Origin of the sequence: Nakamurella sp. (assembly GCF_044224575.1) — a bacterium.
Lineage (GTDB): Bacteria > Actinomycetota > Actinomycetes > Mycobacteriales > Nakamurellaceae > Nakamurella.
Genome location: NZ_JBGAKE010000010.1, coordinates 1 through 57,035, shown reverse-complemented (window position 1 = coordinate 57,035; position 57,035 = coordinate 1). Strand labels below are relative to the sequence as shown.

The window sequence follows — 57,035 nt, the reverse complement described above, 5'->3', positions numbered from 1 at the left end:
GTGCTGGGCGGGCTTTACGCCACCCTGGCCCCGGAGTTGGTGCCCGGGATCGAACGGGTTCTCGATCAACGTGTGCTGGCCGCGCCCTGGTCGGAGATGCGGGTGCGGTCGGCGGTCGTGCGAGAAGCCGCCGCGATGACCGGGGCCGCCTCGGCCGTGCTGGCCCAGGTCATCGACCACCCCAGCGAGTGGATGCGCCACTGACGGCCACCGCCCGTCCGCACCCCGTCCCGCGCCGCACCCCGTCCCGCGCCGCACCCCGTCCCGCGCCGCACCCAGGTCGCGCCGACTCGCCTCATCGGCAGGTTCGGACCGGGACGGAACCAGCGGATGAGGCGAGTCGAGGCGTCCCCGACGGGCCGGGGGCAGGTCGCCGGCCGACCCCGGGGCCACCGGGCGTGCACTGGCCCGCGCCGGCCGGCTTCGACCCGGCGTACCGTCCCGAATCATGATCTCCGCGCCCAGGCCGAACCATCCTGTTCGTGGCGACTCCGACCGCCGCCGGGGCCGGGCGGCCGGCGGCCGGGAGCGGCGGGATGGCTGACGAACCGGGCACCGTCGCCGATCTGATCCGTACCGCGGCCGAGGCGGCGATCGAATTCCGGCTGGGCCTGGGCGAGCGACCCGTGGCTCGACCGATCGATCGGGACGCGCTGGTGGCCGCGCTCGGTGGCCCCCTCCCGGCCGAGCCGACCCCACCCGACCGGGTGCTCGACGACCTGGTCATCGCCGCCGACCCCGGGCTTGTCGCCACCGCCGGGCCGCGGTTCTTCGGGTTCGTGGTCGGCGGGTCGTTGCCGGCGGCGACCGCGGCGGACATGCTGGCGGTCGGGTGGGACCAGCTGGCGTTCAACGCGACGACCTCACCGGCGGCCGGCGCGGTCGAGGAGGTGGCCGGCGGGTGGCTCAAGGATCTGCTCGGCCTGCCCGCAACCGCATCGGTCGGGTTCGGCACGGGGGCCCAGTCGGCGAACACGGTCGGGCTCGCCACCGGCCGGCACCGGGTCCTGGAAGCGACGGGGTGGGACGTCGAGCGCGACGGCCTGGCCGGCTCACCGCGGGTGCGGGTGGTCGCGTCGGTGGAGCGGCACGCCACCGTCGACCGGTCGTTGCGGCTGCTCGGTCTGGGCACCGCCGGCGTCCGGCCGGTCGCCGCGGATGCCCAGGGCGCCATCGACATCGACGATCTGGCCAGGGTTCTGGCCGACGAGCCGGACACGCCGACGATCGTGGTGCTGCAGACCGGCAACGTGAACACCGGCGCCTGCGACGATCTGCGGGCGGCGATCGGGCTGGCTCGCACGGTGCCGCACAGCTGGGTGCACGTCGACGGCGCATTCGGGCTGTGGGCCGCCGCCTGCCCGGAGACGCGCTCGCTGACCGACGGCATCGAGTTGGCCGATTCGTGGTGCACCGACGGGCACAAGTGGCTCAACGTGCCCTACGACTGCGGCCTGGTGTTCTGCGCCGATCCGGCGGCGCACGTCGCCGCGGCCTCGTACAGCGCGTCCTACCTGACCGGGGCCGGCGCGGCCGGCTCCCCGGCCGACTTCGTGCTGGAGTCCTCCCGCCGAGCACGGGGTTTCGCCGTGTGGGCGGCGCTGCGGGAGCTGGGCGCGTCCGGCGTCGCCGAGCTGGTGCGGCGGACCTGCGCGCTGGCCCGCCGGTTCGCCGACGGGCTGGCCGCCGGTGGGGTCGAGATCGTCAACGACGTCGTGCTGAACCAGGTCCTGGCCGGTTTCGGGTCCGACGAACGCACGGATTCTGTGGTCGCCGGGGTGCAGCGCGACGGCACCTGCTGGCTGGGTGGGACCACCTGGCGCGGCCGGCGGCTGATGCGGATCTCGGTGTCCAACTGGTCCACGACCGAGGACGACGTCGACCGGTCGGTGGCTGCGATCCTGCGCGTCGCCGCCGGCGCGTGAGCGGCGAGCCGGGACTGAACCGGCAGATCCTGCGGCTGGCCGTCCCGGCCCTGGGCGCGCTGCTGGCCGAGCCGGTCTTCCTGCTCGTCGACGCGGCCATCGTCGGGCACCTGGGCGTCGCGCAGCTGGCCGGGGTCGGCATCGCCTCGGTCATTCTCGGCACCCTGGTGGGCCTGTCGGTGTTCCTGGCCTACGGCACTACCGCGCAGGTGTCCCGCGCGCTGGGTGCGGGCCGCCCGGCCGACGCGCTGACCTTCGGCATCGCCGGGCTGTACCTGGCGGCGATCATCGGCGTCGCGGTGCTGGCGGTCGGCTGGCCGCTGGCGCCCCCGCTGATCGACGCGTTCGGCGGCACCCCCGACGTCGCCGAGTACGGCGTCACCTTCCTGCGCTGGTCCCTGCTCGGCCTGCCGGCCATGCTGGCCGTGCTGGCCACCACCGGCGTGCTGCGCGGCCTGCAGGACACCCGGACCCCGCTGGTCGTCGCCGTGGCCGGGGCGGTGGTGAACGTCGGCCTGAACCTGCTGCTGGTCTACGGGGTCGGGCTGGGCGTGGCCGGCTCGGCCGTCGGCACCGCGCTCACCCAGACCGGCATGGCGGCCGTGCTGATCCTCATCGTGGCCCGGGGCGCCCGCCGGCTGGGCGTCGCGCTCACCCCGCACGCCGGGCACATCCGCGGGGCCGGCCGGGCCGGGATCCCGCTGTTCATTCGCACCCTGACCCTGCGCGCGGCGATCATCGTCACCACCGTGGTGGCCACCCGGCAGGGCGTCGCCGCGCTCGCCGCGCAGCAGGTCGTCATGTCCATCTGGAACCTCCTGGCCCTCGGGCTGGACGCGCTGGCCATCGCGGCGCAGGCGCTGACCGGCAAGGCCCTCGGCGAGGGCGACGGGCGAGCCGCCCGGCTCTTCACCGGGATCATGCTGCGGTGGGGGGTGTGGGTCGGCGTTGGGATCGGCGTGGTCGTCCTGCTGATCCACGCGTTCGCGGGGGCCGCCTTCTCGCCCGATCCGGTCGTGCGCGACGCAGTCGGGGCCGCCCTGATCGTGGTGGCCGTCTCGCAACCGCTGTGCGGCTGGGTCTTCGTGCTGGACGGGGTGTTGATCGGCGCCGGCGACGGCGCGTACCTGGCCCGGGCCGGGGTGCTGACCTTCGTCGCGTACCTGCCGGCGGCCGCCGCGGTGGCCGTCTGGGCGCCCGGCGGGAGTGCGGGCCTGATCTGGCTCTGGGTGGCCTTCTCGGGTGTGTTCATGGGCGCGCGGGCGGTGACCCTGGGCCTGCGGTACCGCGGGGACCGGTGGCTGGTGACCGGGGCGGTGCGGTAGGTGTGGTCCGACCGCCACCGGTGATCCGATCGGCGTCCGGATCGCGACAGGGGTGGCATGCCTGAGGTGTCGGACGTCGAGCTGCTGGCCCTGATGGCCCGGGGCGAGGAAACGGCGCTCCGGGAACTCGTCGAGCGTCATTCAGCCTGGCTGCTGCTGCGGCTGCGCCGCCGGACGCCCGATGAGGACCTGGCCCACGACGCCCTGCACGACACGTTCGTGGCCGTCTGGCGTAAGCCCGGCGCGTTCCGCGGGGACGGCGATGTCGGCGCCTGGCTGTGGGGCATCGCGATCCGTCAGCTGATCAGCCGGATCCGGAAGAAGGCTCCGCCGTCGCCCGCCGGCGCGGAGGTGATCGCCGCACACAGCCCCCTGGTGGCCAGCGCCGAGGACGAATTGCTGGTGGCGGTCGCTCACGGCCACGTCGGGGACGCGCTCCGGACGCTGTCGCCGGAGCTGGTGCAGGTGCTCCAGGCGACGGTGCTGGACGGGCTCTCCACCCGCGAGGCGGCCGTCTTGCTAGGCATCCCGCAGGGCACCGTGAAGAGCCGGATGCGGATCGCCAAGGCCAGGTTGCGGGAGCACCTGGTGCCGTTGGAAGGGTGGTGACCATGTCGACGCAGTGGCACGTCCCGGCCCCGACCTGGCGGGCCTATGCCGCCGGACGCCTCGAGCCGGCGGCCGCGACGAGCGTGGAGGCGCACGTCGTCGGCTGCCCGCACTGCCAAGCGGCGGCGCGGTCCGCCGTCGACACCGCGTCGGTGTGGGCGGGGGTGCAGGCCACCGTGACCCGTCCCCGGGTGCCGTGGGCGTTGCGCGTCCTGCGGCGTCTCGGGTTGCCCGACGACGTGGCCGTCCTGCTCGGCGCGGGTGAGAGTGTGCTGGTACTGGGGGTCACGGTGGTGGCGGCCGCGCTGACCTGTGCGCTGTCGGCCGGGCTGACCCCGTGGCGACCGGACGCGGTCTTCCTGGCGCTGGCCCCCCTGGTGCCGGCGCTCGCGGTGGTCGCGGCGTTCGACGCCACCCACTGCCTGCGCGAGGTGAGCGCGCCGACCCCCTACTCCCGGCTCCGGCTGGCCCTGCTGCGGACGGCCGCCGGGCTCGGGCTCGCCATCCCGGCGACCTTGCTGATCGGCCTGCTCGTCCCCGGGCTCAGCGGACTGATGGTCGCCTGGCTGCTGCCCTCCCTGGGCCTGACCCTCGCCGGGTTGGTGCTGCTGACGTGGTGGGCGCCGCCGGTGGTCGGCGGGGTGCTTGCCCTGGTGTGGATCACCGTCGCGCTCGCTCTCGGCCGGGTCGACCGGGTGGACCTGCTGGTCTCCCCTGCCGCCCAGGCCGGCTTCCTGGGCGTCGCGGTGGTCCTCGCGGCGGTGTTCGCCGTCCGCGTCACGACCCGCACGAGCGGAGCCGGCTGATGGGACCGACCCGCCTGCAGGACGTGTCGAAGCGATACGGGACGACGATCGCGCTGCACCCGACCACGGTGACGCTCGGACCGGGCGTCGTGGGCCTGCTGGGTCCCAACGGCGCCGGCAAGACCACCATGCTGCGCCTGCTGTCCAGCGCGGTGGCACCCACGAGCGGCCGGATCGTGGTCGCCGGGCACGAGATCACCGGCGGCCACGGCGAACGGGTCGAGGCTCGCCGGCACATCGGCTACCTGCCCCAGGAGGTCGTCTTCCCGCGCGGGATGACCGCCCTGGGGTTCCTGGACTACATCGCGGTGCTCAAGGAATGGAAGCGCACCGGCGAGCGGCACCGCGAGATCCGACGGGTGCTCGATCTCGTCCGGCTGGGCGACCTGGGCACCCGCAAGGTGGCCAGGATGTCCGGCGGCCAGCGGCGCCGGTTGGCGATCGCCCAGGCGCTGATCGGCTCGCCGGACCTGCTCGTCCTCGACGAACCGACCACCGGCCTGGACCCCGAACAGCGGGCCGCGCTGCGGGGGCTGCTCGGCGGGCACGCCGGCACCGTGCTGCTGTCGACCCACCAGACCGAGGACGTCTCGGCCCTGTGCGATCGGGTCCTGGTCCTCGACGGGGGCCGGGTGCGGTTCGACGGGTCGGTCCCCGGCCTGCTCGCGACGGCGGACGGCCGGGTCCACCTGGGGCCGGCGGCCGCCGCCGGGGCGGTCCAGACCTGGAAGACCGGGACCGGGCTGATCCGGTCCGTCGGCGGCGCCCCGGGCCCCGGCAGCCGGACCGTCGACCCCTCCGTCGAGGACGCCTACCTGCTGCTGCGGGCCGCTCCCGTGGGTGGTCACGAGGTGTCGACGTGACCCCGACCGCCGCCGGTTCGACCCTGGGCCAGCTGTCCCGCCAGGAGATCCGGCGCTACGCCGGCCACCGCCTGTTCTGGTTCGGATCCGCCCTGACCCTGGTCATCGCCGGGCTCGGCGCCGCCGGGCAGTCCGACGCGCGGGGCCGGACGGCGCTGGACGGGCTGGGGCCGGCGTTCACCCTGGGCGTCCTGGGCATCGTGATCATGGCCAGCCTGGTCCGGGATTCCGATCGGGCGGCGGCCGCCGCCGGCACCGTCGTCGTCCCCGAGCGCACCCGGACGCTGGCCCTCGCCGCCGCCGTGGTCGTCCCGCTGGCGGTCGCGCTGATCTGGTTCGCCGCCGCGGCCTACGGCTACCTGGCCTACGAGCGATCGCCCGACTCCACCTTCGACGCCACCCCGGACGCCTTCGTGCTCGCCGTCCTGTTCTCCCAGGGGGTCGTCGCGGCGGTCGGCGGACCCGTGCTCGGTCTGGTCGTGGGCCGGTGGTTCGGCCGCCGCTGGGCGGCGCCGATCGTGGCGGTGGTGGCGGTCCTGCTCACGGTCGTCCTCAACGGCGATCAGGCCTGGAACGCCGGGTGGCGGGAGGTGTGGATCTGGACGCACTTCCACGGACCGTTCGGGCTGCCCGGGGCGGACGATCCGATGCGGTGGACGGTGCTGCCCGGCTCGGTGTTCTGGTACGTCGGGTACCAGCTCGCGCTGTGTGCCCTTGGCGTCCTGATCGCCGTCCTGCACGACCGGGAGAGCGAGCGGGCGGGCCCGGCCCGGGTGGCCGTTGGCCTGGCCGTGCTCGCCGTGGTGCTCAGCGGGCTGGCGATCAGCGGCGGCGAGCCGGCGACGCTGCCCAACCCGATCCCGTCGCCGGACGCCGGCGGCTGAGCATGCTGCGGCACGCGGCCGTCGCCGTGCCGTGGGCCCGGATCGGGCTCGTGGCGGCGCTGGTCGTCACGCTGATGGAGGTCGTCGCCCGGCGCCCCGCCGCGACCTGGCTGCTCGAGGTTGCCGCGGTCGGGCTGCTCGCCGCGGCCGCCGCCTGGTGCTTCGACGAGCCAGCCGCGGCCGTGGTCGATCCCGCCCCGCGGACGCCGGCCTGGCGCACGGCCGCCCGCTGCCTCGGCCTGGTCCCGCTGCTGGCGGCCTGGACGTGGTCGGTCGCCCGGGGCTGGGACGGCTTCTTCGACCGGCCGGCGCAGGTCGCGGCCCAGGGGTTCGGGGCGGTGCTCGTCGCGACGGCGTGGACCGTGGCGCGGCGGGCGGCCGGCGCGGCCGAGCCCGGTGCCCGGTTCGCGCCCGTGGCGGTCGCCTTCGCGCTGTGCTGGCCGGCCACCGGCCGGCTGGCCGATCGGGTGCCGATCTTCCCGTTCCCGGCCCATTCGGCCGCGTCGTGGGACACCAGCCGGTGGCTGTGGTGCGCGGCCGCGGCCGCCGCGGCCGTCGTCGCCGCGATCGCCCTGACCGATCGCCTCCCGCGGGTGATCCGAAGGCGCCCCTGATCACGACAGAGAGGGTGGAAACCGCAACCCGCGCAAAGGAGTTCACCATGCCCGGCACCCCGCCCCGTCGCCGCCCGCTCAATCGCCCGACCGCCATCGTCGCCACCGCCGTCCTCCTGGCCGCCGGGCTGACCGCCTGCTCCGGACAGTCCGCCTCCACCACACCCGGTACCGCCGCGTCGAGCGCGCCGGCCGGCGTCTCCACCTCGGCGGCGGCCGGCTCGGCCGGGGCGACCGGCTCAGCCGGCTCAGCCGCCCTGCCGATCATCGCCGAGAGCGAGTTCCAGACCCGGGCGACCGCGCTGTGCACCGCCAACGCCGAGGCCGTCCGGGGCACGTTCATGGCCATGAGCAAGCCGCCGACACCCGAGCAGATGCAGCAGGCCTTCGACACGCTCGTCGCCGAGTCGTACAAGATCTCCGACGACCTGGCCGCCCTGGGCGCGCCGGCGGAGCGACAGGCGGCGCTGGCCGCGGTGATCCAGGCCAATGACCGGATCACGGCGTCGGTGCAGGCGGCCGGGCCCGATGCGTTCTTCGGCGACCAAGGCGATGCCTACGCCGAGCTCTACCCGCTGATGGAGCGCCTCCAGGTGCCGGCCTGCCTGCCCCAGGAGAGCTAGGACCGCGTGGACGCACTACCCTGCTGGCATGCCCGGGTCTGCCGTCCTGATCCTGGGCGGGACGGGCGAGGCCCGTTCGCTGGCCCGGGGTCTGACCGAGGTGGGCGTGCCCGTCGTCTCCTCGCTCGCCGGCCGGGTGCGGGACCCGGCGCTGCCGGTCGGCGAGGTCCGCATCGGTGGCTTCGGCGGGCCGGCCGGGTTGGCCGAGTACCTGCGGACCAATCGGATCCGGGCGGTCGTGGACGCCACCCATCCCTTCGCGACCGGCATCTCGGCGTCGGCCGCGACGGCGTGCGCCGCGGCCGGGGTGCCACTGCTTCGGCTGGCCCGGCCCGGCTGGGCCGACCACCCGCTGGCCGAAGCCTGGCAGTGGGTGGACGGGCCGGCGCAGGCGGTCCGGGCCGCGTCCGGCCGACGGGTCCTGCTGACCACCGGCCGTCGAACGCTGAGCGAGTTCACCGCGCTGGAAGCACCTTTCGTGCTCGTCCGGCTGGTCGACCCGGTGACCGAACCCCTGCCGCCGCACTGGCGGGTGCTCACCTCCCGGGGTCCGTACACGGTGACCGGCGAGCGGGCGCTGCTGCACGAGCACCGCATCACCGTGCTGGTCACCAAGGACTCGGGCGGGACGATGACCGAGCCCAAACTGCTGGCCGCCGCGGAGGTCGGGATTCCGGTGATCGTCCTGCGCCGGCCGACCCCCGCGACCGGGGGGCCGGCCGTCCCGGACGTCCCGACCGCCGTCGCCTGGGTCCAGCTGACGGTCGGCTGGGTCGGGTGAGATCAGCTGGCGCCCAGGGTACTCACCACAGCGGTCCGGATCGCGGTGTACCCGGTCACCGTGCCGTCGTCCTCCCCGCCGAGCGCGGTCTGCCGTTCGCCGATGAAGGTGCCCGTCGTGGTGTCGATGATCGTCTCGTCCAGGTTGTCGTCCCCGCGGATCGCGAACGCCGTGCCCGTCTCACCGTCGAGATTGGCCCGGTCGTCGGTGATCTCGACCCCGGGGATCATCGCCATGGCCCGGTACAGGGTGGCCCGGGTGGACGCCGGCAGCAGCCCGGTGCGCAGGGCGTCGGTGGCCAGGACCAGCATCTCGGCCTCGTCCGACCGCCCTCTCCCCCTGGCGTCGGACGCCAGCCGGTTGAGCATGCCGGCCGGGTCGTCCGGCAGGGCCGCGATCCACTCCCGGGTCGGCACCGCCCAGTACCCCTCCGTTCCGGTGCACAGATTGGTGAAGTAGTCCTGGCACGGCCCGACGAGATCCGGCTCCGATGTGGCCGGTTCGCTCAGGGCACCCGCCGCCCGGGCCGCGCGCTCATCGCCGGCGACGAAGACGGCGGCCCCGGTCGTGCCCCGTCGCTCCATCCAGTTGTCCTTCCAGCGGGCCGGGATCCACTGCTGCCGGCGCGATTCGGCGAGCACGCTATACATCGACCCGCCCGCGGCCACGGTGGTGTTGAGGTACCAGGCGTGGGTGTCCAGATACCGGAACGTCCCCGGGGCCAGGGTGTCGGGGGTGCTGGCGGCCCCGTCGGCGGCGCGGTTCAACTCGGCGGCGACGGCGGCGGACAGCGCCGGCCGGCCGATCCAGGTCGGGATGAGCAGCCCGGTGCCGACCAGGAGCACGACGGCGGCGACCAGCAGCGCCGGCCGGCGCCAGGTTCGGGGCCGGTGACCGGCGACCACGCGGGCGCCCACCGGGCGCGAGATGTCCGGGCGGGGGATGCCCGCGGTTGCCGTCGGAGCTGCACCGGACGCCGCATCCAGCCGGGAGCGCATGCGCCCTAGCAGCTCGGCGTCGGCCTCGGCGGGTCGGTACAGGGTGTGCAGAGCGGCGTCGAGGTCGTCGGTCAGCATGATTGCTCCCCGGTCGTGATCGGAATAGGTGTGCGGTCGACGTCCGCCGGGATGTCGACGGCACGCAGCGCCTTCCGCAACCGGGAGAGCCGGCTGCGGACCGTCCCGGCCGGACGGTCCAGGACGGCCGCGATCTCGGTCGGCTCGAGGCCGGCCCAGGCGTGCAGCAAAAGGATGTCCAGGTCGGTGGGGTCGAGCCGGCGCAGGTGCGGGACCAGGCGGCGGGCATGCGTGGCGGAGTCCAGGCGCCGGTCGGCGTCGGGCGAGGCGTCCGGGGCGCCGTCCGCCGCGAGCGCGGCGAGGCGCTCCAGGGCGTCGAAGCGGCGGGCCTGGTCGCGATGGTGCCGCCGCAGCAGCGTCGAGGCGATGCCGTACAGCCACGCCCGCGGCGAGCCACGCTCGGAGTCGTAGGACCGCCAGGACCGGTGGGCGGCCAGGAACTTCTCCCCCACCAGATCCTCGGCGGGGCCGGCCCCGGCCCGCGCGCTCAGGTACCGGAACAGGTCCCGGGCGTGCGCGTCGAACAGCCCGCCCACGTCGAGGCCGGATGCCGCCGGCCCGTCACGGGGACCGTCCGCGGGATCGTTGATTGCCACACCTCCACTTGTCGAGCAGGTCGGCGAGCGTTGCCCCCGCGTGCGACGATCGGCGCTCCGCGGAACCGGCCGCGGGCCGCGATCGTGGGGGTCGGTGCAGGGTGAGCGGGACGACGGTGCCGGTGCGGGTCGCGTACTCGCAGTTCTATCTGACCGACGGCTGGGACGACGAACAGCCCCTGCAGGAGACGGCCTTTCCCGGACAGGTCAACGGGCTGTGCGGCGCCGGGACCGAGTTCGGTCTCGAGCTGATCACCGGCCTGCACACGGGCACGGTGCCGGTGCAGGTCGAGTTCCTCGACGTCGAGCCGATTCTCGAAGCCGAATGGGAGGAGGCGGTCGAGGTGTCGCTGTGGCTCACCCAGCCCTTCGTCGTCATCCTCGGCTGGGCCGGCGAGAGCGCTCATGAGATCCCGGTGCCGGCGCCCGGGCGCTACCGGGTCCGCTACTGCGCGATCGGCATGGAGGCCGGCAAGGAGCAGGACACGGTCCTGGATGACGAGACGGCACCCGACCGCTATCGGCTGCAGCTCTGGCCGGCCCCGGCCGCGCCGGACGCAATCCTGCGCGTCACCAGCCGGATCGCCGCGTACTGGCATACGGTCCCGGCCACGCTGGACCCGCCGCCGCAGCGGCCCACCGTGATGAACGAGCCGGTGCCCGTCGGGGCGACGACGGTCACCGTGGTCGCCGATCAACCCGGTGACAGCTGGATCCGGATGGAGCCCGTCCGGACCTGGACCCCCTCGTGGATGGAGCTGCTCGTGCTGATGGTGCACGGGCCCGAGCCGGAGCCCACCGTGCGCGGAACGATCAGTCTGGGCCCGGCTGCGGCGGACCGGTACCGGGTGTGGCGGGACGGGTCCCGCTGGCGGGTCGAGTCGATGGACGGTGCGCCGCGGCTCATCGCCGGCGTCGACACCGTCTGGCGGTTCGCGCCGGACCCCGTCCGTCCCGTGGAGACTCCCCGGCGAGCCGATCGTGACGTCGAGGGCGCGTTCGAGCTGCTGGTCCGCCGCGAGCCCGGTTCCTTCCTCGGTGAGGACTTCACGCGCCCGGCCGGGCCGATCGGCACGACGCAGTTCCTGGGCCGGATGGCCTGGACGGTCGCGCTTGCCCCGCCGCCGCACAAGCCGTGGCCGGTCCAGCTGGTGGTGGACGCGGCCACCGGCGTGGTGCTTCAGCAGCGCAACGACGGCTTCGGCACCGTGCAGGAGTGGACCGAGATCGTCACGGGCGAACCGCTGGATGCGGAGCTGTTCACCTGGACGGGGCCGACGACCTCCCCGGACGATCAGGCCGCCGAGTGGGATCGCGAGCGGCAGGCGCGGGCGGCCGATGACCGGCAGTGGTTCGCCCGGCACGTCACCGACCGCTCACTGACCGTCGAGCTCGGCCTCGAGGTGACCCTGCACGAGCACGACGACGCGACCGGGGCGTTCGAGGCGAGCCTGGGCCCTTTCGGCGCGCTGGCCCGCCGATCGCGCAGTGTGGCGCCCTGGGAGCTGGGCTGGTCGGAGGTGCCGGTGCGCTGGTCGACCGACCGCTGGGACTGGGCGATGACCTTCTTCGACGTCACCCCGACAGCGTCGGCGATCACCGCCCTCCAGCAGACGCTCGGCGACTGAACACCGCGCCTCGGCCCCCCGCCACGGCCACCGCGGCGATCAGCGCACCCACCCCGACCAGCGCGGACAGCCGCAATGCCCGGGAGATGTCGGCCGCGCCCGGGGGCGGCCCGTCACCCAGCGTGCCGCGATCCTCGACCGTGTCGCCGTAGGTGTTGACGCCGCCGAGCGTGCGGCCCAGGGCTCCGGCGAAGGCCGCCTCGACCGGCCCGGCGTTGGGGCTCGGGTGGGAGCCGGCATCGCGCCGGACCGCCCGCAGGGCATCGCTCGGCGTCCCACCGACCAGCGGCGCGGCCGCCGCCGCCAAGGCCGCGGCCAGCCGCGCGGGCACGAGATTGGCCAGATCGTCCAGCCGGGCCGCCGCCCACCCGAACCGTCGGTAGCGCGGGGAGCGATGGCCGATCATCGCGTCCAGGGTGTTCACCGCCCGGTAGGCGAGCAGCCCGGGCACCCCGGCGACCGCCCCCCAGACCAGCGGGGCCACCACCGCGTCGGAGGTGTTCTCGGCGACGGATTCGACGCAGGCGCGGGCGATCCCGGCTCCGTCCAGGGTGTCCGGGTCGCGGCCGACCAGGTGCGTGATCCGCCGCCGCGCACCGGGCAGATCGTGGGCGTCCAGCAGCGCGCCGACCGCGGCGGCCTCCCGGCCCAGCGACCGGCCGCCGAGCACCGCCCAGGTCGCCGCCGCGGTGACCAGGGTCCGGGCCACCGGCCGGGTCCGGGTGGTGCGGTCGGCGGTGACCCCCAGTCCGGCCGCCGCGCCGACCAGGACGGCGGTGTGGACCGCGCCGGCGACCCGGTCGTCGCGGTAGGTGCGCCGTTCGAGCGCGGCGGCGGTCCGGCCGAAGCCGGCAACCGGGTGCCCGCGTCGCGGGTCGCCCAGCAGCTGGTCGGCCAGATACCCCAGCGCGAGCCCGGCCGCCCGCGCCATCCCGTCACCTCGCCCGACCCGCACCCGTTGCCTCCCCACGCCCGCCGCGATCCCATCCGATTCGCCTCGCCGTCCGATCATGCTGGACCGCCCGCCGGCGCGGGGCCCGGGCAGGCCGAAGCCGGTGGCCGGGCGCGGAGCCGCTACCGTCCATCCGTGACCGTCGCCCGCCGCACGCTGATCACCGGAGGGGTCCGGTCGGGCAAGTCGCGGCTGGCCGAGCAGCTGCTGGCGGACGCGCCGGTGGTCACCTACGTCGCGCCCGGCCCGGCGCCGGACCGGGCCACCGACCCGGAGTGGGCGGACCGGATCGACGCCCACCGGGCGCGCCGCCCGGAACACTGGCGCACCGTCGAGACCGCCGACCTGGCTGCCGCTCTCGCCGCGGCGCCGGGCGCCGTGCTGATCGACTGCCTGGGCACCTGGGTGACTGCGGTGGTGGACGGGCTGGGCACCTGGGACGAGCGGCTAGCAACCTGGGAAGGTCGATTCGAGCCGGCGCTGGCAGCGGTCGAGACGGCCTGGCGGGCCGCCCCCGGCCCGGTGATCGCGGTGACCAACGAGGTCGGCTGGTCCGTCGTCCCCGAGCATCGCTCCGGCCGCACCTTTCGCGACCTGCTCGGCCGCGTGAACCAGCGGATCGCGGCGGCCAGCGACGACGTGCTGCTGGTGGTGGCCGGCCGGGTGCTGCGGCTGTAGGCCGGGTTCGGCGATCGCCGGAGGTCGAGATCGTTCATTCTGGATCGCCCAGGCTTCCCGACTGCTCATTGAGCGAGATCTGAGTGGCGGCGAAGTCCGCCTGCCTACCGTCCGGCGATGACGGCCGACGAACCGCCTGGGAAGCTCCCCGGACGAACGCGGCCGCGCGACCCGAGGAGGACTGTCGTGCGCACTCACGAACAAGCAGATCGTGCCGGCTGTCGGCGCCCCGTTCGACCCCACCCGTCGAGACCGGGTCCGGCCGGCCGCAGAACTTTCCGGACGGTGACCACGCTGATCGCCTTCCTGGTGTCGATCGTGGCCAGCATGGTGCTCGCTCAGCCGTCGGCCGCGGCCGTCGTCAACGGCGGAACCGTCAAGGTCGGAACGCCGGTCACCGGGAAGGTGGCGGTGGCCGGGCAGGACATCCAGTACTCCTTCGCCGCGACTCAAGGCCACCACCTGACGTTCAACATCACCGCCACCAGCTGGAAACCAGGCACCGCCTACCTGCACTTCTACAACCCCACCGGCAGCCGCCAGTACTACTGCCAACTCACCGCAACCCCCCGCTCCTGCGACTTCACCCCCAACGCCACCGGCACCTGGACCAGGACCAGGACCATCAAACTCGACCCCACCGGCGACACCACCGGCAGGATGACGATGGTGCTGGTCTGACCACCTGCCCGCGCCCCACCACCGGCGCGGTGGGACGCGGGCAGTCGTTCGACTTGTTCCGACCCGGACCGGGGCACGCCGGTCCGTTCCGTAGGGTGCTCGGCATGGCCGCGCCGCACCTCGACAATTCGGTGCCGGGCTTCGAACCGGGTTTCACCGACCTCGACCGGCTGCGCCTGTTCGCCTTCACCGCGGCCGAGAAGGGCACCACCTATCTCTGGGTGCTGCGGGCCATGGAACGCAGCCGGGCGAACTACGTGGTGCTGCAGCACGCCGCCGAGGTGGCGGCGTCCTTGGCCGCGCTCGGCCAGGAACAGTCGGATGACCTGAGCCGCGAGGCCGTCCCGATGCTGTCGGCCGAGGAGGTCACCCCGCTGCTGGACCAGCTGTACGCCTGGCAGGTCCTCGATCGCAGCTACGACGGCGCCCGTGCGGCGACGCTGGCCGAGTACCGCAACCGGCACTACGTGTACCAGTTCAACCAAGCCGGGTATCGGGCGTACCGGGCTGTCGAGGACGTGCTCGGCGCCCGGCTGGACGACGCCACGCTATCCCGGCTGGTGCTCCCGGAGCTGCTCGCCGACCTCGGCGAGCTGGCCGCCGCGAACCGGGATGGGGATTCGGAGCTGGTGTACCGCAAGCTGAGTCGTCTCGATTCGGTGCTGAACGAGATGGCGGAACGGGCCGCCCGGTTCTACCTGATGCTCTCCGACCTGTCCAAGAGCACCGAGACCAGCGCCGAGGTGTTCCTCACGCACAAGGACGCGCTGATCGCGCACCTGCGCGAGTTCTCCTCCGAGCTCGCCCGGTACGCGCCGCGGCTGGCCGCGGCCGTTCGTACGGTGCAGGACACCGGGGTCGACCGGCTGGTCGAGCTGGCTGCGGAGGCCGACGAGCGGATCTTCCGCAGCCCGGCGGACCGGCTGCACGACTGGCAGCAGCGCTGGGCGGGGCTCGAGCACTGGTTCCTGGCCGTGCCCGGCCAGGCCGGCCGGTGCGAGGCGGACCGGCTGCAGGACGCGACGATCAGCGCAGTCGCCGCGGTGCTGTCGCTGTTGCGGCGGGTCACCGAGGCGCGGTTGGGTGGCGTCAACCGGGAGAGCCAGCTACGGCACCTGGCCGCCTGGTTCGTCGCCACCCCTGATGTGCCGTCGGCGCACGCCCTGTTCGCCGCCGCCTTCGACCTGAGCCGGCCGCGACACGTCGGCGTCGTGCACCCCGATCCCGAGCTGATCCCCACCCGGCGAACCTGGTGGAGGCACCCGCCGGTCGAGCCATCCGCACCCTCATCGAGACGGGGAAGCAGCCGGCTACCCGGCGCCCCGGCCGATTGGACCGCAACGATGCCGGCCGGCGGCGACTTCGGGACGCGCAACTGGCCGACCGGCGCGCTCAGGCCGCCGCCGCGAAATCCCTGGCCGGATCACCGATCGAGGGCCGGACCCTCTCGGAAGAGGAGACGGCGCTGCTGTTCACCCTGCTCGATGTCGCCCTGGGCGCGCGCGTGCCGGTATCCGGGCGGGCGCCGGCCACCGGCTCCTCCCTGGGTGTCCGGATGACGCTGATCCCGCACGACACCTCGACCGCGGTTCGGACGGTGCGCGGCGTGCTGCATCTGGACCGGATGGCACTGACCGTGTCGCCGGTGGCCGGCGCTGGATGAACGCCCCGTCGAACCCCGCCGTCGCCCCGCTGGACCGGGCCGCCTACCAGCGTGCCGCGCGCGTTCTGGCCCGGCTGTCCCGGGTGCGGGACGCCTTCGACCCGTCCCAGCCGGCCATGGCCGGCGCCCAGCTGGACCGCCCGTTCGACCGGCGCCGGTACGCCTATCTGTGCCTGGCACTCGCCGTGCTGGGCCGGGCCGGCCTGCAGATTGCCCTGTCCGAGCTGGCCGAACGAGTGGCCGGCGAGGCCGACCGCATCGACGGGTTGGAGCTGTCCCTGGACCGGCAGCCGGACCGGGCCGGGTTCGTCGACGCCGCCGGCTGGCTGGAGGCCCGCGGGGCGGTCCGGCTGGCCGACGGTAGCGCCCGCCGCTGGGTCGACGACCCGTCCGCCGGTGAGGCGCTCTACGACATCGACCGCGACGTGCTGCGCGCCCTGTACCGGCCCTCGCCGGTGCTGCAGCACATCGACACCGCGCGGGCCCTGCTGCACCGCCCGCAGGGCGTCAGCCGGGACACCCTTCGCCGCGAGTCGGCGCAACGGGTGCGACGGACGCTGGTCGAGCGGCCGGTCGCCTACTACGCCGACCTCGCCGCCGGGGACCGCGGCATGCTGCGCAATCCCGGTCCGGCCGCCGAAGTGGCCGAACTGACTGGGCTGGTCGTGGAGCGTCGCAGCGAAGGCGTTGCCCTGCTGGATGTCTCGGGGATGTTCTCGGACCGCCGGTTCCCCGGGTCGGGCACCCGGGCGCAGGTGGCGCTGCTGCTGGCGAACCGGATCGCCGACCGGGTGCTCGATCCGGACGCCCCGGAGTTGACCGTCCTGGCCCCCGATCCGGACCGCGGCGAGACGTGGGTCCGTGCCCTGGACGGCGCGATGCCGCGGGCCGACCTGATCGCACAGTTCACCGGCGACGTTGACCCAACCGACCCCGCAGACCTCGCCGTCGTCGCGATCAGCGAGGACGATGCCGTCGACAGCCCGGACGGCGCCGCGACCGCCGGGTGTCCGCTGCTGGAGGACGGCTGGCTGCGGTCCACCCTGGCCGAGCTGATCGACAGCTATTCCACGGCGCTGTCCGCGGCGCAGTTGGCCGACCCGGAGCGGTTGCTGGACTCGGCGTTGGCGCTGCTGGCCGAGCTCGACATGATCGTCCGGGTGCCCGGCGGTGTGTTGGCCCGGCCGCTGCTGGCCCGCTACCGCAACGCCGTGGTGTCGGTGCGTCCCGCCACGGAGCCGGCCGGCCTGTTCGACATGGGAGGCTGACGGCCATGACATCCGGCCCCGACCGGGACCCCGCGGCCCGCGGTGACCGGTTCCGACCGACCCGGTGCGGGGTGGTCAATCTATGGGACTACCGGGACGAGGAGTTTGTTTTCGCCGACGGCCGGCTGGTGCTCCGCGGGCCCAACGGGTCCGGCAAGACCAAGGCCCTGGAGGTGCTGTTCCCGTTCGTGCTGGACGCCCGGATCGAGCCGCGCCGGTTGAACCCGTTCGCCGGTGACGAGCGGACGATGAAGTCCAACCTGCTCTACCGCGGGCAGGAGAGCGCATACGGGTACGTATGGATGGAGTTCCGCCGGGACGCCGCGCCGGCCCCCGACGACGGCACCGAACCGGGCGAGGTGGTGACGATCGGCGCCGGGCTGCGCGCCCAACGACACAACGACCGGGTGAGCCGCTGGTACTTCGTCGTCGACGGGCAGGTCGGCCGGGACTTCTCGCTGCTCGGCCCGGACGACCGACCGTTGACCAAACGCCAGTTGACGGCCGAGTTGGAGCACCTGCCGACGCTGCTGACCGAGCGCCCGGTGGAGCATCGCACCGCGGTCGACGCCCGGCTGTTCGGCCTCGGCCTGGGCCGGTTCGAGCAACTGATCACCCTGCTGCTGACGCTGCGGCGTCCGCAACTGGCCAAGAACCTGGACCCGAAGGGGCTGTCCCGGGCCCTGGCCGACGGGCTGCGACCGCTGGACGAGGGGTTGATCGACGAGGCGGCACACTCGTTCAGCGACATGGAAAACGTGCAGCGCACGCTGGCCGGGCTGATCCAGGCGGATGCCGCCGCCTCGGCGTTCCTGACCGGGTACACCACGTACCTGCGCACGCACGCCCGCGCCGAGGCCGATCGGTTGACCGGCCGGCTCGACGCCATCGAGACGGCCCGGGTCGACCTGGCCGGCGCCCTGGCCGCGCGGGCCCGCTCCGCGGCCGACCGGGACACCGCCCGGGGCAGGCTGGAACAGCAGCGGGACCAGCTGCGGGACATCACCTCCCGCCTCGATTCGCTCAAGGCGTCGCCGGCCTATCAGGACCGTGAGCAGCTGGCCCGGCAGGCCGACCTGACCGCTCAGCTCGGCCGGGCGGCCGACCAGGACGCCCGGGTTCGGGACGGGGCCCAGGCCGAGGCCGCCCGGCGGGAGCAGGCGCGGTCCGTCGCCGCGGCCGCCCGGCAGGAGGCGCTCGCCGCGGTCGCCCGGCACGCCGCGGAGCTGGCCGGCGCCGCCCGGGACGCCGGTATCGGCTGGGACACCGACGACAACGCGGACGACGGCCGGCTCGGCGAGCGGGTGGCCGCCCGGGTCGCCGGCCGCGAGGACGACATCGCCGCGATCCGGGCCGCCATCACCGCCGTCGCCGAGGCGGCCCGCCTGCGCGACCAGGCCCAGCGCCGCCTGGATCGGGCGCAGGACCGGCTGAATACCGCCGAGCAGGCACTGGCCGCCGCCCAGGACGCGGTCACCACCCAGCGAGAGCAGCTCGCCCAGTCCTTGTCCCGCTGGCTCGGCGAGCACGCCGGGATCCTCGACCGGCTCGCCGGCACCGACGGACCGGCCGAGCGCCCCCCGGCGGCGGGGTCGCTCGACCTGGCCGGCTCCGCCCGCGTCGCCCTGACCTCCGCCCTCGACCGGGTCGGCGAGATCGACGCACCCACCCTGCCGGCCGTTCTGGACACCCAGCTGGCGGACGCCCGGCAGGCCCGCCGGGACGAGATCGCCCGACTGGGCGGCGTTCTCGACGCCCTGACCGAACAGCTGGCCGGGCTGCGGGCCGAGCGGTCGTTGATCGCCGACGAGCAGGACCAGGCGCCGCCGCCGTTCGCCGCCCGCACCGGGTCTCGGGACGGGCGGCCCGGTGCTCCGCTGTGGGCGCTGGTCGATTTCGCACCCGGCGTCGACGACGCCACTGCCGCGGCCATCGAGGCGGCGCTGGAGGCGGCCAACCTGCTCGACGCCTGGATCGGGCCGGCGACCGGCACGGACCCGGGCGCGTCGGACACCCTGCTGCTGCCCCTACCGCCGGCCAAGCGCCCGAAACGCTCCCTGCTGGGCGGCCAGCTGATCGCCGAACCCGATGCGGCGCTGCCGGTTCCGGTGATCGAGGCGGTCCTCGCGTCGATCGCGGTCGGGTCACCGGCGGCGGCCGCCGGTTCGCCGGCCGGCGCCGCGCCCGTCATCGACACCGGCGGCGGGTTCCGCCAGGGCATCCAGCTCGGCGCCCATCACAAATCGCACGCCGAGTACATCGGCAGCACCGCGCGGGCCCGCCAGCGCGCCCAGCGGCTGGCCGACCTGGACACCCGGATCGAGGCCACCGAGCGGGACGCGGCGCGCGCCGACGAGGCCGCCCGGACGATCCGGGCGCTGCTCGACGCGCTTGACGCGGCCCGCAGCGCTTTGCCCGCGACCGCACCGTTGGCCCAGGCCGTGCGCGCGGTCGAGCAGCAATCCGCCAAGGTCCAGGCGGTGCACGGCGAACTGGACAACGCGCGCAGCGATCTGGATCAGGCGATCGCCGCCCATCATCACCGGCACCAGTCCTTGCTGGCCCTGGCGGCGGCCCGGTCAATGCCGACCGAACCCGCGCTGGTCGACGGGATCGCCGCCGCCACTGCTGTTTTCGGTCGGCTTGCGGCCGTTCTCGGCGCGGCCCGGCGGACCGCGCGGGAACGGTCCGAGACGCTGACCGCGGCCGAGGACGAGCAGCTCCGGGCGCGGGACCGGCTGACCGAGGCCGCCGAGCAGGCCGAACTGTCCCGCACCGAGCACCAGGCCCGCGACGAAGAGCTGCGCACGCTGCGCGCGGCCGTCGGTGTCGCGGTGGACGAATTGGACCGGCGGATCGAGGCCGCGGCCACCGACCAGCGGGCCGCTCGGAACGCCGAACGAGCCGCCGAAGCCGCACTGCAGGCGGCCATCGACGAGGCCGGCGGCCGGCGCATCGCGGTGGAGGGTGCGTCCGCCGCGCTGACCACCGCGATCGTCGAGGCCCAGCAGGAATGCGGCCGGCTCCGGCCCTACGCCCGCTCCGACGTCGGCGATGTGCTGCGCCTGCCGGCCCGGCTTCCGGCCTGGCCGACCGCCGGCGAGCAGTGGACGGATCCGGCCCGGCTCACCGCCGGCGCGGTCGCGGCGCTGCCCCAGGACCCCGACCACGAGGTCGCCGCGCTGCCGGACGCCATCACGACGTTGCACGACGGCATCCTGGCCGCGACCGGCGAGCTGCGGCCGAACGAGAGCTCGCTCAAGTCCAGCCGCACCCGGGTGTCGGCGTCCCTCACCCAGCTGCAGGACCAGCTCGCCGCCGCCGGGCACGAGTACCGGCCGGATTGGGAGCCCGTCGACGACGTCATCGTCGTCAAGGTGTCCGACGAGCAGGGTTTCGCCTCGATCGGCGACTTCGCCCGGCGCATCGCGGCGGCCCGGCAGGATCAGGAGGCGCTGCTGTCCGAGTCCGAGCAGCGGATCCTCGAGGACGCGCTGCTCGGGCGGCTCGCTCAGCAGATCCACGAGCGCACCACCGACGCCCGGGATCTCATCGCGCGGATGAACCGCGAGATGCGCGGCCGGCGGATGTCCTCCGGGGCGACCGTCGGCATCGCCTGGGAGCAGGCCGACGGGCTGGACCCCCAGCAGCGGGCGGTCAGCCGGCTGCTCGACCGGGACGCCAGCCAGCTTTCGGCCGACGACCTGGCGACCATGCGCGCGCATTTCGCGGGCCGAATCAAGGACCTGCGCGCGCAGCGGGAGGACCGGCCGTACCCGGAGATCCTGGCCGAGGCGCTGGACTACCGCGGTTGGCGATCCTTCGTGCTGACCCTGGTCGCACCGGGCGGGCAGGAGGACCGGCTGACCCAGGCCCGGCACAGCACGCTGTCCGGCGGCGAGCAGTCCGTCTCCCTGCACCTGCCCCTGTTCGCCGCTGCCCACGTGATGCTGTCGTCGGCCGCACCGCACTGCCCGCGGCTGCTCGCCCTGGACGAGGCGTTCGCCGGCATCGACGACGCCGGCCGCAGCGAGCTGCTCGGGCTGACCGCCCAGTTCGACCTGGACCTGTTCATGACCGGCTACGACCTGTGGGCCACCTACCCCACCGTGCCCGGCTGCGCGCACCACGACCTGGCGCACTCGGCGGTGGAGCACACGGTCAGCTCGCTGTTGCTGGTCTGGGACGGTGCCAAGATCCTCACCGACGGCCAGATCACGGGCGCCGACGATGATCTCGCCGCCGCCCTGGGGTCGCCGAACAGCCGCCGACGACCCGGTGACCCCGGCGGCCTGATCAACCTGACCTGATTGGCATGACCATCGGATCGGCCGTGCGGCCCGACGGCTCCGGCTGGGCGCGAGTGCTGCGGCTGGCCCGGCGCCGGCTGGAGAGCACCGGCGGCGACCTCACCGGTGCGCTGACCGTCCGGGACCCGACCGAGGCCGAACGCAAGCTGATCATCGGGCTCACCGGGGCCTACCGACCGCCCGGCGTCGGGTCGCTCACGCTGCCGTTGCCGGCGCTCGACGCCGCGGTGCGGCGCGAATTCGGCCGGAGCCTGCACGAGTTGTTGGTCGAGTTGGGTGGACCGCTGCGGAACCGGCCCGGCGAGCGCACCCAGGAGGCCCGGGCCCGGGAGGATCTGCTGACCGACGCGCGGGTGCACGGCGGACCGTGGGCGGGCGAGGAATGGTTTGCCGTCTGGCTCGACACGCTGGCGGCCGACGGCACCGTCACCCGTCTGATCCGGCGGCGCGACGGCGACATCCTCCGTCAGGTCGGCGCCGTGCTGACGCTGCTGGCCGAGGCCGCCGCGGCCGGCGCGACCGACCCGGCCCGGCCGGCCGCGCCGATGTCGCTCCCGGTCCTGGCCGAGCGGGCCACCGGCGACACCAAGGCGCTGTCCGGCACACCGGCGGCCACCCTGGTGTTGCGGGCCCTGGCCGCCCGGGACGGCGAACCGCCGCCGGCGTCCGCCGCGGAACGCCGGGCCCGCTGGGACGCCGCCGGCGTCATCCTCGACGACCTGGCCAGTCAGGTGCTGGTGCTCGGCGTCCGGCCCGCGCGGGACCACCCGGTGGCCGGCTGGTTGACCGAGGCGGCCGACCGGGCGATCCCGTTCCGGCTCACCCTGCACCAGCTGATGCTGGCTCCGTTGACGGTGACCGCCCCGGACGTCTTCGTCTGCGAGAACCCGGCCGTGCTGCGCGCCGCCGTCGGTGAGTGGACCCCCGGCCATCCCCCGCTGGTCTGCACCGAGGGGGTACCGTCCGCGGCCGGTCACCGGCTGCTCGCCGGGGTCGACGGAACCGTCCACTGGCGCGGGGATTTCGACTGGACGGGCCTGCGGACCACCGCGGACGCCATCGGCCGGCACCGCGCCCGGCCGTGGCGGATGTCCGCCGCCGACTACCGGCGCGCGATCGACGCGCCCGGCGCCGAGACCGAGGCGCTGCGCGGCGCCCCGGCCGAATCACCGTGGGATCCGGCGCTGGCCGCCGCACTGCACGAACGCGGCCGCGCGGTGATGGAGGAACGGATCATCCCCGAATTGCTGGCCGACCTGGCCGCGGCGTCCACCCGGCCGCGACCGAACCTCGTGACGGAGGAGTGACCACCCCTCGCCGTGAGCGGTAGACTAAGGGGACTAAGTCCGTTCCCGAAGCGTTCTTCGGCGGCCTCGCACGCTCGACCGACCGGATCCCCCGGAGGATCCATGGCCGTGCCGATCGTCAACATGCACGAGGCGAAGACCCATCTCTCCCGCTTGGTGAACGAGGAGTTCATCATCGCCCGGGACGGTCGTCCGGTGGCTCGGGTCATCCCCATCCGGGACTCGGAGGTGCTCCCGCGGATCGGCTTCATGCCCGATATCGAGGTTCCGGAGGACTTCGACGACATGGGCGCCGACGTCATCGCCGCCGCTTTCGACGGTCGATGAGTTCCTATCTGCTTGACACCCACGTTCTGCTCTGGGCCGCCGCCGGTTCCCCGAGTCTCGGTGATCGGTCACACCGCCTGCTCGCCGACCCGGGAAACGAGCTCTGGTTCAGCGTCGTCAGCGTCTGGGAGATCGTCATCAAGTCGCGCCTGGGCCGCAGCGATTTCCAGGTGGACCCCTCGGCCATTCGCGATCGTGCTCTGCGGGCCGGATATCACGAGCTTCCGGTTCGTGGTTCGCACGCGTTGGGCATCGCCGCTCTCCCCGCGATCCACGCGGACCCGTTCGATCGGATGTTGCTGGCCCAGGCCCGGACCGAGGGTTGGACGTTGCTGACCGCCGACCGCAAGATGCTGACGTACGGACCCGGCACGGCAGCGGTCTGAACGGCCAACTCCGCCACCGGTCGTCACAGACCGGCGATCACCAGCAGCACCAGCAACTCGACCTCGATGGCCGCGCCGAGCACGTCGCCGGTGATGCCGCCGAACCGGCGGACGCAGCGGGCGATCAGCCCGGCCACCACCACCGCTGCTCCCGTCACGGCCACGACGCCGAGCCACCCGGGCGCACCCGTCGGGATCGTTGCCGCCGCGGCCAGCACCGCGGCCAGCACCAGCCCGACCGTCGCGGCGGATCGTGGCACGACACCGGCGACCGTCGCGCCCAGCCCGGCCGGCCGGGCCGACGGCACCCCGGTGGCGCAGGCCAGGTACAGGGCGGTGCGGGACAGGCAGACCAGCACGCCGAGCAACCCGAAGCCCCACGGCCGGGCCAGCACCGCCGCCGCGGCCGCGGCCTGGATCAGCAGCACCAGCACCACCGCGGCCACGCCCATCGGGCCGGTGTTGCCGAGCCGCATGATGTCCAGCGCGCGCGCCCGGTCGTAGCCGGAGCCCAAACCGTCGGCGGTGTCGGCCAGCCCGTCCAGATGCAGGCCGCGGCTGCCCAGCGCGACCAGCGCCATCGACAGACCACCCGCGACGAGCGGGGACAGGCCGAGCCACTGGTGCAGGCCGCCGGCCGCCGCGGCCGCCACCCCCAGGGGTAGCACGGCGACGGGCGCCAGCAGCATCGCCGCCCGCGCGACCGAAGGATCCACCTCGCGCGGTGGCGGGACCCGCAGCGCAGTGAGCGTGCCGACGGCCAACCGCAGGCCGTCGGGCAATGAACTCACCCCAGCACGTCCGACAGCAGGGCCATGTCCCGCAGCAGCAGCGCCGCCGACCGGACCAGCGGGACCGCGGCCACCGCCCCGCTGCCCTCGCCCAACCGCATGCCCAGATCCAGCAGGGGCACCAGGCCGAGCTTGTCCAACGCCAGCGACTGCGCCGGCTCGGTCGACCGGTGACCGGCGGCGAACCACTGGGCCGCGCCCGGCGCAAGCCGGTCCGCGACCAGGGCGGCGGCCACCGACACCACGCCGTCGAGCAGCACCGGCACCCCCAGCTGCGCGGCTCGGGCCATGAACGCGGCCGAGGCGGCGATGTCGGCGCTGCCGAGCGCGGCCAGCAGGTCGGCCGGATCGTCGAACCGGCCCGCGGCGCGGGCCAGCGCCCGGTCGATCAGGTCGGTCTTGTGCGCGAGGGTGTCGTCGTCGATGCCGGTGCCGCGGCCGGTCAGCTCGTCGGCGGGCAGGCCGAGCACGGCGGCGATCAGCGCCGCCGCCGGGGTGGTGTTGCCGATGCCCATGTCGCCGGAGATCAGCAGGTCGGCGCCGGTCCCGGCCTCCTGCTCCGCCACGGTCCGGCCGGCGGCCAGCGCGGCGGTCACCTCCCCGGCGGTCAGCGCGTCCGTCAGGTGGATCGGCCCGGACGAGCGCCGCACCTTGAATGCCCGCAGATGCGCAGGCAGATCGGCGAGGTCGTCGTCCACTCCGACGTCCAGGACCCGCAGCCGCACCCCGTGCTGCCGGGCGAGCACCGACACCCCCGCACCGCCGGCGTGGAACAACCGGACCATGGCCGCTGTCACCGCAGTCGGATAGGCGGACACCGCGTGCTCGGCGACGCCGTGATCACCGGCGAACACCACCGCCCGCACGTTCCGCGGCGGCTCCGGCGGGCAGCGATCCTGGCAGCCGGCCAGCCACACCCCGACGTCCTCGAGCCGGCCCAGTGCACCGATCGGTTTGGCCAGGCCGGCGATCCGGCGGGCCGCGGCGGTCCGGGCGGGCGCCGACGGCGGCCGGACGAGATGGGTCATACGGCGGTGCCGGCCAGCTCCCCGGCCGCGCGGGCGCCCCGGCCGTTGCGGTGAGCCACGATGCCGATCATGGTGGCCGACGCCAGACCGATGGCGGCCCACAAGGTGGCCTGCACCGTCAGCGAGGCCGCCCGGAACCGCCAGAGCAGATCGGCGGAGAAGTCGGCGGGCACCTCGTCGACGATCGGCAGCAGCCACCCGGCGATGAGCACGACGACCAGGTAACCGCCCGCGGCGATCAGCCAGGAGTTCCAGGCGCCAACCCGGGGGGTCAGCCGGCGGGCCACGACGATCGCCCCGAACGCGGCGACCACCGAGATGGCCAGCATGGAGAAGTACCAGGCGGTCCGCTGCCCGATGGTGTCCGGGTTGCCGACGGCCGGCGGGTTCGGAGGGTACTTCAGGTAGGGCACGAGATACACCGTCAGGAAGCCGATCGCGGCGACGAGCGCGGTGCTGGCGCGGGCACTGATCGGACCGAGCCGGCCGGCCGCGAACGCGGCGGCGATCCCGACGATGCCGCCCAGCGCGGTCCCGAACAGCAGCGTTGCGGTGAGCAGTCCCCAGGTCGCCTGGTTCTGCCGGGAGACGACCGCTTCCTCGCCGTCGCCGTGCGAGTGTCCGGCGCCGGCCGGTTGGTCCATATGGTGGTCCGCCGGGTGCTCGGCCTCGGCGGCCGCGCCCTGCTCCTCGAACGAGATGGCCGCGGCCACCGGCGGTTCACCCACCAGGTAGGCGACCCCGAACGCGAGGATCCCCGCGACCAGGCCGGCCAGCAATCCCCGGACCAGGAAGGTCCGTGCGGTCAGCATTGTCGGCCGCCGGTCAGTGGCAGGGGAAGCCGAGCAGGTGCCGGCCGTCGTGCACCCACTCGTGGATGCCGGTGCCGGAGAACAGCGCGAACGCGCCCTGTTCGGCGGACACGAAGTACATCGCGATCATCCCGAGCAACGCGACGAACACCGCCCACGGCAGGATCTGCCGGACCGGAATGGCGGGAACCGCCAGCGCGGGAACGGGAATCGGGATCGATCCGGGAACAGCGGCAGCCTGGGACATGGTGACCTCCTCGGGGGTGAAGCGCCCCCGCTCGTGGAGCCTGCGCGGCATCGGGGTCTGACTCGGCCCGGGTGGGCCTCACAGTGGCGCGACCGTGCCGGAGTTGCACCGGCTTCCCGATATCGCTGGAACCCGCTGACCGTAGCGGCCGCCCGAACCCGGGGTCAACGCGGCCCCAGGTCGCCGGTCGGCTCAGCCGCCGGTCGGCTCAGCCGCCGGTCGGGTCGAACGCCGCGACCGACCCGATGACGGTGATCGCCGGCGGCCGGATGCCGGCGGCGGCGGTCACGTCGGCGATCGACGCCAGGCTGCCGCGGACCGTGCGCTGGTCCGGCAATCCACCGTCGGCGACGGTCGCGGCCGGCGTCGCCGGGTCCAGGCCGTGCCGGATCAGTTCCGCGGTGACGGCCGGCAGGGTGGCGACGCCCATCATGATCACCAGGGCGGTCCCGCTGCGCGCGAGCGCGGCGTAGTCGAGCGTGGACCGCGGATCGCCCGGCGGCACGTGCGCGGTGATGACGGTGAAACCCTGGTTGGCGGTGCGGTGGGTGAGCGGGATCCCGGCCAGGCCGGGCACGCCCACCGCCGAGCTGACGCCGGGGATGACCTGGACCTCGATCCCCGCCTCGGCGCACGCCTGCCACTCCTCGCCGCCTCGGCCGAAGACGAAGTTGTCGCCGCCCTTGAGCCGGACCACCGTCCGGCCGGCCCGCGCGTGCTCGACCAGCAGTTCGTTGATCCGTTCCTGCGGGGTGAACCGGCCGCGGGGAATCTTGCCGACGTCGACGATCTCGACGCCGGGCGGCGCCTCCTCCAGCACGGCCAACGGGGCCAACCGATCCGTGACGATCACCTCGGCCCGCCGGATCGCGGCCAGCCCGGCGACGGTGATCAGGCCGGGATCGCCGGGTCCGCCGCCGACCAGGATCACCCTCCCGGTGCCGGCCGTCGGTCGTTCCGGTGCGGCTGCGGGGCCGAGACAGAACACCCCGTGGTCGTCGGCCCACCCCCGGACCTGGGCGTCCACGGCGGCGTCGTCGACGACGACCAGCGTGGCCGTGGCGACGTCGCCGGCGGTGACCGCCCGCCGATCCCACCGCAGCAGACCCCGGTCGGCGAGGTCGGCGATCGACGCGGCCACGGTCGGCGCGACGACCAGGACATCCGCCCCGGCGTCGCGGAGCGCGGCGACCCGGCCGAGCAGCCGGTCACCGCCGCCGACGACGAGCACCCGCCGCCCCCGCACGGGCAGCTCGGCGACGAACCCGCGGCCGCTCACCCGGCACCCCCGCCCCTGTTGATCATGAACGACACGCCCTCATCGCCGCGATCTGAGGGCGTGTCGTTCATGGTCAACTCCTGGAGGGCGGCGAGCAGGCGGTCGGTGGCGGCGGGATCGCGGACGGCGATGCGGATCCACCCCGGACCCAGGCCCGGGAAGGTGTCGCCGCGCCGCACCGCGATGCCTCGCCGCCGCAGATCCTCCCGCACCACATCCGGCGAAGCCCCGGCCGGGATCACCGGGGAGGTGTCGACCAGCACGAACGGGGTGGCCGGGGTCCCCACCACCGGCAGTCCCAACCGCCCGAGCCCGTCCACCAGCCGGTCCCGCCGGGCCGCGATGGTCGGGAGCTCGGCGGCCGCCTGCGCCACCGCGTCCGGCGCGCAGCAGGCCTCGATCGCGGCCAGTGCGGGCGCGGACACCGCCCACGGTGGTTGCTGGGCCGCCAGCCGCCGGATCACGTCGCCGTCTCCGACGACGTACCCGGCGCGAAGGCCCGCCAACGCCCAGGTCTTGGTCAACGAGCGAACCACCAGCAGCCCCGGGAGCTGTTCGCCGGCCGACGATTCCGCCTCGCCGGGTACGGCGTCCAGGAACGCCTCGTCGATCACCAGCACCCGGCCGGGCCGGCCCAGCGCCCGCAGCGCGGCCGCCGGGTGCAGCACCCCGGTGGGGTTGGTCGGGTTGCCGATCATCACCAGGTCGGCGTCGTCGGGGACCGCCGGCGGGTGCAGCACGAACCCGTCGGTCGCGGACAGAACGACCCGCTCGACGACGTGCCCGGCCGCCCGCAGCGCGGCCTCGGGCTCGGTGAACTGCGGATGCACCACCACCGGGCGGACCGGTCGCAGGGCGCGGGCGATCAGCGTGAACGCCTCGGCGCCGCCGGCGGTGGGCAGCACCTGGTCCATCGGCCGGCCGTGCCGCTCGGCGATCGCCGCCGTCGCCGCGGCCGCGTTCGGGTAGCTGCCCAGGGTGTCGAACGTGCCGGAGATCCGGCGCGTCAGCCAGTCCGGGGGTCGCCGACCACGCACGTTCACTGCGAAGTCCAGCAGGCCGGGGGCGGCGTCGGCGTCGCCGTGATGAAGCAGGTCGGGTCCGGAACCGCCGTCGGCCCGGGCCCGCGCGGCCGCGGGAACATCCGGTCGCCCGGAGCGGCCGGCGACGCTCAGGTCCCCTGTTCCCCGGTCGACCATTCTCCGGTCGACCGTTCCCCGGCCGACCGAGTGCCCGGGGTCGAGCGCGGCGTACCGGTGCGCCGAGGCGGCGAACCGGGCGGCCAGCGCGGGCGGCCCGGCCCAGTGGGTGTGCAGGTAGGAGGCGTGCACGGTGGCCTCGCCGGTCCCGCCCGGATCGAGCGCGAACCCGTGGCCCACCCCACCGACCAGCCAGGCCGCGGGTCGGCCAGCGACCGGAGTGACGGTGGTGCGGTGGAACTCGTGCCCGGTCGACGCGGACCCGGCCGAGGCCAGCACGCTGGGCCCGGCCGTGACCGCGTCCCGGTAGCCGAGGGTCAACCGGGACGTCATGCGAGCGACGGCGTCGATCACGCCCGTCATCGGCACACCGTCCAGCTCGCGGCACAGGTAGAGCAGCCCCGCGCACTCCGCGACGGTCGGCAGGCCGCGGCCGATCCGGGCCGCGATGTCCGTCAGCAGCGCCCCATTGCCGGCCAGATCGGCGGCATGCACCTCGGGAAACCCGCCGCCCAGATACAACGCCGCGGTGCCGGCCGGCAGGGCGTCGGCGGCCAGCGGGTCGAACACGACCGGCCGGCAGCCGGCCGCGGTCAGCAGTTCCTCGGTCTCGGCGTACCGGAAGGTGAACGCGCGACCGCCGGCGATCGCCACGACGGGCTCGCATCCCGAGCCGGTGGTCGCGGACCGGTCGACCACGGCCGCGGGATCCCAGGTGACCCCGGGCAGCTCCGGGGCGGACCGGGCGATCCGGACGACGGCGGCGAGGTCGACCCGCCGGGCGATCAGGCCGGCCAGCCGGTCCAGCGCGGCCCCGGCGTCGTCCCGCTCGGCGACCGGCACCAGGCCCAGATGCCTTGACGGAGCGCTGATCCCGTCGTCCCGGAACAGGACGCCGAGCACCGGAACACCGATCCCTTCGACCGCCGCGCGAGCCTCCTGGGCGTGCCGGGCCGAGCCGGCCTTGTTCAGGATCACCCCGGCCACCCGGACCGTCGGGTCGAAGCCGCGCAGGCCGTGCACCACCGCGCCGACCGTCCGCGCGGCCGCCGAGACGTCGACGACCACCACCACCGGCGCCTCGATCACCCCGGCGACGTGCGCGGTGGACGCGAACCCGGCCCGGCCGATCGCCCCGTCGAACAGCCCCATGACGCCTTCGACGATCGCAACGCCGGCGGGTCGGGGGGTGGCGGCGCCGTGCCGCAGCAGGGGCACCAGCAGGTCCGCGCCGACCAGGTGCGGGTCGAGGTTGCGGCCGGGCCGGCCGGTGGCCAGCGCGTGATAGCCCGGGTCGATGTAGTCGGGCCCGATCTTGTGCCCGGACACCTCGTGGCCGGCCCGGCGCAGCGCGGCCATCAGCCCGGTGGCGACGGTGGTCTTGCCGTGGCCCGACGCCGGCGCGGCAATGACGATGCGGGGCAGCCTCACCCGGTCACCGGCGGAACCCTGATCGTCCCCACGCTCGCTACCATTCGATACCCCGCTGGCCCTTCTGCCCGGCGTCCATCGGGTGCTTGACCTTCCGCATCTCGGTCACCAGGTCGGCGGCGTCGAGCAGCCGCGGGTCGGCGTTCCGGCCGGTGATGACGACGTGCTGTCCCGCCGGCCGGTCCCGCAGGGTGGCGACGACGTCCTCGGTGTCCACCCATCCCCACGTCATCGGGTAGGTGAATTCGTCGAGCACGTACAGCCGGTGGGCGCTCGCGGCCAGCCGCCGCTTGATCTCCGCCCATCCCTCGGCGGCCTCCGCCGCGTGGTCGGTCTCCGTGCCGGCCTTGCGCGACCAGGACCAGCCCGAGCCCATCTTGTGCCATTCGATCGGGCCGCCCACGCCGTCGGCGGCGTGCGCGGAGTCGAGCGCCTCCAACGCGGATTGCTCGCCGATCCGCCACTTGGCGGACTTGACGAACTGGAACACGCCGACCGGCCAACCCTGGTTCCAGGCCCGCAGGGCCATGCCGAACGCCGCGGTCGACTTCCCCTTGCCGTCGCCGGTGTGCACCATCAGCAGGGCCCGGTTGCGGCGCTGCCGGGTGGTCAGCCCGTCGGCCGGCACGGACGTCGGTTGTGCCTGCGGCATCAGGCCACCCGCCCGGGCCGTCGGGTGACCGCGGTGGTCAGCACCGCCGCGGCGACCTCGTCGATCGGCACGTGCTCGGCCTGCAGGTGCCGGGCCAGCCGCGCGGCGAGCCCCATCCGGAACCGGCCGGTCTCGCAGTCCAGCACCAGCGCGGCGACACCGTCGGCGGCGAGCTCGGCGGCGGCCAGCTGGGAACGCCGGACCGCGTCCGGGCCGGCCGTGGCCCGCCCGTCGGTGACGACGACCAGCAGCGGCCGCCGCAGCGGGTCGCGGATCCGTTCGACCCGCAGGGTGTGCGCGGCGCACCGCAGGCCCTCGGCGAGCGGGGTGCGACCACCGGCCGGCAGCGATTCCAGCCGGCGGGCGGCCGCCTCGACCGACGAGGTGGGCGGCAGCAGCAGGTCGGCGGCGGCGCCGCGGAAGGTGACCAGGCCGACCTTGTCCCGGCGCTGGTAGGCGTCGGTCAGCAGGGACAGGATCGCGGTCTTCACGGCCTCCATCCGCTTGCGGGCGGCCATCGACCCCGACGCGTCCACGCAGAACAGCACGAGATTGGACTCGCGCCCCTGCCGGACGGCCAGCCGCAGATCGTCGCGGCCGACCAGCAGGCCCGGACCGGTGCGCCCCCGCCGGCGCTGGTGCGGTGCCGCGGCGCGAACCGTGGCCGTCAGGTGCAGCGCCGCCCCCGATCCGGCGAACGGGGTCGCGCCGACGGTGCGGCCGCTGCCGGTGATCGCCCGGGACCGCCGGCCGGGCGCCCCGGCGCCGGTCCCGGCCACGGTGAACAGCTTGGGGCGGAACGCTTTTCCGGTCGCGGCCACGGAACCGGGGGCCGCTCCGGGCGACGGGGGGTCACCGGCCGGAGATTCGCCGGCCGGCGCGGACACCGGTTGGTCCTCGCGCGCCCCCTCGGGTTCGGCCGGCGCTTGCTCGTTCGTCCCCTCGTCGGTCGACCCCGCCTCGCCGTCCAGCGACTCCCCGTCGTCCGGTCCCGGTTCGTCGGCGGGTGACGGTGGTGGCGGCGGTGGGTCGGGTTCCTCGTCGCCGAGGATCCGGTCGAGGAGCTCCTCGTCCAAGCCGGGCGCGTCGAACGGGTTGCGCCGGCGCCGGTGCGGCAGGGCCAGCCGCGCGGCGGCCCGGATGTCGTCCCGGGTCACGTACCGGCGGCCGTGCCAGGCGGCGTGCGCGACGGCGGCGCGGGCCGTCACGATGTCCGCGCGCATCCCGTCGACCTCGAACACCGAGCAGATCTCGGCGATCTTGGTCAGCGCCCCGTCCCCGAGCACGACCGCCGGGAGCGCGGCCCGGGCGGCGGCGATCCGCTGCGCCGTCGCACGTTCGGCGATGTCGAAGCGGGCGCCGAACGCGTCCGGATCGGCGTCGTAGGCCAGCCGCCGGCGCACGACCTCCGCGCGCAGCCCGGGGTCCCGCGGCGCGGCGATCTCCACGGTGAGCCCGAACCGGTCGAGCAGCTGCGGGCGCAGCTCCCCCTCCTCCGGGTTCATGGTGCCGACCAGCACGAACCGGGCGGCGTGCACCACCGAGACACCCTCGCGTTCGACGGTCGACCGACCCATCGCGGCGGCGTCGAGCAACAGGTCGACCAGGTGGTCGTGCAGCAGGTTGACCTCGTCGACGTACAGCAGCCCGCGATGGGCCGCCGCGAGCAGGCCGGGCTCGTACTCGGTGACGCCGGCGGTGAGCGCCCGCTCCAGGTGCAGCGACCCGATCACCCGGTCCTCGGTGGCGCCGACCGGCAGCTCGACCAGCCGGGCCGGCCGGGCCGACCCGGTGACGCCGTCCGGGTGCGGGCCGTCCGGGCAGGTCGGGTCGGCGGCGGCCGGGTCGCAGGAGAACCGGCAGCCGGCGACGACGGACACGGCGGGCAGCAGGCCGGCCAGCGCGCGCACCATCGTCGATTTGGCCGTGCCCTTCTCGCCCCGCACCAGCACGCCGCCGACCTCGGGGGCGACGGTGGTCAGGATCAGGGCGAGCGCCATGTCGTCGGACCCGACGACGGCGGTGAACGGGTAGCTGCGCATCGCGGCGACGGCCGCCTCTCGACTCGTGCGGGTGTCCACGCCCACGCCTGCCTTCGGCCACGGCCGGCCGGCCGCGGGACGGGGGGAATGCCCTGGCTTCCCGGGCCGGCCGCGCCGCATCGTTGCCGGTCGCGTCGGTCCAGGTCACAGTGGCGGGACCGCTCCGGATTCGCACCGGATTCCAACCCGCCCGTCGGCTCGATGATGGCACAGGTGCTGCCGTCTCCCGGCTGCCGGTCGGCCATGGGCGGATAGTGGCCGGCGGTGGGCAACCCGACTCGGACACCTTGCCGGCGCCCACGAAACGGTGCGCGCCGCGCTACCGACCAGCGACGGAGGAGCCGGATTGCTGAGGGTCGTTTGAGGCTAATCGTCCACGTCGGGGACGTCGGACGGCGGCAGTGTGTACACCTGGGACAGCCGCTTGCCCTTCGGGTCGTAGACGACGTAGCGCCCACCGGGGACCGGGCGGAAGACGTATTGGCCCCCGTCGTTGAGGTACAGCACGAGGGAACCGTCCTCGTGCAGGACCATGTTGCCCTCACCGAACGCCGCGTCGATGTTCTCCTTCCGCCCGACGGGTGGGCCGAACATCCTGTCGTAGTCGGCGTTCGGGTCGATCGAGATCGGCAGGTCGGTGCCCTTCTCCCGTTCGCTGAGCTTCGGGGGCGCTGTTCCCTGACCTCCCCCGTCCGGTCCGGTCCCGGCGGCGCCACCGGGACCGTCCGTCCAGCGGATCACGCGGAACTCCCGGCCGGCGCCCCGGTCGTCGATCCACACGTCGATGTCGACGTTCCCGAATGGACCGAGGCGCAGCCCGAAGGTGTACCCCTGTGCGGTGAACCAGGCCGCGGTGTACCGCCGGTACAGGTGGTCCGGTTCCCACGTCCCGCCCACCCGGGGCTCGTGTTTGGGATGCCGGCGGCGCCATGTCGCGTACTGCTCCTCGGTCAGCGTCGGCTTCGCCGGCAGTGGCAGCGGGCCCGCCGGAGCGCGCTGCACCGGCAGCAGCGCCGGGACCGACGAGCGCGCGGCCGACCCACCGAGCAGGGAGCGGACGGCGGCGTTGCCGGCCGACCGCTGCAGGGCGGGCAGAGCCGCCGGCGACCCGGTGGTCCCGGTCGGCCGAGGAACGGCACCTCCGCCGGGGCGCTCGCGCGGCAGTGGCTGGGTGCCGGCGCCGGCGCCGGAACGTCGAATCCTCATGCCCACCTCCGCGCGCGGCTCGGGCGACAACCGGCCGGCCGGCGACCTACCCCAGTGTCGAGCATCCGGCGGCCCCGATCGTCGTTTCGCCGGGCACCCTTTCGGGCAGCCTCCGTTACCCGTCCGGTCCCCCCAGCGAGCGCGGCGACACCGGGACCGGCCGGCCGCGTGAACCGGACGGAGCGGGGCCCGAACGGACACGGCGAATAATCGACCCGTGCCCGCCCACCTGCCCGTCCCGGACCATCCCGCGCCAGTCGACCCGGCCGCATCGGTCCCCGCGGACCCACCGGTCGCACCGATCGGCTCGGCCGGGCCGGCCGTGGACGTCGTCGGCATCGGCGCCGACGGTTGGGCGGGCCTGCCGGACCGGGCCCGCGAGTTGATCACCGCCGCCGGCGTCCTGGTCGGCAGCGCCCGCCAGCTGGACCTGATGCCCGATCACCCGCACCAGGACCGTCTGCCGCTGCCGGCGCCGCTGCGGCCGGGCCTGCCCGGGCTCCTCGATTCGTTGGCCGGCCGCCCCACCGTCGTGCTCGCCTCCGGGGATCCGCTGGTCTACGGGATCGCGGCCACGCTGATCGACCTGGTCGGCCCGAATCGGGTCCGGGTGCATCCGACCGTGTCGTCGGTGTCGCTGGCCGCGGCCGAGCTGGGCTGGCCGTCGGACTCGTTCGACGTGGTCCGGATCGCGACGTCGCTGTCCCCGCTGCGCCGGCTGCTCACGCCCGGGCGCCGGGTGCTGGTGCTGTCGGCGGACGATCGGACCCCGGTGGCCGTGGCGAGTCTGCTGGTCGAGACCGGTCACGAGCGGTCCGCGCTGACCGTGTTGGCCGACCTCGGCACGGCGGCGCAGTCCCGGCACGACGCGACGGCCGAGCAGTTCGCCGTGGCACCGCCCGTGGTGTCCCGGCTGAACGTCGTCGCCCTGACCGTCGCCGGGTCCGCGGGCTGGCCGACGGTCGGCGGCCTGCCGGACGAGGCGTTCGAGCACGACGGGCAACTCACCAAACGGGACGCCCGGGCGTCCGCGTTGGCCCGGCTGGCCCCGGGCCCCGGCCAGCTGTTGTGGGACGTCGGCGCGGGCGCCGGGTCGGTGGCGATCGAATGGTCCCGCACCGATCCCCGCTGTCGCGCGGTCGCGATCGAACGCGACGCCGCCCGGGCCGCCCGGATCACCCGCAATGCCGCGACGCTCGGCGCGACCGGAGTCCGGGTGGTGACCGGGGCCGCGCCGGCCGCCCTGGCCGGTCTGCCCGCCCCCGACGCGGTGTTCGTCGGCGGCGGCGCGACGGTGCCCGAACTGCTCGACACCTGTTGGCAGGCACTCGGTTCCGGCGGACGGTTGGTGGTGCACGGGGTCACGTTGGAGACCGAGGCGTTGCTGGCCGACCGGCACCGCCGGCACGGCGGGGAGCTGATCCGGCTGTCGGTGGAGCGGGTCGAACCGTTGGGCGCCTTCCGCGGCTGGGTGCCGGCGCGGCCGATCGTGCAGTGGAGCGTGACGACGTGACGGTCCATTTCATCGGTGCCGGGCCGGGCGCGGCCGATCTGCTGACCGTCCGCGCGACCCGGCTGTTGGCCGCGTCACCGGTCTGCTTGTACGCCGGGACCTACGTCACCGCCGAGGTTCTCGCGCACTGCCCGGCGGGGGCCGAGCTGATCGACACGGCCTCGTTGACCCTCGATGAGATCACCGCACACCTGGTCCGGTCGCACGCCGCCGGGCGGGACGTGGCCCGGCTCTGCTCCGGTGACCCGTCGTTGTACTCCGCGCTGCACGAGCAGACCGTCCGGCTGGACACCGCCGGGGTGCCGTGGGACGTGACCCCCGGGGTGCCGGCGTACGCCGCCGCCGCCGCGCTGCTCGGCCGGGAGCTGACCGTCCCCGAGGTGGCCCAGACGGTGGTGCTCACCCGGGCGCAGGCCCGATCCACCCGGATGCCGCCCGGCGAGGAACTGGAGCGGCTCGCCGCTACCGGCGCCACCCTGGCCCTGCACCTGGCGATCACCCGGACCCGCGACCTGGCCGAGCGGCTGATCCCGTCCTACGGCCCCGACTGCCCGGCGGTCGTGGTGGCCCGGGTGACTCAGCCCGACGAGCAGGTGTTGCGCGGAACCCTCGCCGACATCGGCGATCTGGTCGAATGCGCGGGGCTGCGGCAGGCTGCGGTCATTCTGGTCGGGCCGGCGCTGGGCGCGCCCGGGTGCGCGGCCGAGTCGCACCTGTACGCGGCCGACCGCGTGCGGGATGCGGAGCCGTGAGCCGCGGCCCGGTCAGGCCACCACGATGATCAGCGCCAGCACCCCGCAGAGCACGGCGGTCAGCGTGGCGGTGACCACCGCCCCGCCGCCGGCCGGCAGGGTCGATTCCCCGGCCGGTCGGGTCAGCTCCCGGTGGACCCGTCGGTAGCGGGCGACGGCAAGCAGCCAGGTCAGGACCGGGAGTGTGAGACCGGCAACGGTCACCCCGACCACTGCCGGATCGACCTGGACGGCCAGCACCTTGACCAGCACGGCGACCACCACGGCCAGGGCCAGGCAGGTGCGGCCCCAGGCCAGCAGAGTCCGTTCCGGCTGAGCCCCCTGGTCGAACAGTTCGGCCGGCTTCACAGCACGAAGATGGCCAGCGCGAGCAGCACGGTGGTCAGCACCAGCACGACGGTCAGCGCGGTGGCGGTCACCGCGCCGTGCAGCGGCCGGCCCTCGCGCATCGCCCGCTCGTTCCGGGCCCAGCCGACGAGCGCCTGGCCGGCCGCCGCAATCCCCAGCACGATCAGCACGATCGCGGCGACGTCGCCGAGTTCCTGCGGGATCTGCAGATGCAGCGCGTGCACGCCGACGCCGGCCGCGACCAGGGCCAACGACGTCCGGATCCAGGCCAGGAAGGTGCGCTCGTTGGCCAGGCTGAACCGCGGGTCGGGCTCGGTCCCGCGGCCGTAGACGCTGCGCGGAAAGCGGCTACGCGCCATGGTGGTTCATTGCCTCCCCCGGCCCGGCGGGCACGGATCGGGGCGTCCAGACCCGGCCGTCCGCCGTCACCCGGGTGCCCCGGGCGCCGATCAGCAGCAGGCATCGCATATCCACGGTCGCCGGGTCCAGCTCGCCCAACGTGGTGCAGCGCAGGGCTTCTCCGTCCCGGCCAATGTCCTGACCGACCACCACCACGGTGTCCGGGTCGCGCTCGCTGCGCAGCACGGCCAGGGCGTCGGCGAGCTGGTGGCCGCGGCTACGCGACGACGGGTTGTAGACGGCCAGGGCCAGGTCGGCACGGGCGATGTGCCGCAGCCGGTCCTCGATCACCGCCCAGGGCTTGAGCCGGTCGGACAGCGAGATCACCGCGTAGTCGGCGCCCAGCGGAGCACCCGCCCGGGCGGCGACGGCCTGCGCGGCGGTGATCCCGGGCAGCACCCGGATCGGCACGCCGGCGAACTCCGGCGCCTGGGCCGCCTCGAACACGGCGGCGGCCATGCCGAACACGCCGGCGTCGCCGCCGGAGACGACCGCGACCCGCTGCCCGGCCGCCGCCAGCCGCAGCGCGGCCGCGGCCCGGTCGAGCTCGACGGTGTTGCCGGACGCGTGCCGTTGCAGGCCTTCTCGCTGCGGCACCCGGTTGACGTAAGGCGCGTACCCGACGATGTGGTCGACCTCGGCCAGCGCCGCGGTGACCTCGGGCGAGACCCAGCCGTCCGGGCCGGGTCCCAACCCGACCACGAGCAGCTCGGCCGGCCCCGACTCCGGGGCCGGCTCGGCGACCGGGGCCGGCCGGGCGGCGCGTTCGACGCCGTCGCCGGGCACGATGATGATCGAGAAGTACGGCACCGTCTCCGGATCGACGTCCTTGACCGGGACCAGAGCCTGGCCAATGGTGGAGGCCCGTTCGACGTACAGCGCCTCCTCGAGCCGGCCGGCCTGCCGGAGCGCCTCGCGCACCGCCGGGAAGGTGCGGCCCAGCTTCATGATCGCCGCGCCCTGGGTGTCGGCCAGCCGGCGGGCCAGCTCGGGCACCGGCAGCGTGCCGGGCAGCACGGTGAGCACGTCCTGCTGCCGGACCAGCGGCATCGCGGCGGCTGCGGTGGCCGCCGACACCGAGGTGACGCCGGGCACCACCTCGGTCGGGTATCGGAGCGCCAACCGGTCGTGCAGGTACATGAACGAGCCGTAGAACATCGGGTCGCCCTCGCACAGCACCACCACGGTGCGACCGGCGGCCAGGTGCACCGCCAGCCGGTCCGCCGACTCGTCGTAGAAGTCGTCGACGGCGCCGCGATAACCGCGTGGGTGGGTGGTCGACCCGGTGGTGACCGGGTACACCAGGGATTCCTCGACGACACCGGCGGGCAGCAGGCCCGCCGCGATCGACCGGGCGATGGACCGGCCGTGGGTGCCGGAGTGGTAGGCGACGACGTCGGCCTCGCCGATCAGCCGGGCCGCCTTGCGGGTGATCAGTTCCGGATCGCCCGGCCCCAGCCCGACACCGTACAGCCGCCCGCTCATTCCGGTCTCCCGGCCAGCGCGTTGATCACCGCGGCGGCCAGCGCGGCGCCGCCCCGGCGGCCGGTCACCGCGACGTACGGGATGCCGGCGTCGTGCTCGATCAAGGCCTGCTTGGACTCCGCCGACCCGACGAAACCGACCGGCACGCCGACGATCCCGGCCGGACGCGGACCACCCTCGCTGATCTGTTCGAGCAGGTGGAACAGGGCTGTCGGCGCGTTGCCGACGGCCACCATGGCGCCGTCGAGCCGGTCGCCCCACAGCGACACCGCGGCGGCCGACCGGGTGGTGCCCCAGGCGGCGGCCAGCTCGGGGACCCGCAGATCGTTGAGATGGCAGATCACCTCGTTCGCGGCCGGCAACCGGCGGCGGGTGATACCGGCGGCCACCATGGTCGAGTCGACGAAGATCGGCGCGCCGGCCAGCAGCGCGGCCCGGCCGGCCCGCACGAAATCCGGATGGATGCGCAGGTCGGCCGTCAGGTCGGGCTGCCCGCAGGTGTGCACCATGCGCACCGCGACGTGTTCGGCGTCGGCCGGGATCCCGGAGAGGTCGGTCTCGGCGCGGACGATCGCGAACGACTCCCGGTAGATCTGCGGTCCGTCCGCGCAGTAGGTGTAGCGGCGCAGCGGGCGAGTGGTCATCGCGGGCCACCGCGCAGGCCGGCGACCGCGCCCGCCACCGCGCCCACCGGCACGTCGATCGTCGCACCGCCGCAACGGATCTCGACCGAGGACCGGCTCACGGTGGCCAGCACATGCGGGCCGGCCGGCGCTCCGCAACAGCGCGAGCAGGCCACCACGTGCACCGGCAACTGACCGGCGGCGGCCGGCCGGGCCGCGATCTGCCGGGCCGCGCCCTCGGTGTCGCCGGCGCCGCGGGCGCAGCGCAGGCCCGGGCACGCGGTCACGCCCCGCCACCCCGAATCGTCGCCGGTGATCAGGCCCGATCCGGTCAGTCCGGCCATCGCCGACGACGACAGCAGGTCCGGCACCAGCATGCCGCGGCCGGGCGTGACGATCAGACGCCCCCGGCCGGCCGCCGCGGCGGCCGCCAGGGCCTGCACCTGCGGGCCGGTCAGCCGGCCGAGGGGCACCAGTACGGAGGCCACCATCCGTCCGTCGTACTGGCCCAGCATGCCCAGCAGCGTGGGGTCGGCCGGGACCGGCACCTCGGGCACCGGCACCTCGGGCACCGGGAGGTCGGGCGCCGGGAGGTCGGGCGCCGGGAGGTCGGACCGGTCGGCCCGCGCGAGGAGCTGCCGGCCACCGCCGGGCAGCTCGCGGACGTGCCAGGCGGGTGAGCCGAGGTCGACGAACCGGCGGGCGAACCCGAACAGCGCCGGCACCGCCGCGGCCAACGGCAGCTCCGGCCCCTCGACCCCACCGGCCCAGAGCCGCACCCGATCGTCGCCGACAGCGACCGCGGCCAGGTCCGCCCGGACAACCCCGATGTCCCCGCGGCCGTCGTCCAGCGCGAACAGGAACGGTCCGGGCAACGCCGCCAGGTCCGGCGCGGCGCAGATCGCCGCATCCAGGGCGGACAGCGTCGGCCGGAGGTCGGTCCGGCCGCCGGCCAGGCCGGTCAACGGGGAGCACATGATGTTGCGCACCCGGTCGTGGGTGGGGTGCGGCAACAACCCCGCCTCGGCCAGGGCATCCACCAAGCCGTCGACGACCGTCCCGTCATCGTTCGTCCGGACCCCGCGCAGCTGCAGGTTCGCCCGGGACGTCAGATGCACGTCGCCGTCGGCGTACTGCCGTGCGCCCTCGCTCAGCTGCAGCAATGCAGTCGCATCGACCCGGCCGCCGGGGATCCGGATGCGGAGCAGGGCGCCGTCCTCCGCCTGGTGCGGCCGAAGCACGCCCGGGCACCGGTCGGCGTCGGCCCGTGTGGTCACGGCGCCCATGGTGTCATGCCCGGCGCCTTGAGCCGGTCGAGCCGGCACGGCCACGATCGAACACCGTGGCCGGGACTCGGAGGCAGGCCGGCGACGCCGGAGCCGGAATGCCCGACGGCCGTCCTACCCTGACCCGGTGCAATCGATGCCACCGGCGGCCGACCCCGCGCCCGGGCCGAGCCCGGACCGGGCACCGGCCGTGTCCTCCGAGGTATCCGTGGACGTCCTGGCCCTACGGTACGAGCGGTCGACCCGGCGCCTGCGGCTCGGGCTGCACCGGCGCACCGTCGGGCCGTTCGCCGGTGAGCTCGCCCTGCCCGGCGTGCTGCTGCGACGCGGCGAGCGGATCCGCGACGCGGCCGCCCGGGCGCTGGCCAAGATCGACGTGCGCTCGGACGCGGCCGGACAGCTGGTCACCTTTGACGAGCCGAACCGGGACCCGCGCGGACCGACGCTGTCCATCGCCACCTGGGCCGTCACCACCGACGCGGGGTCGGCGACCTGGCAGGCTTTCGACGAGCTGCCCGCCCTCGCCTTCGACCACTGCCGGATCGTCGCCGACTGCCGGCCGCGGTTGGCCGGGATGCTCTGGCGTGATCCCGTTTTCACCCGGCGGTTGACCGGCGATGAGTTTCTCGCGACGGACGCGCTGGCTTTGCAGGCCGAGCTGGCCGGCACCGCCCCGGACCGTGGCAACCTGAACCGCACCCTGGCCGGACTGCCGGGACTGACCCGCACCGACCGGCTCGCCTCGACCGGCCGCGGCCGCCCCGGCACCGTCTGGGCCTGGAGCCCCCGGACCTGACCCCCGGCCCCTGTCAACTGACCCCCCCGCCCCTTGCCCGCGCGGATCAACTACGCCTGCGCGGATCAACTCACGCCGAATGGGACCCGTGGGACGCGAGTACACGACTTCATCCGCGCGTTCATCCACAGGCGCCCGCGGCCCGGCCCACCACCGGGCCGAGCCGAGCCGGGCCGGGCCGAGCTGGCCCGAGCCAAGCCAAGTCAGTCAGTCAGTCAGTCAGTCAGTCAGTCAGTCAGGCGAGCTTGCGGTCCGCCCGGTCCGGGCCGAACGCCAGCACCTGGACCGGTGCGTTCAGCGCCCGTTCCAAGGTGAGCACCGCGTCCCGGCTGCCGGTCAGGACCCGCCCCCGGCCGGTCGCCCCACCCAGCAACCCGGTCAATGCCGCCTGGTGGGCCAGGTCCTGCGGCGGACCGACCGGCAGCCGATCGGTGAACCCGGCCGCCGTCCGGTACGCGCCGACGGCGTGGATGGCGGGCAGCGCCGAATCGTCCACGACGTCCAGGTGCGAGACCGCCAAGGCATCCACCCCGCCGACCGCCTCGACCGCGTAGCTCAGCGCCACCAGGTCGAGATGCCCGGCGCGCCAACCACCCTGATACCTGCCGGGGCCGTTGTGCGGTTCGTCGACGGCGAGCAGCGCCGGGTCCTCGGTCGGCAGCGGCCCGGCGCCGTGCCGGGTGGTGTAGGTCCGGGTCAGACCCAGCACATCCCCGCGGGGCAGGCCCGCCTCGGCGAGCAACCGCTGCGCGTTCGCCGGGGTGGTCGTGCTCCAGGTCGTGTGCGGATGGAAACCCCGCCACTCGTCCAGCAGTACCCCCTGCGCCCCCTCGAATACCAGCCGGCCCCGGCGCGCGGTCCGGGCCAGATGGCCGGGAGCCGCGATCCGGACCGCCCCCGCGAACGCCTCGAGCAGGTCGGCCATCGCCTCGACGTCGTCGTGCCCGTGGTCGCTGCCGGCGAGCAGCGGGGCGTAGAACCGGACCAGCTCGTCCAGCCGGCGGCGCAGCGACCGGGGATCGAGGCAGTCCCGCACCCGCAGCGGCCGACCCCGCGTATCCGCGGGCGCCATCAGGTTCTCCACCCGCTCTCCGGCCCGCGCCCCGCGGCGCACCGCCAGGTCGTACCAGACGGTCTCACCGATGCCCAGCCCGGTCGAGCCGTGCCGTCCGGTGCCCCGCCGGTCCTCCCGGGTGCGGTTCGCGGCCACGTGCACAGGCGTGGTGAGCAGCGCGTCCGGGTCGACGGTGAGCAGGCTCAGCGGATCCGGCACGCCCAGGGCGGCCAGCTCCTCGGCCTCGCCGGCCAGCCCGATCGGCTCGACCAGGCAGTGCCGGCTCAGGAACGTCGGCACGCCGCACAGCGTCCCCGAGCCGAACTGCCGGAACGTGTGGTGCCGGCCGTCGGCGATCACGTTGTGCGCGGCCTGCGCCCCACCGTTGAACCGCACGACTCCGGCGACATCACCCTGGCTGCAGAGGAAGTCGACGGTGGCTCCCTTGGCCTCGTCGCCGAAGCCCAGGCCGACGACGATGATCGTGCCACCGTCGGACCCGCCGATCGGCCCCGTCATCGAAGGTCGTCCGCGACGTCCAGGCCGGCCGGCAGGACACCCCGGGCAACCATCGGCCGGGCTCCGACGGTGGCCAGTGCCTTGCCAACGGCCACGCCGTGCGGGCTACCGATGTCGGCCAGGTCGGCCAGGCCCTCACCCAGGTCGATCGAGTCCTCCAGCAGGCCCAGGGTCAGCGCGATCAGCTCGCACACCGCCTCCGGGTCCTCCAGCTTGAGCAGCCGCTCGCCCAGCAGGCTCCGCCAGTGCTCGTTGACCTGCCGGTCGTCGTAGTAGGCGGTCTGCCGGGGCAGGATGAAGAAGGTCTCCCACCGCTGCTGCACCTCCCGGTAGATCGCGGCGGTGTCCAGGTCCTCCCCCACCCGGTCGCCGATCACCCGGCGGACGTACTCGGCCCGCAGGGTGCGCTTGTTCATCTCGTCGCCGATGATGAACAGGTATCCCTTGCGGCCGCGCTTGTCCCAGGCGTCGGTTGCCGTGTGACGGGCGACGAAATAGGCTGCCAGCTCGTACGATTCGCTCTTCTGACCGCCGCCGCCGCCCTCCAGGAACAGGGTCCGCAGCTGCTCGTCCATCCGGTTGTCCGACTCGAACTGGCCGACCTGCAGCGGCACCCGGTCGCAGTCGGCGTCACCGATCGCGCCGAACATGATCTGCGGGTCCTGCACGTAGCCTTTGCGCTGCAGCAGGCCGAACAGCTCGGCCAGCCGGCGCTGCATGACCTGCGGCACCACTCCCATCGACCCGGTGACGTCGAACAGCACGACGATCGGGGTCGAGTGCGGGTGATCGGCGCCGTCCCTCGATTCGCGGACGGTGACGCCGCGCGGGTCGAGGGCCTGGTCGGCCTTCCACTGGCTCGCCGGCCGCGCCCGCATCCCGGCGCTGTAGGCGAAGTCGGCGGCGCCGGTGGCCCGGCGGAAGGTCGCGGCGGCGCGATAGGCGTTGTCGTCCCAGGCTCCGTGTCCCATGGTGGTGTCCTCTCTCGGAGTTGCGGTGTCAGACCGCGATGGTCGGGGTGGTGGGTACTGCGAAGGGGCGGAACCGGCGGGCTCCGTAGAGCCGGCCGATCAGCTCGTCGTACTCGTCCAGCAGCGCGTCGGCGGACGGCCGCATGCGCGGATTCCGGAGCAGACAACCTCGGGCGTAGGCGATCTGAGCCTTTTCGTCGGGCGCCAGCAACTCGATCATCAGCGTGTGCAGCTGGTACACGTCGGCCTTCCCGGTGACGGGCCGGCCGGCCGTCGCCTCGGGCGGGTAGTTCGCGGACCCGATCCGGCCCGGCAGCGGCGCGCCGCTCGGCGTCGCGAACGACCAGCCGGCCAGCACCACACCGTGCCGCTGCGGATGGATCAGCACGTTGTCGGTGACGATCGCGCCGTGCACCAGTCCGGCCAGCTGGGCACCGGCGACGGCGCGCAGCAGCCGCCGGTACATCCATGCCCAGTCCCGGCCGTCCAACCCCTCCGGGTAGGCCCGCCGCACGTCGGCCAGGGTCACGAAACCGTCGGTGATGGCGGTGAGCACGTTGACCTGCCGGACCTGGCCGTCGGTGCCGGCGATCGCGCCGATGTCCCGCAACCGCGGGTAATACGGCCGGAGCCATTCGTGGGATGACGTCAGGTCGGCCAGCCTCCGGTAGGCGACCCGCTCGTTCTCCAGGAACCGGTTCGACGCCGGCCGCCGGGCGATCTTGAGCACCACGTCGCCGCTGCGGAAGATCGTGGCCGCGCTGCCCTGCGCCAGCAGACCACCCACCGGGTAGGCGTCGAGCCGGCCGATGACGGTCGGCGCGGTCCGGTCGGGACCAGCGACCCAGTCCCGGTACAGCTGTTCCAGCCGCAGGAACGCGGCCGGGTCGCCCGCCCGGTCCGGATGCAGCAGGAACGCGTACTGCCGGTACGTCCGCCTGGCCGCCCGCACCGTCGCCGGTCCCTGCGCCCGGGGACCGAACAGGTCCTCCGGCCGATGCGCTCCGAGCACCGCGTGCCGGGCTCCGTCTGTCGTCGTCATGTTTCTAGTCTGCATGACTAATTGAGAAAGCGCAAGGCTGCGCTTAAATTTCCGCATCTCCGCCTCCGTCCGGCTCGCGTCCCGCCCAGCCCCCCTTCTCGCCGACTCGCCCGAAGTGCAGGTTCGGAATCGATTCCGAACCTGCAGGTGTGGCGAGTCGGCGGGATCACGGGCGGGGCAGGGCGGTCGGTGGGGCGGGACCGGTCGGCGGGATCACGGGGAGCGCGGGTCCGGGGTGAGCGACCGACAGGCGGGTGGGGCTGCCACAGTGGAACCCATGCCCCGCATCGCGCTGCTGTCCACGTCCGACACCGATCTGCTCTCGGCCCGTGCGTCCGGGGCCGACTATGCGCTGGCCAACCCGGCTCGGCTGGATGTCACCGACGATCTCCCGGCGGTGCTGGACGGCGCCGACCTGGTGATCGTCCGGATCCTGGGCACCGCCCGGACCTGGCAGGACGGGCTCGATGTGCTGGCCGCACGGGGTCTGCCCACCGTGGTGCTGGGCGGCGAGCAGACCCCGGATGCCGAACTGATGCGACTGTCCACCGTGCCGATCGGCATCGCGGCGCAGGCGCACGCGTACCTCGCCGAGGGCGGCGCCGCCAATCTGCGGCAGCTGCACGCGTTCGCCGGCGACACCGTGCTGCTCACCGGGGCGGGCTTCGACCCGCCCACCGTCATCCCGTCCTGGGGCTATCTGGACCGGGACCCGCTGCCCGCCGACCGGGCCCGGGTCGGGATCCTGATCTACCGGGCCCACCACACGTCCGGCAACACCGCATTCGTCCATGCCCTGGCCGACGCCGTCGACGCCACCGGCGACGCGGTCGCGGTGCCGATGTTCTGCTCCTCGCTGCGCACCGCCCCACCGGACCTGCTGACCGCGCTCGGCAAGCTGGACGCGTTGATCGTGACGGTGCTCGCGGCCGGCGGCACCACACCGGCCGATGCGTCCGCGGGCGGCGACGACGACGGCTGGGACGTCAGCGAACTGGCCGCGCTGGACATCCCCATCCTGCAGGGCCTGTGCCTGACCTGGTCGCGGGAGGCCTGGGCCGGCTCCGACGACGGCCTGTCCCCGCTGGACGTGGCCACCCAGGTCGCCGTCCCCGAGTTCGACGGCCGGATCATCACGGTGCCGTTCTCGTTCAAGGAGACCGACCCGGCGGACCCCGCCGGGCTCCCCCGGTATGTCGCCGACCCGGAGCGCTGCGCCCGGGTCGCGGCCATTGCCGCCGCGCATGCGCGGCTGCGGCACACCCCGGCGGCCGACCGGCGGGTGGGCCTGGTGCTATCGGCCTACCCGACCAAGCACTCCCGCATCGGCAACGCGGTCGGCCTGGACACCCCCGTCTCGGCGGTCCGGCTGCTCCGGGCGCTGCGGCACGCCGGGTACGAGATCGGTGACGACCTCCCGGGTCTCGGCCCGGTCGAGCCCGTCGCGGGCGAGGAGCCGGACACCACCGCCGGCAACACGCTGATCCACGCGCTGATCGCGGCCGGCGGGCAGGACGAGGAGTGGTTGACCGCCGAACAGGTGGCCGGGCAGCCGGTCCGCATTCCGGCGGCGCAGTACCGAAGGTGGTTCGCCGAGCTGCCGACCGACCTGCGGGACGCGGTGACCGAGAAGTGGGGTCCAGCACCCGGCGACCTGTTCGTGGACCGGTCGCGGGACCCGGACGGCGAGATCGTGCTGGCCACGCTGCAATCCGGCAACATCGTCGTGCTCGTCCAGCCGCCCCGCGGGTTCGGTGAGAACCCGATCGCCATCTACCACGACCCGGACCTACCGCCCTCGCACCACTACCTGGCCTGCTACCGCTGGCTGGAACGGGGCTTCGGCGCCCACGCGCTCGTGCACATCGGCAAGCACGGCAACCTGGAGTGGTTGCCCGGCAAGAACGTCGGAATGTCCGCATCCTGCAGCACCGACGCCGCGCTGGGCTCGGTGCCGCTGATCTACCCGTTCCTGGTCAACGATCCGGGCGAGGGCACCCAGGCCAAACGGCGGGCGCACGCGGTGATCGTCGACCACCTCATCCCACCGATGGCCCGGGCCGAATCCTACGGCGATATCGCCCGGCTGGAACAGCTTCTCGACGAGCACGCGACGGTCGCGGCGATGGATCCGGCCAAACTACCGGCCGTCCGGGCACAGATCTGGACGCTGATCCGGGCCGCCAAGATGGACCACGACCTGGGCCTGGCCGGCGCCGACCGGCCCGAGGGCGACGACTTCGACGACTTCATCCTGCACGTCGACGGGTGGCTGTGCGAGATCAAGGACGCCCAGATCCGTGACGGCCTGCACGTCCTCGGCCAGGCCCCGACCGGCTCGGCGCGGGTGGACCTGGTGCTGGCGATGCTGCGCGCCGCCCAGGTGTGGGGCGGGCGGGTGAACGCGCTGCCCGGGCTGCGGTCGGCACTGGGCCTCAAGGACGACGCCGACCTGGCCGGCGTCGACGCCGTCGAACAGCAGGCCCGGGCGCTGGTGCAGGCCTGCGAGAACGCCAGCTGGGCAGCCGATGCCGTCACCGGAATCGTCGAGGCCCAGCTGGGCCAGGCCGATCCGGCCGTCGCCGCGATCCTGGGATTCGCCGCCACCGAGGTGGTGCCGCGGCTGGCCGCCACCACGAACGAGCTGAGCTCCGTGCTGCACGCCCTGGACGGCGGATTCGTCGCCGCCGGCCCGTCCGGCTCGCCGCTGCGCGGCCTGATCAACGTGCTGCCCACCGGCCGCAACTTCTACTCCGTCGATCCCAAGGCGGTGCCCTCCCGGCTGGCCTACGACACCGGCGCGGCCATGGCCGAATCGCTGGTGGCCCGGTACCGGGCCGACACCGGGGAGTACCCGCGATCGGTGGGACTGTCGGTATGGGGGACGTCCGCGATGCGGACCGCCGGCGACGACGTCGCCGAGGTACTCGCGCTCGTCGGCGTCACCCCGGTGTGGGACCCGGCCTCCCGTCGCGTCAGCGACCTGCAGGTCATCCCGGCCGCCGAGCTCGGCCGTCCCCGGATCGACGTCACCGTCCGCATCTCCGGGTTCTTCCGGGATGCGTTCCCGCACGTGGTGACCATGCTGGACGATGCGATGCGGTTGGTCGCGGCGCTGGACGAGCCGGCCGATGTCAACTATGTCCGCGCGCATGCGCAGGCCGAACTGGCCGAGCACGGTGACGAGCGCCGGGCCACCACCCGGATCTTCGGGTCCGCGCCCGGCGCCTACGGGGCCGGCCTGCTCCCCCTGATGGAGTCCGGGAACTGGCGCGACGACGCCGATCTCGCCCAGGTCTACACGGCCTGGGGCGGCTTCGCCTACGGCCGGGGGCTGGACGGGGTCCCGGCCGCCCAGGACATGCAGGCCAACTACCGGCGGATCGTCGTGGCGGCCAAGAACACCGACACCCGCGAGCACGACATCGCCGACTCCGACGACTACTTCCAGTACCACGGCGGCATGATCGCCACCGTACGGGCGCTGACCGGGCAGGCGCCGAAGGCGTACATCGGCGACTCCACCAACCCGGACGCGGTGCGCACCCGCTCGCTCACCGAGGAGACCGCCCGGGTGTTCCGGGCCCGGGTGGTGAACCCGCGCTGGATCGCCGCGATGCGCCGGCACGGCTACAAGGGCGCCTTCGAGCTGGCCGCCACCGTCGACTACCTGTTCGGCTATGACGCCACCGCCGGCGTTGTCACCGACTGGATGTACGAGTCGCTGGCCCGCACCTACGCCCTCGACGAGGAGAACCAGGCCTTCCTGCGGCACGCCAACCCCTGGGCCCTGCGCGGCATCGTGGAGAAGCTCACCGAGGCCGCCGACCGGGGCCTGTGGGCCGAGCCGGACCCCGACCTGCTGGCCGAGCTGGCGCAGGTCTACCTGGACGTGGAAGGCGACCTCGAGGACCGCTGACCCGCACCGCCGTCCCCACCGCCACTCGCGACGGGTCGACTCGGCCGCGCGGATCAACTACGCCGGCGCGGCCGAAATCGCCAACTTCCGTCCCACCCGCCACATTCCGGGTGAGTTGATCCGCGCAGTTGTCCACAGCGGGCGGTGTGGATTGCTGCGCGGGCGAAGTCGTCGATCGGCGCCCCACCCGTCACATTCGGGGTGAGTTGATCCGCGCAGCCATAGATGATCCGCGCGGTCAGGGGAGTCGGCGCAGGCGAGGTCGATCCGGGTGAAGGGCGGGGATCAGCGCGGTGAAGGGGACGGCGCAGGTGGGGTCAGAAGGCCTGCTGGATGGACGTGACGACCTTGCCGACGTCGTCGTTGGCCGCGAAGACGCCGTTGATGTCGGCGAAGACGCTGTTGGTGGAGATGACCGCGAAGGCCAGCTTCCGCCCGGAGGCGGCGTCGATGTACCCGCCGAGCGCCTTGGCGCCCAGCAGCAACCGGCCGTTGAACAGGTCGCCGCTGCCGAGCGTCCCGGTCTTGGCGAAGACCTTGCCGGCGGCCGGTCCGTTCGGTTGCACCAGCGACAGCGACCCGTCCACCCCGAGAATCGGCAGCGCCGCCCGCCACTGGTCGACGTCGGGCCGCTTGGCCATGATGATCTGCAGGTCCGCCTCGTTGCTCGCGGTGATCAGGTTGCCGGGCAGGCCGGACCCGTCGATCAGGCTGGCGCCCTTGGTGTCCAGCCCCGCCGCGGACCAGATCTGGGCCGCCTTGGCCAGACCGTCGCCGCACTTGGTGCTGCCGGCCGCGACCGCCAGCCGGCACACGTAGGTCTCCGCGCCGAGGTTGTAGCTGATCTTCAGCACGTAGGTGGCCTCCTCCCGCAGCGGCAGGGACGTCAGCTCCGCAACGGACGGCAGCGCGGACACCGCGGACGGCTCCGGCAGCGCCGCGTCGGGGTTGGCCGCCACCGGATCGGCGGTGACGGTGACTCCGGCCCGGCCCAGCGCTTCGATGAACGCGGTGCGGGCGAACCGCGCCGGGTCGTCGAACGCGTAGGTGTTCACCACCGGCGCGCTGTCCGCGGCGATCGTGCCGGTCAGCACGACGCTGCCGAATTCGGGTGAGGACACTTTGATCTCGGTCTTGCCGCCGGCGGCGACCGTCTGCACCTGGCTGGTCACCGTCCACGGCGCGACCTTGGGCCGCAACTCGGTGGTGGCGGTCTGACCGACCTGGGCGGGCGTGGTGGTGAAGTCGATGACGTTCTGGTTGATGATGATCGGGGTCACCGGCCCGTTCTCCAGGTGGTGCGGCTCCCACAACCGATCGTCGACGATCACGTCGCCCGATACCGTGTTCACCCCCGACGCCTTGACCTGGGCGGCGAGGTCGTCCAGGCCGGTCAGCGGGTCCTCGGTGGTCAGGGTCGCCCCGGGAATGGCGTTGGCGTCGTTGTGATCCAGGTCGGTGAAGTCGACCGTGCCGTCCGGTTTGGTTCGGCCACCCATGGTCAGGTCGCCCATGCCGACCAGGATCAGGTCGCCGGACAGGGTGCCGTCGACGATCTCGCCGGTCCGCCGCACCGGAGTGACGACCGTGGAGTCGGGTCCGAACTGCTGCCAGGCGGCGCCGGTGCTGTAGGTCTTGACCACCGAGCCGGGTTCGAACAGCGTGCCGTCGTTGAGCGCGATCAGGGATTCGCCGCTCGTCAGGTCCTTGACCGCGATGGCCCACTGACCCTGCGCGTACGCCGGGGCGTTCATCACCGCCAGCGCCGACGCGTCGAGGCCGGGCACCGGAGTCGCCGCCGTCGGCCCGGGCGAACCCGACGCCGGGGCGCCCGCCGAACCCGACGCCGCGGCGGCGCCCGGAGACGACGCAGCGGTGGCGGCCTCGGTGCTCCCACCGGTACAGGCGGCCGTCGCCGCCAGCACCCCGCAGAGCATCAGGGTGAGCACCGCCCGCCGGCGTCCGGCCGGTCGGTGGTCGCGGGCGGCGGAGATCGATCCGGCGTGTGTCACGGGCGGCCCCTTCCGGTCGATGGCCGGCGACGACGCCGGTCCAGCGAAGCCCATCATGATCAAAGTCGGCCGGCCATAGACCCAGCACTACAATTTCGCCTCCCGCGCTTACTGGGCCGTGGTGCGCACGTGCATCTCCTCACCGGGCCGGCCGAAGACGCTCAGCACCTCGGCGGGCCCCTCGCCCGTGCTGCCGAACCAATGCGGGGTGCTGGTGTCGAACTCGCACACCTCACCGGCGCCCAGAACCAGGTCGTGATCACCGAGCACGAGCCGCATCCGGCCGGACAGCACGTACAACCATTCCTGACCATCGTGCGTCCGTGGTTCCGGAGTGGTCTTCGACGTCGGGATGACGATCTTCCACGCCTGCACCCCACCCGGTTGACCGGTCAGCGGGATGACGGTGCGCCCCTTCACCCGGCGCGGCTTGAGCCGGACCCGGGGATCGCCCACCTCCGGCGCCCCGACCAGGTCGTCCAGGGGGACCCGGTAGACCAGCGCCAGCGGCAACAACAACTCCAGGCTGGCCCGCCGCTGACCTGTCTCGAGCCGGGACAACGTGCTCTTCGAGATCCCGGTGCTGGCCGCCAGCGCGGTCAACGTGACGCCGCGTGTCACGCGCAGTTCCTTCAGGCGCGGACCGACCCGGTCGAGGGCGGCCGCGACCACCGCCGCAATGTTCTCCACCGACCGATCCCACCAAGCTTTCCCGGAAACGGCAACGATCGTTGTTCCGGCGAGGGCGGGCGCCGATCCTCGGTGCATGGACACATACGACGTCATCGTCATCGGAGCCGGCGCCGCCGGCCTGTCCGCCGCCCTGGTGCTGACGCGAGCGCGGCGCCGGGTACTGGTCGTCGATTCCGGCGCTCCACGCAATGCCCCGGCCCGGCACATGCACGGATTCCTGTCCCGGGACGGGCTGCCACCGAGCGAACTGTCGGCGATCGGCCGGGCCGAGATTGCCGGCTACGGAGGCGAGATCGTGCCTGGTTCGGTGGTCGAACTGGTCGCCTGCGATGCCTCGGGATTCCGGGCCCGGCTCGGGGACGGACCACGCGTCGCCGCCCGCCGGGTGCTGGTGGCCACTGGCTTGCGCGACGAGATCCCCACTGTCCCTGGCCTTTCCGACCGCTGGGGGCGGGACGTGCTGCATTGCCCCTACTGCCACGGCTATGAGGTGCGGGACCGGCGGCTGGGCGTGCTCGGCTGGGCGCCCGGGTCGGCCCGTTACGCCCAGCTCGTCCGGCAATGGAGTCGGGACGTCGTCATGGTGGCGCCGGCCGGTTCGTTGACCACGGTCGAACGGGCGCAACTCCTCGCCCGCTCGATCGAGGTGGTCGAGGGCGAGCCGGTGGGGGTGGTCGTGCGGTCGGACCGGCTCATCGGCATCCGGCTCGCCGACGGGACCGTGATCACCCTGGACGCCCTCTTCGTGCCGCCGCGATTCCGGCCGCACCACGACCTGCTCCTCCAGCTGGGGGTCGCCGTCGACGAATCCGGCTGGACGGTGGTCGATAGCACCGGACGCACGAGTGTGCCCGGGCTCTGGGCGGCGGGCAACGTGGTGAACCCCCGGGCCCAGGTCATCACGGCCGCCGGCGACGGGTCCGCGTCTGCCATCGACATCAACGCCGACCTGGTCGAGGAGGACGTGCGCATCGCGACTCGCGAGGCCGCCCACGGGCTGCTCGTCTGAGACCGCCCATTCCAATCCTGAGAGGAGACAGCATGTCCGGCAACGCATCCGCACCGGTCGGGCCTCGTCCGCCCGGCAAGCACCAACTGGCACTGATGATCTGGTTGGCGGTGTTCCCCACGCTGACCGCCATCAACCTCGCCTTCGGCGACTGGTTGAGCACGCTGCCCGCACTGCTCCGCACCTTCGTGCTCGCCACCGTTGCGGTGCCCATCGTCATCTACGGCCTGATGCCGCTGCTGCACCGGCTGCGCGCGCGGTTACTGGCCTGACCGCGAACGGCCGGCCACCGGCAGATTCACCAGGCAGATCACCACACATGGTGATCCGTTCTCACCATCGGGTTCGTACCGTCGGACCCAACCGATCCGGCACACGCCACACCCGAGGGGACCCACCCATGACCGCCACCGCCCAGACCATCGAACCGATCCGGCCGGCGCCGGACCCCACCCGACGCACCGCCCGCGCCGCCGGCATCCTGTATCTGCTGACCTTCGTCTCCATGCCGACCCTCGCGTTGTACCAGCATGTGCGGCAGCAACCCGACTTCGTGCTCGGGTCGGGCGGCACCACGGGTGTGCTGTGGGGCGCGCTGTCCGAGGTCGTCGTCGCGTTCGCGTGCATCGGCACGGCCGTCGTGCTGTTTCCGGTGGCCAAGCGGCAGAGCGAAACCGCCGCAGTGGGTTTCGTCGCCAGCCGGGTCATGGAAGGAACCCTGATCGTCGTGGGCGTGGTCAGTGTGCTGACCATGACGACGCTGCGACAGTCGGCCGCCGGCGCCGATCCGGCCGCCCTGTTGGTCACCGGCCGGGCGCTGTCGGCCGCCTACGACTGGACCTTCCTGCTCTCCCAGAGCCTGCTGCCGGTGGTGAACGCGCTGTGCCTGGGCACCGTCCTGTACCGGTCCGGCCTGGTCCCGCGGATCCTCCCGCTGATCGGGCTGATCGGCGCCCCGTTGCTGTTGCTCTCCGACATCGCCATCTTCTTCGGCCTTCTCGATCGGACGTCGCCATGGGTGCTGCTCGGCGCGCTGCCGATCGCGGTGTGGGAGTTCTCGCTGGGCGTGTACCTGGTCGTCAGGGGCTTCCGGCCGGCGGCGGTCGCCACGCTGTACGCGCGCCCGCCGCACTGACCACGAACAACACTACGATCGGTGGCCCGGCAGATGAAGGATGGGCCATGACCGTGCTGATCGATTCGTTCGCCGACCCGGCCGGCCGGCTGGCGGCGCTGACCGGCATCATCGAAGGGCCGGACGGGTGGGTCTGGTTCACCTCCCCGGGCACCGACCGGATCGGCCGCATCGAGCCGGCGACGGGCGCGATCGAAACGTTCACCGACCCGAGTGGCGAGCTGCGCGGCCCGGCGAACGTCATCCCGGGCGTCGACGGCAGGCTCTGGTTCACCTGTCCGACCACCGACCTCGTCGGCCGGATCGACCCGGCCGCACCCGACCCGCAGGCCACGCTGACCGCGTTCACCGCGCCCGGCCTGCGCAACCCGGTGGCCATCAAATCGGCGGCCGACGGACGGATCTGGGTCAGCCTGCGCGCGGCGGACGCGCTGGCCGCGATCGACCCCCTCGCCGACGATCCCGGCGCGTCGACGCTCGTCATCACCCACCCCGCGATCGACCTGCCCGCGGCGATCTTCCCGGCCGCCGATGGCCGGTTGTGGTTCACCAACACGGGGAATCCCGGCATCGGCTCGCTCGAGCCGACCGCCGGCGACCCGGCGGGCACCATCACGGTCTTCACCCCGCCGGGCCGACCGGCGTTGCGGGCCTGGGCACCGGACCGGGCCGGCCGGCTCTGGATCTCCACCCGAAACCCCGGTGGAATCGCCCGGTTCGATCCGGTCGATCCGCTCGGCAGCTGGTGGCACGTCACCGGACCTGACTTCGCCGCCCCCGATGGCAATGCGCTCGGCGCCGATGGTGGGATCTGGGTGGTGGACAGCGAGCGGAACGCCCTCCTGCGCATCGATCCCGAGTCGGGCGACGTCGAGACCATCCTGGATCCGACGATCGGCGCGCCGTTCGATCTGAAAACCGGCCCCGGGCGGACGCTTTGGTTCACCAACCGGAGCACGCCGACGATCGGCCGGGTCCGGCTCGGCTGACGTCAGCCGGCCGACGCAGCAACGACCGCCCGCAGCGTCGGCTCCGGGGCCTCCAGCTGCGGCTGGTGGCCGGCGGCCGGGATCAGCTCGAACCGGGCGCCGGGGATCGCCGCCGCGTAGGCGCGCCCGTACTCGGGCCCGACGATGCCGTCACTGGCACCCCAGAGCACCAAGGTCGGGACGGTGATTCCGGCGAGTCGCCCGGCCAGGGTCGGATCAGCCGGCGACCCGGCGGTGTAGGCGGCCAGCGCCGCCCCGTTGGCGGCCATCGCGGCCTGCGCCTCCGGCGGGAGCGTCGCGGGGTCGACCCGGAAGCGGTCCGCGTCGTGGAACGCCAGATCGGTGATCTGGTCCGGGGTCAGGTCGAACACGTCGGCCACCGGATGCCCGGGCACGTCGATACCGATCGCGTCGATCAGCACCAGTGCGGCGATCCGCTTCGGGGCGAGCAGCGCCAGCTCCGCGGCGACCCACCCGCCGAGGGAGCTGCCGACCACGGTCACCCGTGCGAGATCGAGTTCGTCCAGCACCCCCGCATACAGGGCCGCCAGGCCGGGGATGTCGGTCGTCCCGGTACGAAAGGGCGTGCCGGCAAAACCGGGATGCACCGGCGTGATGACCCGTCGTCCGCCCGCGGCCAGGACGTCGGCGAATCCGGCGACCGACATCGGACCTGCCCCGCCGTGCAGCAGCAGGATCGCCGGGCCCGAACCGGCATCGGTCATGGTGAGGTCAAGCAGGACGGACGGCAAGGTTTCGGTCACGGGGGATCCGTTCGTGAGGGTATTTTCCGGGCAAACTATCCCGCCCACCCTCTCCCGCGAGGGTGAACCTCGGCCGTGACCCAGAGTCATCCAGGATGATCAACCCGATGCGGTGACCTCGACCTCGGCCAGCGCCCGGACCAGGAACGTCAACTCCGGGACCGCGGCCGCCTCGTCGAGAACCTCGCGCAGCACCTCGTCGTGCACCGGCCGCACCTGGTCCAGTAGCTCCCGGCCCGCCGGGGTCAGCTCGGTGTAGATGCCCCGGCGGTCGTCGGCGCAGACGATCCGGGTGAGCAGGCCGCGGTCCTCCAGCCGGTTGACCAGCCGGGTGGTGGCCGAGGCGGACAAGGCGGCGGCCCGGGCCAGTTGTTGCATCCGCATGTGCCAGCCGTCCTGCCGGCTCAACGCGTCCAGCACGGTGTACTCGACCACCGAGATACCGGCCGCACCGGTGAGCGCGCGTTCCAACCGGTTCTCGATCATCCCGTGCAGTGACGCGAGGGTGCGCCAGCCCTGGGCGCGAACCTGAACGGCGTCGTCGCCGATGCCCATGGGGAGCCACCTCACACAAATAGTTGCTTGCGCGCTCTATCGGCGCATGCAATAGTCAATATCAAGCGTATGCAACTATCAGCGTACGCGCCTCACTCCTCCAGCGAAAGAAGACCGGAATGCCTGCGGGACTCATCGCCCTCGCGCTCGGCGGGTTCGGGATCGGCCTGACCGAGTTCAACATCATGGGCCTGCTGCCCGAGGTGGCCGCCGACTTCGGCGTCACCGAGGCCGCGGCCGGCGCTCTCATCACTGGGTACGCCCTGGCCGTCATCGTCGGCGCACTCGGCCTGACCGCGGCCACCACCCGGCTGCCCCGCAAGCGGGTGCTGCTGGGACTGCTCGTGCTGTTCATCGTCGGCAACGCGATCAGCGCCGCCGCCCCCAGCTACGAGGTGATGATGACCGGCCGGGTCATCGCGGCCCTGTGCCACGGCGCGTTCTTCGGCATCGGTTCGGTCGTTGCCGCCGGCCTGGTCGCGCCCGAGCGTGATCACCGTCATCGGCGTCGTCGCGTTGCTGGGGGTGCTGGCGCTGGTCCCGGCGGATCGGGGCGACCGCGAGAGCACCCGGCTCCGTGACGAGCTGGGCGCCTTCCGGGACCGCCAGGTGTGGCTGTCCATGGCCGTCACGGTCCTGGGCTTCGGCGGCATGTTCGGCGCCTTCACCTACATCGCCTACACGCTGACCGAGGTCAGCGGATTTGCCGCGAGCACCGTGCCGTGGCTGCTGGTGCTCTTCGGGACCGGCCTGCTGATCGGCAACGTCGTCGGCGGGCGATTCGCCGACCGCGCCCTGGACCGGAGCCTGCTGGTCATTCTGGGCGCGCTGGTGGTGGTGCTGGCGGCGTTCGCGCTGGCCGCGCCGAACCCGATCGCGACCGCCGTACTGATCTTCCTGATGGGCGGCTTCGGCTTTGCGACGGTGCCCGGCCTGCAGACCCGGGTGATGACCTACGCGGCGCATGCGCCGTCGCTCGCCTCGGCGGGCAACATCGCCGCCTTCAACCTGGGTAACGCACTCGGGGCCTGGCTGGGCGGGATCACCATCAGCGCCGGGCTGGGCTACACCTCGCCGATCTGGGCCGGAGCCGCACTCACCGTCGGCGCGCTGCTGGTCATGGCCGTGGCCGCCCGCACCGCTCCCCGGCGACCCGCACCGGCGGCCGTCGATCAGGACGTG

The 57,035-nt window shown here is 73.9% G+C and carries 50 protein-coding genes, 2 pseudogenes and 2 riboswitches (1 of these 54 running past the window's edge); of the genes and pseudogenes, 28 read left to right on the top strand and 24 right to left on the bottom strand.

Annotation, left to right across the window (positions count from 1 at the left end; genetic code table 11):
- From ACILSK_RS13160 to ACILSK_RS13115, 10 genes are all read left to right on the top strand, one after another.
- Positions 1–204: the final stretch of an ROK family protein gene (locus tag ACILSK_RS13160; protein ID WP_395727615.1), read on the top strand. It extends 1,017 nt beyond the left edge of the window; only the last 204 of its 1,221 coding nucleotides appear in the window; the start codon falls outside the window, past its left edge; it ends in the stop codon at positions 202–204.
- Positions 205–536: 332 nt separating this feature from the next.
- The gene (locus ACILSK_RS13155; protein ID WP_395727614.1) at positions 537–1,925 is read left to right on the top strand and encodes a pyridoxal phosphate-dependent decarboxylase family protein; all 1,389 of its coding nucleotides are present in this window, start codon (positions 537–539) and stop codon (positions 1,923–1,925) included.
- On the top strand, positions 1,922–3,250 hold the full coding sequence (locus ACILSK_RS13150) for an MATE family efflux transporter (RefSeq protein ID WP_395727613.1): 1,329 nt from the start codon (positions 1,922–1,924) through the stop codon (positions 3,248–3,250). The genes ACILSK_RS13155 and ACILSK_RS13150 overlap by 4 nt, the downstream gene beginning before the upstream one ends.
- Before the next feature lie 57 nt (positions 3,251–3,307).
- On the top strand, positions 3,308–3,859 hold the full coding sequence (locus tag ACILSK_RS13145) for an RNA polymerase sigma factor (RefSeq protein ID WP_395727612.1): 552 nt from the start codon (positions 3,308–3,310) through the stop codon (positions 3,857–3,859).
- A 2-nt stretch (positions 3,860–3,861) separates the two neighbouring features.
- On the top strand, positions 3,862–4,665 hold the full coding sequence (locus tag ACILSK_RS13140) for a zf-HC2 domain-containing protein (RefSeq protein WP_395727611.1): 804 nt from the start codon (positions 3,862–3,864) through the stop codon (positions 4,663–4,665).
- Complete coding sequence (locus ACILSK_RS13135) at positions 4,665–5,528, top strand: ABC transporter ATP-binding protein (protein ID WP_395727610.1); 864 nt, start codon at positions 4,665–4,667, stop codon at positions 5,526–5,528. Before ACILSK_RS13140 ends, ACILSK_RS13135 begins: the two co-directional genes overlap by 1 nt.
- A complete protein-coding gene (locus ACILSK_RS13130) occupies positions 5,525–6,412 on the top strand; it encodes a hypothetical protein (protein WP_395727609.1) in 888 nt (295 codons plus the stop codon). Before ACILSK_RS13135 ends, ACILSK_RS13130 begins: the two co-directional genes overlap by 4 nt.
- 2 nt (positions 6,413–6,414) lie before the next feature.
- Positions 6,415–7,026, top strand: a complete 612-nt coding sequence (locus ACILSK_RS13125) for a hypothetical protein (protein ID WP_395727608.1) — start codon at positions 6,415–6,417, stop codon at positions 7,024–7,026.
- Positions 7,027–7,073: 47 nt separating this feature from the next.
- Positions 7,074–7,649, top strand: a complete 576-nt coding sequence (locus tag ACILSK_RS13120) for a hypothetical protein (RefSeq protein WP_395727607.1) — start codon at positions 7,074–7,076, stop codon at positions 7,647–7,649.
- Positions 7,650–7,677: 28 nt separating this feature from the next.
- Entirely contained in the window at positions 7,678–8,430 is a 753-nt protein-coding gene (locus ACILSK_RS13115) for a cobalt-precorrin-6A reductase (protein ID WP_395727606.1), read from the top strand.
- Positions 8,431–8,432: 2 nt separating this feature from the next.
- On the opposite strand, the gene ACILSK_RS13110 is transcribed toward ACILSK_RS13115, so the two are convergent.
- Positions 8,433–9,506, bottom strand: a complete 1,074-nt coding sequence (locus ACILSK_RS13110; RefSeq protein WP_395727605.1) for a CU044_5270 family protein — start codon at positions 9,504–9,506, stop codon at positions 8,433–8,435.
- Positions 9,500–10,102 carry an RNA polymerase sigma factor gene (locus ACILSK_RS13105; protein ID WP_395727604.1) on the bottom strand — a complete coding sequence of 201 codons (603 nt, stop codon included), beginning with the start codon at positions 10,100–10,102 and terminating at the stop codon, positions 9,500–9,502. The genes ACILSK_RS13110 and ACILSK_RS13105 overlap by 7 nt, the downstream gene beginning before the upstream one ends.
- Before the next feature lie 101 nt (positions 10,103–10,203).
- Between ACILSK_RS13105 and ACILSK_RS13100 the strand changes: the two genes are divergently transcribed.
- The gene (locus tag ACILSK_RS13100; protein ID WP_395727603.1) at positions 10,204–11,730 is read left to right on the top strand and encodes a hypothetical protein; all 1,527 of its coding nucleotides are present in this window, start codon (positions 10,204–10,206) and stop codon (positions 11,728–11,730) included.
- Here ACILSK_RS13100 and ACILSK_RS13095 read toward each other — a convergent pair.
- Positions 11,699–12,661, bottom strand: coding sequence for a cobalamin biosynthesis protein (locus ACILSK_RS13095; protein ID WP_395727602.1), 963 nt, complete (start codon positions 12,659–12,661; stop codon positions 11,699–11,701). The genes ACILSK_RS13100 and ACILSK_RS13095 overlap by 32 nt on opposite strands.
- Before the next feature lie 156 nt (positions 12,662–12,817).
- Between ACILSK_RS13095 and cobU the strand changes: the two genes are divergently transcribed.
- The 8 genes and pseudogenes from cobU (at position 12,818) to ACILSK_RS13055 (ending at position 23,302) form a co-directional block, all read left to right on the top strand.
- On the top strand, positions 12,818–13,360 hold the full coding sequence (gene cobU, locus ACILSK_RS13090) for a bifunctional adenosylcobinamide kinase/adenosylcobinamide-phosphate guanylyltransferase (RefSeq protein ID WP_395727601.1): 543 nt from the start codon (positions 12,818–12,820) through the stop codon (positions 13,358–13,360).
- Positions 13,361–13,645: 285 nt separating this feature from the next.
- Complete coding sequence (locus tag ACILSK_RS13085; protein WP_395727600.1) at positions 13,646–14,041, top strand: hypothetical protein; 396 nt, start codon at positions 13,646–13,648, stop codon at positions 14,039–14,041.
- A gap of 104 nt (positions 14,042–14,145) precedes the next feature.
- Positions 14,146–15,704: pseudogene (locus ACILSK_RS13080) on the top strand (TIGR02677 family protein).
- On the top strand, positions 15,701–16,972 hold the full coding sequence (locus tag ACILSK_RS13075) for a DUF2398 family protein (RefSeq protein WP_395727599.1): 1,272 nt from the start codon (positions 15,701–15,703) through the stop codon (positions 16,970–16,972). The pseudogene ACILSK_RS13080 and the gene ACILSK_RS13075 overlap by 4 nt, the downstream one beginning before the upstream one ends.
- A gap of 5 nt (positions 16,973–16,977) precedes the next feature.
- The gene (locus ACILSK_RS13070; RefSeq protein ID WP_395727598.1) at positions 16,978–21,282 is read left to right on the top strand and encodes a TIGR02680 family protein; all 4,305 of its coding nucleotides are present in this window, start codon (positions 16,978–16,980) and stop codon (positions 21,280–21,282) included.
- Positions 21,283–21,287: 5 nt separating this feature from the next.
- Positions 21,288–22,589 carry a TIGR02679 family protein gene (locus ACILSK_RS13065; RefSeq protein WP_395727597.1) on the top strand — a complete coding sequence of 434 codons (1,302 nt, stop codon included), beginning with the start codon at positions 21,288–21,290 and terminating at the stop codon, positions 22,587–22,589.
- 108 nt (positions 22,590–22,697) lie between these two features.
- On the top strand, positions 22,698–22,916 hold the full coding sequence (locus ACILSK_RS13060; protein WP_395727739.1) for a type II toxin-antitoxin system Phd/YefM family antitoxin: 219 nt from the start codon (positions 22,698–22,700) through the stop codon (positions 22,914–22,916).
- Positions 22,913–23,302 (top strand): type II toxin-antitoxin system VapC family toxin, encoded by a 390-nt coding sequence (locus ACILSK_RS13055; protein WP_395727596.1) that lies wholly within the window; start codon positions 22,913–22,915, stop codon positions 23,300–23,302. The genes ACILSK_RS13060 and ACILSK_RS13055 overlap by 4 nt, the downstream gene beginning before the upstream one ends.
- Before the next feature lie 23 nt (positions 23,303–23,325).
- Here ACILSK_RS13055 and ACILSK_RS13050 read toward each other — a convergent pair whose 3' ends face one another.
- From ACILSK_RS13050 to ACILSK_RS13010, 9 genes are all read right to left on the bottom strand, one after another.
- The gene (locus tag ACILSK_RS13050) at positions 23,326–24,093 is read right to left on the bottom strand and encodes an adenosylcobinamide-GDP ribazoletransferase (RefSeq protein ID WP_395727595.1); all 768 of its coding nucleotides are present in this window, start codon (positions 24,091–24,093) and stop codon (positions 23,326–23,328) included.
- Positions 24,090–25,121 (bottom strand): nicotinate-nucleotide--dimethylbenzimidazole phosphoribosyltransferase, encoded by a 1,032-nt coding sequence (cobT, locus tag ACILSK_RS13045; RefSeq protein WP_395727594.1) that lies wholly within the window; start codon positions 25,119–25,121, stop codon positions 24,090–24,092. The genes ACILSK_RS13050 and cobT overlap by 4 nt, the downstream gene beginning before the upstream one ends.
- The gene (locus ACILSK_RS13040) at positions 25,118–25,933 is read right to left on the bottom strand and encodes a CbtA family protein (protein ID WP_395727593.1); all 816 of its coding nucleotides are present in this window, start codon (positions 25,931–25,933) and stop codon (positions 25,118–25,120) included. Before ACILSK_RS13040 ends, cobT begins: the two co-directional genes overlap by 4 nt.
- Before the next feature lie 13 nt (positions 25,934–25,946).
- Complete coding sequence (locus ACILSK_RS13035; RefSeq protein ID WP_395727592.1) at positions 25,947–26,180, bottom strand: CbtB-domain containing protein; 234 nt, start codon at positions 26,178–26,180, stop codon at positions 25,947–25,949.
- Positions 26,181–26,234: 54 nt separating this feature from the next.
- Positions 26,235–26,298, bottom strand: a riboswitch (cobalamin riboswitch).
- Positions 26,299–26,388: 90 nt separating this feature from the next.
- The gene (cobA, locus tag ACILSK_RS13030; protein ID WP_395727591.1) at positions 26,389–27,459 is read right to left on the bottom strand and encodes a uroporphyrinogen-III C-methyltransferase; all 1,071 of its coding nucleotides are present in this window, start codon (positions 27,457–27,459) and stop codon (positions 26,389–26,391) included.
- On the bottom strand, positions 27,456–30,089 hold the full coding sequence (gene cobC, locus ACILSK_RS13025; protein WP_395727590.1) for an Rv2231c family pyridoxal phosphate-dependent protein CobC: 2,634 nt from the start codon (positions 30,087–30,089) through the stop codon (positions 27,456–27,458). Before cobC ends, cobA begins: the two co-directional genes overlap by 4 nt.
- Before the next feature lie 37 nt (positions 30,090–30,126).
- Positions 30,127–30,741, bottom strand: coding sequence for a cob(I)yrinic acid a,c-diamide adenosyltransferase (cobO, locus tag ACILSK_RS13020; RefSeq protein WP_395727589.1), 615 nt, complete (start codon positions 30,739–30,741; stop codon positions 30,127–30,129).
- The gene (locus ACILSK_RS13015; RefSeq protein WP_395727738.1) at positions 30,741–32,783 is read right to left on the bottom strand and encodes a putative cobaltochelatase; all 2,043 of its coding nucleotides are present in this window, start codon (positions 32,781–32,783) and stop codon (positions 30,741–30,743) included. Before ACILSK_RS13015 ends, cobO begins: the two co-directional genes overlap by 1 nt.
- An 88-nt stretch (positions 32,784–32,871) precedes the next feature.
- Positions 32,872–32,965, bottom strand: a riboswitch (cobalamin riboswitch).
- Between the two features lie 184 nt (positions 32,966–33,149).
- Positions 33,150–33,989 (bottom strand): hypothetical protein, encoded by an 840-nt coding sequence (locus tag ACILSK_RS13010; protein ID WP_395727588.1) that lies wholly within the window; start codon positions 33,987–33,989, stop codon positions 33,150–33,152.
- A gap of 301 nt (positions 33,990–34,290) precedes the next feature.
- Here ACILSK_RS13010 and cbiE point away from each other — a divergent pair, with 301 nt between their 5' ends.
- Positions 34,291–35,502: a precorrin-6y C5,15-methyltransferase (decarboxylating) subunit CbiE gene (cbiE, locus tag ACILSK_RS13005; RefSeq protein ID WP_395727737.1), complete on the top strand. Its 1,212-nt coding sequence runs from the start codon at positions 34,291–34,293 to the stop codon at positions 35,500–35,502.
- A complete protein-coding gene (gene cobM, locus ACILSK_RS13000) occupies positions 35,499–36,254 on the top strand; it encodes a precorrin-4 C(11)-methyltransferase (RefSeq protein ID WP_395727587.1) in 756 nt (251 codons plus the stop codon). Before cbiE ends, cobM begins: the two co-directional genes overlap by 4 nt.
- Before the next feature lie 12 nt (positions 36,255–36,266).
- Here cobM and ACILSK_RS12995 read toward each other — a convergent pair whose 3' ends face one another.
- Genes ACILSK_RS12995 through ACILSK_RS12975 form a run of 5 tightly spaced genes read right to left on the bottom strand, consistent with a single transcriptional unit; the run spans position 36,267 to position 40,386 of the window.
- On the bottom strand, positions 36,267–36,602 hold the full coding sequence (locus ACILSK_RS12995) for a DUF202 domain-containing protein (RefSeq protein WP_395727586.1): 336 nt from the start codon (positions 36,600–36,602) through the stop codon (positions 36,267–36,269).
- Positions 36,599–36,961 carry a YidH family protein gene (locus ACILSK_RS12990; protein WP_395727585.1) on the bottom strand — a complete coding sequence of 121 codons (363 nt, stop codon included), beginning with the start codon at positions 36,959–36,961 and terminating at the stop codon, positions 36,599–36,601. The genes ACILSK_RS12995 and ACILSK_RS12990 overlap by 4 nt, the downstream gene beginning before the upstream one ends.
- Positions 36,951–38,486, bottom strand: coding sequence for a precorrin-2 C(20)-methyltransferase (locus ACILSK_RS12985; protein ID WP_395727584.1), 1,536 nt, complete (start codon positions 38,484–38,486; stop codon positions 36,951–36,953). Before ACILSK_RS12985 ends, ACILSK_RS12990 begins: the two co-directional genes overlap by 11 nt.
- Positions 38,483–39,130 carry a precorrin-8X methylmutase gene (locus tag ACILSK_RS12980; protein WP_395727583.1) on the bottom strand — a complete coding sequence of 216 codons (648 nt, stop codon included), beginning with the start codon at positions 39,128–39,130 and terminating at the stop codon, positions 38,483–38,485. Before ACILSK_RS12980 ends, ACILSK_RS12985 begins: the two co-directional genes overlap by 4 nt.
- Positions 39,127–40,386 carry a cobalamin biosynthesis protein CobG gene (locus ACILSK_RS12975; protein WP_395727582.1) on the bottom strand — a complete coding sequence of 420 codons (1,260 nt, stop codon included), beginning with the start codon at positions 40,384–40,386 and terminating at the stop codon, positions 39,127–39,129. The genes ACILSK_RS12980 and ACILSK_RS12975 overlap by 4 nt, the downstream gene beginning before the upstream one ends.
- Before the next feature lie 145 nt (positions 40,387–40,531).
- Here ACILSK_RS12975 and ACILSK_RS12970 point away from each other — a divergent pair, with 145 nt between their 5' ends.
- On the top strand, positions 40,532–41,191 hold the full coding sequence (locus ACILSK_RS12970) for an NUDIX hydrolase (protein ID WP_395727736.1): 660 nt from the start codon (positions 40,532–40,534) through the stop codon (positions 41,189–41,191).
- A 235-nt stretch (positions 41,192–41,426) separates the two neighbouring features.
- Here ACILSK_RS12970 and ACILSK_RS12965 read toward each other — a convergent pair whose 3' ends face one another.
- From ACILSK_RS12965 to ACILSK_RS12955, 3 genes are read right to left on the bottom strand one after another with little or no spacing between them, the layout of a single operon-like run.
- Complete coding sequence (locus ACILSK_RS12965) at positions 41,427–42,764, bottom strand: adenylosuccinate synthetase (protein ID WP_395727581.1); 1,338 nt, start codon at positions 42,762–42,764, stop codon at positions 41,427–41,429.
- On the bottom strand, positions 42,761–43,735 hold the full coding sequence (locus tag ACILSK_RS12960; RefSeq protein WP_395727580.1) for a hypothetical protein: 975 nt from the start codon (positions 43,733–43,735) through the stop codon (positions 42,761–42,763). Before ACILSK_RS12960 ends, ACILSK_RS12965 begins: the two co-directional genes overlap by 4 nt.
- A 28-nt stretch (positions 43,736–43,763) precedes the next feature.
- Complete coding sequence (locus ACILSK_RS12955) at positions 43,764–44,777, bottom strand: adenylate cyclase (RefSeq protein WP_395727579.1); 1,014 nt, start codon at positions 44,775–44,777, stop codon at positions 43,764–43,766.
- Between the two features lie 277 nt (positions 44,778–45,054).
- Here ACILSK_RS12955 and cobN point away from each other — a divergent pair, with 277 nt between their 5' ends.
- Positions 45,055–48,696 carry a cobaltochelatase subunit CobN gene (cobN, locus tag ACILSK_RS12950; protein WP_395727578.1) on the top strand — a complete coding sequence of 1,214 codons (3,642 nt, stop codon included), beginning with the start codon at positions 45,055–45,057 and terminating at the stop codon, positions 48,694–48,696.
- 317 nt (positions 48,697–49,013) lie between these two features.
- Here cobN and dacB read toward each other — a convergent pair whose 3' ends face one another.
- Complete coding sequence (dacB, locus tag ACILSK_RS12945; protein ID WP_395727577.1) at positions 49,014–50,708, bottom strand: D-alanyl-D-alanine carboxypeptidase/D-alanyl-D-alanine-endopeptidase; 1,695 nt, start codon at positions 50,706–50,708, stop codon at positions 49,014–49,016.
- A 108-nt stretch (positions 50,709–50,816) separates the two neighbouring features.
- On the bottom strand, positions 50,817–51,389 hold the full coding sequence (locus ACILSK_RS12940) for a helix-turn-helix domain-containing protein (RefSeq protein WP_395727735.1): 573 nt from the start codon (positions 51,387–51,389) through the stop codon (positions 50,817–50,819).
- Positions 51,390–51,474: 85 nt separating this feature from the next.
- On the opposite strand from ACILSK_RS12940, the gene ACILSK_RS12935 reads away from it, so the two are divergent.
- From ACILSK_RS12935 to ACILSK_RS12920, 4 genes are all read left to right on the top strand, one after another.
- Positions 51,475–52,410, top strand: coding sequence for an NAD(P)/FAD-dependent oxidoreductase (locus tag ACILSK_RS12935; protein WP_395727576.1), 936 nt, complete (start codon positions 51,475–51,477; stop codon positions 52,408–52,410).
- Between the two features lie 32 nt (positions 52,411–52,442).
- Positions 52,443–52,682 (top strand): hypothetical protein, encoded by a 240-nt coding sequence (locus tag ACILSK_RS12930; RefSeq protein WP_395727575.1) that lies wholly within the window; start codon positions 52,443–52,445, stop codon positions 52,680–52,682.
- Positions 52,683–52,810: 128 nt separating this feature from the next.
- Positions 52,811–53,545 (top strand): DUF4386 domain-containing protein, encoded by a 735-nt coding sequence (locus ACILSK_RS12925; protein WP_395727574.1) that lies wholly within the window; start codon positions 52,811–52,813, stop codon positions 53,543–53,545.
- Positions 53,546–53,592: 47 nt separating this feature from the next.
- On the top strand, positions 53,593–54,534 hold the full coding sequence (locus ACILSK_RS12920; protein WP_395727573.1) for a hypothetical protein: 942 nt from the start codon (positions 53,593–53,595) through the stop codon (positions 54,532–54,534).
- A gap of 2 nt (positions 54,535–54,536) precedes the next feature.
- Here ACILSK_RS12920 and ACILSK_RS12915 read toward each other — a convergent pair whose 3' ends face one another.
- Positions 54,537–55,298 (bottom strand): alpha/beta fold hydrolase, encoded by a 762-nt coding sequence (locus tag ACILSK_RS12915; RefSeq protein WP_395727572.1) that lies wholly within the window; start codon positions 55,296–55,298, stop codon positions 54,537–54,539.
- A 99-nt stretch (positions 55,299–55,397) separates the two neighbouring features.
- Positions 55,398–55,853 (bottom strand): MarR family winged helix-turn-helix transcriptional regulator, encoded by a 456-nt coding sequence (locus ACILSK_RS12910; RefSeq protein WP_395727571.1) that lies wholly within the window; start codon positions 55,851–55,853, stop codon positions 55,398–55,400.
- Between the two features lie 119 nt (positions 55,854–55,972).
- Here ACILSK_RS12910 and ACILSK_RS12905 point away from each other — a divergent pair.
- Positions 55,973–57,035: pseudogene (locus ACILSK_RS12905) on the top strand (MFS transporter); the annotation flags it as partial.

Excerpts from the sequence above, each read along its gene's own strand:
- ACILSK_RS13155 (WP_395727614.1), top strand. The coding sequence starts at position 537 with ATGGCTGACGAACCGGGCACCGTCGCCGATCTGATCCGTACCGCGGCC.
- ACILSK_RS13145 (WP_395727612.1), top strand. The coding sequence starts at position 3,308 with ATGCCTGAGGTGTCGGACGTCGAGCTGCTGGCCCTGATGGCCCGGGGC.
- ACILSK_RS13140 (WP_395727611.1), top strand. The coding sequence starts at position 3,862 with ATGTCGACGCAGTGGCACGTCCCGGCCCCGACCTGGCGGGCCTATGCC.
- ACILSK_RS13135 (WP_395727610.1), top strand. The coding sequence starts at position 4,665 with ATGGGACCGACCCGCCTGCAGGACGTGTCGAAGCGATACGGGACGACG.
- ACILSK_RS13125 (WP_395727608.1), top strand. The coding sequence starts at position 6,415 with ATGCTGCGGCACGCGGCCGTCGCCGTGCCGTGGGCCCGGATCGGGCTC.
- ACILSK_RS13120 (WP_395727607.1), top strand. The coding sequence starts at position 7,074 with ATGCCCGGCACCCCGCCCCGTCGCCGCCCGCTCAATCGCCCGACCGCC.
- ACILSK_RS13115 (WP_395727606.1), top strand. The coding sequence starts at position 7,678 with ATGCCCGGGTCTGCCGTCCTGATCCTGGGCGGGACGGGCGAGGCCCGT.
- ACILSK_RS13110 (WP_395727605.1), bottom strand. The coding sequence starts at position 9,506 with ATGCTGACCGACGACCTCGACGCCGCTCTGCACACCCTGTACCGACCC.
- ACILSK_RS13095 (WP_395727602.1), bottom strand. The coding sequence starts at position 12,661 with ATGGCGCGGGCGGCCGGGCTCGCGCTGGGGTATCTGGCCGACCAGCTG.
- ACILSK_RS13075 (WP_395727599.1), top strand. The coding sequence starts at position 15,701 with ATGAACGCCCCGTCGAACCCCGCCGTCGCCCCGCTGGACCGGGCCGCC.
- ACILSK_RS13070 (WP_395727598.1), top strand. The coding sequence starts at position 16,978 with ATGACATCCGGCCCCGACCGGGACCCCGCGGCCCGCGGTGACCGGTTC.
- ACILSK_RS13065 (WP_395727597.1), top strand. The coding sequence starts at position 21,288 with ATGACCATCGGATCGGCCGTGCGGCCCGACGGCTCCGGCTGGGCGCGA.
- ACILSK_RS13055 (WP_395727596.1), top strand. The coding sequence starts at position 22,913 with ATGAGTTCCTATCTGCTTGACACCCACGTTCTGCTCTGGGCCGCCGCC.
- cobT (WP_395727594.1), bottom strand. The coding sequence starts at position 25,121 with ATGACCCATCTCGTCCGGCCGCCGTCGGCGCCCGCCCGGACCGCCGCG.
- ACILSK_RS13040 (WP_395727593.1), bottom strand. The coding sequence starts at position 25,933 with ATGCTGACCGCACGGACCTTCCTGGTCCGGGGATTGCTGGCCGGCCTG.
- ACILSK_RS13035 (WP_395727592.1), bottom strand. The coding sequence starts at position 26,180 with ATGTCCCAGGCTGCCGCTGTTCCCGGATCGATCCCGATTCCCGTTCCC.
- cobO (WP_395727589.1), bottom strand. The coding sequence starts at position 30,741 with ATGCCGCAGGCACAACCGACGTCCGTGCCGGCCGACGGGCTGACCACC.
- ACILSK_RS13015 (WP_395727738.1), bottom strand. The coding sequence starts at position 32,783 with ATGCGCAGCTACCCGTTCACCGCCGTCGTCGGGTCCGACGACATGGCG.
- ACILSK_RS13010 (WP_395727588.1), bottom strand. The coding sequence starts at position 33,989 with ATGAGGATTCGACGTTCCGGCGCCGGCGCCGGCACCCAGCCACTGCCG.
- ACILSK_RS12990 (WP_395727585.1), bottom strand. The coding sequence starts at position 36,961 with ATGGCGCGTAGCCGCTTTCCGCGCAGCGTCTACGGCCGCGGGACCGAG.
- ACILSK_RS12985 (WP_395727584.1), bottom strand. The coding sequence starts at position 38,486 with ATGAGCGGGCGGCTGTACGGTGTCGGGCTGGGGCCGGGCGATCCGGAA.
- ACILSK_RS12980 (WP_395727583.1), bottom strand. The coding sequence starts at position 39,130 with ATGACCACTCGCCCGCTGCGCCGCTACACCTACTGCGCGGACGGACCG.
- ACILSK_RS12970 (WP_395727736.1), top strand. The coding sequence starts at position 40,532 with ATGCCACCGGCGGCCGACCCCGCGCCCGGGCCGAGCCCGGACCGGGCA.
- ACILSK_RS12965 (WP_395727581.1), bottom strand. The coding sequence starts at position 42,764 with ATGACGGGGCCGATCGGCGGGTCCGACGGTGGCACGATCATCGTCGTC.
- ACILSK_RS12960 (WP_395727580.1), bottom strand. The coding sequence starts at position 43,735 with ATGGGACACGGAGCCTGGGACGACAACGCCTATCGCGCCGCCGCGACC.
- ACILSK_RS12955 (WP_395727579.1), bottom strand. The coding sequence starts at position 44,777 with ATGACGACGACAGACGGAGCCCGGCACGCGGTGCTCGGAGCGCATCGG.
- cobN (WP_395727578.1), top strand. The coding sequence starts at position 45,055 with ATGCCCCGCATCGCGCTGCTGTCCACGTCCGACACCGATCTGCTCTCG.
- ACILSK_RS12935 (WP_395727576.1), top strand. The coding sequence starts at position 51,475 with ATGGACACATACGACGTCATCGTCATCGGAGCCGGCGCCGCCGGCCTG.
- ACILSK_RS12930 (WP_395727575.1), top strand. The coding sequence starts at position 52,443 with ATGTCCGGCAACGCATCCGCACCGGTCGGGCCTCGTCCGCCCGGCAAG.
- ACILSK_RS12925 (WP_395727574.1), top strand. The coding sequence starts at position 52,811 with ATGACCGCCACCGCCCAGACCATCGAACCGATCCGGCCGGCGCCGGAC.
- ACILSK_RS12920 (WP_395727573.1), top strand. The coding sequence starts at position 53,593 with ATGACCGTGCTGATCGATTCGTTCGCCGACCCGGCCGGCCGGCTGGCG.
- ACILSK_RS12910 (WP_395727571.1), bottom strand. The coding sequence starts at position 55,853 with ATGGGCATCGGCGACGACGCCGTTCAGGTTCGCGCCCAGGGCTGGCGC.